This window comes from Arthrobacter sp. 05N429 (assembly GCF_056397045.1).
In genome coordinates this window covers 56086-112064 of sequence record NZ_JBFTMQ010000003.1, presented here as the reverse complement: position 1 = coordinate 112064, position 55979 = coordinate 56086, and the positions used below count along the sequence as shown (strand labels likewise).

56 protein-coding genes (2 of these 56 only partly in view) are annotated in these 55979 nt (G+C 67.2%); 21 read left to right on the top strand and 35 right to left on the bottom strand.

Features of this window, described 5'->3' with window-relative positions; translation table 11 throughout:
* The 6 genes from alaS to AC1DF4_RS07465 form a co-directional block, all read right to left on the bottom strand.
* Window positions 1-2289, bottom strand: the 5' portion of a protein-coding gene (alaS, locus tag AC1DF4_RS07490) for an alanine--tRNA ligase (protein ID WP_476912292.1). The gene continues 390 nt to the left of window position 1, outside the view; the window shows 2289 of its 2679 coding nt (coding positions 1-2289); it begins with the start codon at window positions 2287-2289; its stop codon lies beyond the left edge, outside the window.
* A 151-nt stretch (window positions 2290-2440) separates the two neighbouring features.
* Window positions 2441-2707 (bottom strand): DUF6167 family protein, encoded by a 267-nt coding sequence (locus tag AC1DF4_RS07485; RefSeq protein WP_224046623.1) that lies wholly within the window; start codon window positions 2705-2707, stop codon window positions 2441-2443.
* A 20-nt stretch (window positions 2708-2727) separates the two neighbouring features.
* Window positions 2728-3102, bottom strand: a complete 375-nt coding sequence (locus tag AC1DF4_RS07480) for a DUF948 domain-containing protein (RefSeq protein ID WP_224046624.1) — start codon at window positions 3100-3102, stop codon at window positions 2728-2730.
* Between the two features lie 145 nt (window positions 3103-3247).
* Window positions 3248-3874, bottom strand: coding sequence for a 30S ribosomal protein S4 (gene rpsD, locus AC1DF4_RS07475; protein ID WP_224046625.1), 627 nt, complete (start codon window positions 3872-3874; stop codon window positions 3248-3250).
* Between the two features lie 229 nt (window positions 3875-4103).
* On the bottom strand, window positions 4104-4502 hold the full coding sequence (locus tag AC1DF4_RS07470) for a cupin domain-containing protein (protein ID WP_476912291.1): 399 nt from the start codon (window positions 4500-4502) through the stop codon (window positions 4104-4106).
* A 235-nt stretch (window positions 4503-4737) separates the two neighbouring features.
* Window positions 4738-6186, bottom strand: coding sequence for a replication-associated recombination protein A (locus AC1DF4_RS07465; protein WP_476912290.1), 1449 nt, complete (start codon window positions 6184-6186; stop codon window positions 4738-4740).
* Between the two features lie 63 nt (window positions 6187-6249).
* On the opposite strand from AC1DF4_RS07465, the gene AC1DF4_RS07460 reads away from it, so the two are divergent.
* Both AC1DF4_RS07460 and AC1DF4_RS07455 read left to right on the top strand, forming a co-directional pair.
* Window positions 6250-6897 carry an acVLRF1 family peptidyl-tRNA hydrolase gene (locus AC1DF4_RS07460; protein ID WP_476912289.1) on the top strand — a complete coding sequence of 216 codons (648 nt, stop codon included), beginning with the start codon at window positions 6250-6252 and terminating at the stop codon, window positions 6895-6897.
* A gap of 214 nt (window positions 6898-7111) precedes the next feature.
* Window positions 7112-7639 carry a hypothetical protein gene (locus AC1DF4_RS07455; protein ID WP_476912288.1) on the top strand — a complete coding sequence of 176 codons (528 nt, stop codon included), beginning with the start codon at window positions 7112-7114 and terminating at the stop codon, window positions 7637-7639.
* Between the two features lie 115 nt (window positions 7640-7754).
* Here AC1DF4_RS07455 and AC1DF4_RS07450 read toward each other — a convergent pair whose 3' ends face one another.
* Window positions 7755-9461 (bottom strand): HNH endonuclease signature motif containing protein, encoded by a 1707-nt coding sequence (locus AC1DF4_RS07450; RefSeq protein WP_476912287.1) that lies wholly within the window; start codon window positions 9459-9461, stop codon window positions 7755-7757.
* Between the two features lie 376 nt (window positions 9462-9837).
* On the opposite strand from AC1DF4_RS07450, the gene AC1DF4_RS07445 reads away from it, so the two are divergent.
* Window positions 9838-10170, top strand: a complete 333-nt coding sequence (locus tag AC1DF4_RS07445) for a DM13 domain-containing protein (protein WP_476912286.1) — start codon at window positions 9838-9840, stop codon at window positions 10168-10170.
* Between the two features lie 34 nt (window positions 10171-10204).
* Here the strand turns inward: AC1DF4_RS07445 and AC1DF4_RS07440 are convergent, their stop codons facing one another.
* Entirely contained in the window at window positions 10205-10711 is a 507-nt protein-coding gene (locus AC1DF4_RS07440) for a GNAT family N-acetyltransferase (protein ID WP_476912285.1), read from the bottom strand.
* 85 nt (window positions 10712-10796) lie between these two features.
* Between AC1DF4_RS07440 and AC1DF4_RS07435 the strand changes: the two genes are divergently transcribed.
* Window positions 10797-11378, top strand: coding sequence for a P-loop NTPase family protein (locus AC1DF4_RS07435; protein ID WP_476912284.1), 582 nt, complete (start codon window positions 10797-10799; stop codon window positions 11376-11378).
* Between the two features lie 22 nt (window positions 11379-11400).
* On the top strand, window positions 11401-12057 hold the full coding sequence (locus AC1DF4_RS07430) for a class I SAM-dependent DNA methyltransferase (RefSeq protein ID WP_476912283.1): 657 nt from the start codon (window positions 11401-11403) through the stop codon (window positions 12055-12057).
* 8 nt (window positions 12058-12065) lie between these two features.
* On the opposite strand, the gene AC1DF4_RS07425 is transcribed toward AC1DF4_RS07430, so the two are convergent.
* From AC1DF4_RS07425 to aspS, 4 genes are all read right to left on the bottom strand, one after another.
* Window positions 12066-12341 carry a helix-turn-helix domain-containing protein gene (locus AC1DF4_RS07425; protein WP_476912282.1) on the bottom strand — a complete coding sequence of 92 codons (276 nt, stop codon included), beginning with the start codon at window positions 12339-12341 and terminating at the stop codon, window positions 12066-12068.
* Window positions 12341-12832 carry a DUF2975 domain-containing protein gene (locus tag AC1DF4_RS07420; RefSeq protein ID WP_476912281.1) on the bottom strand — a complete coding sequence of 164 codons (492 nt, stop codon included), beginning with the start codon at window positions 12830-12832 and terminating at the stop codon, window positions 12341-12343. The genes AC1DF4_RS07425 and AC1DF4_RS07420 overlap by 1 nt, the downstream gene beginning before the upstream one ends.
* 110 nt (window positions 12833-12942) lie before the next feature.
* A complete protein-coding gene (locus AC1DF4_RS07415; RefSeq protein WP_476912280.1) occupies window positions 12943-13731 on the bottom strand; it encodes a GNAT family N-acetyltransferase in 789 nt (262 codons plus the stop codon).
* Window positions 13732-13838: 107 nt separating this feature from the next.
* The gene (aspS, locus tag AC1DF4_RS07410; RefSeq protein ID WP_476912279.1) at window positions 13839-15632 is read right to left on the bottom strand and encodes an aspartate--tRNA ligase; all 1794 of its coding nucleotides are present in this window, start codon (window positions 15630-15632) and stop codon (window positions 13839-13841) included.
* A gap of 107 nt (window positions 15633-15739) precedes the next feature.
* Here aspS and AC1DF4_RS07405 point away from each other — a divergent pair, with 107 nt between their 5' ends.
* Window positions 15740-17038, top strand: a complete 1299-nt coding sequence (locus AC1DF4_RS07405; RefSeq protein ID WP_476912278.1) for an APC family permease — start codon at window positions 15740-15742, stop codon at window positions 17036-17038.
* Window positions 17039-17100: 62 nt separating this feature from the next.
* Here AC1DF4_RS07405 and hisS read toward each other — a convergent pair whose 3' ends face one another.
* A complete protein-coding gene (hisS, locus tag AC1DF4_RS07400) occupies window positions 17101-18447 on the bottom strand; it encodes a histidine--tRNA ligase (protein ID WP_476912277.1) in 1347 nt (448 codons plus the stop codon).
* Between the two features lie 257 nt (window positions 18448-18704).
* On the opposite strand from hisS, the gene AC1DF4_RS07395 reads away from it, so the two are divergent.
* The 3 genes from AC1DF4_RS07395 (at window position 18705) to AC1DF4_RS07385 (ending at window position 21990) form a co-directional block, all read left to right on the top strand.
* Complete coding sequence (locus AC1DF4_RS07395; RefSeq protein ID WP_476912276.1) at window positions 18705-19520, top strand: peptidylprolyl isomerase; 816 nt, start codon at window positions 18705-18707, stop codon at window positions 19518-19520.
* A gap of 61 nt (window positions 19521-19581) precedes the next feature.
* Window positions 19582-21243, top strand: coding sequence for a DUF349 domain-containing protein (locus tag AC1DF4_RS07390; protein ID WP_476912275.1), 1662 nt, complete (start codon window positions 19582-19584; stop codon window positions 21241-21243).
* A gap of 159 nt (window positions 21244-21402) precedes the next feature.
* Entirely contained in the window at window positions 21403-21990 is a 588-nt protein-coding gene (locus AC1DF4_RS07385; protein WP_476912274.1) for a hypothetical protein, read from the top strand.
* Between the two features lie 30 nt (window positions 21991-22020).
* Here AC1DF4_RS07385 and AC1DF4_RS07380 read toward each other — a convergent pair whose 3' ends face one another.
* The 9 genes from AC1DF4_RS07380 to pdxT all read right to left on the bottom strand — a co-directional run bounded on the left by AC1DF4_RS07380 (window position 22021) and on the right by pdxT (window position 32021).
* Complete coding sequence (locus tag AC1DF4_RS07380) at window positions 22021-24414, bottom strand: RelA/SpoT family protein (protein ID WP_476864804.1); 2394 nt, start codon at window positions 24412-24414, stop codon at window positions 22021-22023.
* A gap of 174 nt (window positions 24415-24588) precedes the next feature.
* Window positions 24589-25611 (bottom strand): protein translocase subunit SecF, encoded by a 1023-nt coding sequence (gene secF, locus AC1DF4_RS07375; RefSeq protein WP_476912273.1) that lies wholly within the window; start codon window positions 25609-25611, stop codon window positions 24589-24591.
* Window positions 25612-27378 carry a protein translocase subunit SecD gene (gene secD, locus AC1DF4_RS07370; protein ID WP_476912272.1) on the bottom strand — a complete coding sequence of 589 codons (1767 nt, stop codon included), beginning with the start codon at window positions 27376-27378 and terminating at the stop codon, window positions 25612-25614.
* A gap of 106 nt (window positions 27379-27484) precedes the next feature.
* On the bottom strand, window positions 27485-27892 hold the full coding sequence (gene yajC, locus AC1DF4_RS07365; RefSeq protein ID WP_476912521.1) for a preprotein translocase subunit YajC: 408 nt from the start codon (window positions 27890-27892) through the stop codon (window positions 27485-27487).
* A 235-nt stretch (window positions 27893-28127) separates the two neighbouring features.
* Window positions 28128-29240 (bottom strand): Holliday junction branch migration DNA helicase RuvB, encoded by a 1113-nt coding sequence (gene ruvB / locus AC1DF4_RS07360; protein ID WP_476912271.1) that lies wholly within the window; start codon window positions 29238-29240, stop codon window positions 28128-28130.
* Window positions 29233-29880 (bottom strand): Holliday junction branch migration protein RuvA, encoded by a 648-nt coding sequence (gene ruvA / locus AC1DF4_RS07355; protein ID WP_476912270.1) that lies wholly within the window; start codon window positions 29878-29880, stop codon window positions 29233-29235. Before ruvA ends, ruvB begins: the two co-directional genes overlap by 8 nt.
* Before the next feature lie 105 nt (window positions 29881-29985).
* Complete coding sequence (gene ruvC / locus AC1DF4_RS07350; RefSeq protein ID WP_476912269.1) at window positions 29986-30564, bottom strand: crossover junction endodeoxyribonuclease RuvC; 579 nt, start codon at window positions 30562-30564, stop codon at window positions 29986-29988.
* Window positions 30561-31316 carry a YebC/PmpR family DNA-binding transcriptional regulator gene (locus AC1DF4_RS07345; RefSeq protein ID WP_476912268.1) on the bottom strand — a complete coding sequence of 252 codons (756 nt, stop codon included), beginning with the start codon at window positions 31314-31316 and terminating at the stop codon, window positions 30561-30563. Before AC1DF4_RS07345 ends, ruvC begins: the two co-directional genes overlap by 4 nt.
* A 3-nt stretch (window positions 31317-31319) precedes the next feature.
* Window positions 31320-32021, bottom strand: coding sequence for a pyridoxal 5'-phosphate synthase glutaminase subunit PdxT (gene pdxT, locus AC1DF4_RS07340; protein WP_476912267.1), 702 nt, complete (start codon window positions 32019-32021; stop codon window positions 31320-31322).
* A gap of 92 nt (window positions 32022-32113) precedes the next feature.
* Between pdxT and AC1DF4_RS07335 the strand changes: the two genes are divergently transcribed.
* Window positions 32114-33418: a MurT ligase domain-containing protein gene (locus tag AC1DF4_RS07335; protein WP_476912266.1), complete on the top strand. Its 1305-nt coding sequence runs from the start codon at window positions 32114-32116 to the stop codon at window positions 33416-33418.
* Window positions 33415-34212, top strand: a complete 798-nt coding sequence (locus tag AC1DF4_RS07330; protein ID WP_476912265.1) for a type 1 glutamine amidotransferase — start codon at window positions 33415-33417, stop codon at window positions 34210-34212. Before AC1DF4_RS07335 ends, AC1DF4_RS07330 begins: the two co-directional genes overlap by 4 nt.
* A gap of 37 nt (window positions 34213-34249) precedes the next feature.
* Here AC1DF4_RS07330 and AC1DF4_RS07325 read toward each other — a convergent pair whose 3' ends face one another.
* Window positions 34250-34900, bottom strand: coding sequence for a hypothetical protein (locus AC1DF4_RS07325; RefSeq protein WP_476912264.1), 651 nt, complete (start codon window positions 34898-34900; stop codon window positions 34250-34252).
* A 215-nt stretch (window positions 34901-35115) separates the two neighbouring features.
* Between AC1DF4_RS07325 and AC1DF4_RS07320 the strand changes: the two genes are divergently transcribed.
* Window positions 35116-35604 carry a GNAT family N-acetyltransferase gene (locus AC1DF4_RS07320; protein ID WP_476912263.1) on the top strand — a complete coding sequence of 163 codons (489 nt, stop codon included), beginning with the start codon at window positions 35116-35118 and terminating at the stop codon, window positions 35602-35604.
* Window positions 35605-35637: 33 nt separating this feature from the next.
* Here AC1DF4_RS07320 and AC1DF4_RS07315 read toward each other — a convergent pair whose 3' ends face one another.
* Window positions 35638-36474 carry an alpha/beta fold hydrolase gene (locus tag AC1DF4_RS07315; RefSeq protein WP_476912262.1) on the bottom strand — a complete coding sequence of 279 codons (837 nt, stop codon included), beginning with the start codon at window positions 36472-36474 and terminating at the stop codon, window positions 35638-35640.
* Window positions 36475-36572: 98 nt separating this feature from the next.
* Window positions 36573-37838, bottom strand: coding sequence for a CapA family protein (locus tag AC1DF4_RS07310; protein WP_476912261.1), 1266 nt, complete (start codon window positions 37836-37838; stop codon window positions 36573-36575).
* Between the two features lie 82 nt (window positions 37839-37920).
* Here AC1DF4_RS07310 and AC1DF4_RS07305 point away from each other — a divergent pair, with 82 nt between their 5' ends.
* On the top strand, window positions 37921-39933 hold the full coding sequence (locus tag AC1DF4_RS07305) for a M3 family metallopeptidase (protein ID WP_476912260.1): 2013 nt from the start codon (window positions 37921-37923) through the stop codon (window positions 39931-39933).
* A 289-nt stretch (window positions 39934-40222) separates the two neighbouring features.
* Here AC1DF4_RS07305 and pdxS read toward each other — a convergent pair whose 3' ends face one another.
* From pdxS to AC1DF4_RS07275, 6 genes are all read right to left on the bottom strand, one after another.
* Window positions 40223-41149, bottom strand: a complete 927-nt coding sequence (pdxS, locus tag AC1DF4_RS07300; RefSeq protein WP_224046658.1) for a pyridoxal 5'-phosphate synthase lyase subunit PdxS — start codon at window positions 41147-41149, stop codon at window positions 40223-40225.
* A 172-nt stretch (window positions 41150-41321) separates the two neighbouring features.
* Window positions 41322-41960, bottom strand: a complete 639-nt coding sequence (gene pgsA / locus AC1DF4_RS07295; protein ID WP_476864818.1) for a phosphatidylinositol phosphate synthase — start codon at window positions 41958-41960, stop codon at window positions 41322-41324.
* On the bottom strand, window positions 41950-42555 hold the full coding sequence (locus AC1DF4_RS07290) for an HIT family protein (RefSeq protein WP_476912259.1): 606 nt from the start codon (window positions 42553-42555) through the stop codon (window positions 41950-41952). The genes pgsA and AC1DF4_RS07290 overlap by 11 nt, the downstream gene beginning before the upstream one ends.
* A 14-nt stretch (window positions 42556-42569) precedes the next feature.
* Window positions 42570-44579: a threonine--tRNA ligase gene (gene thrS / locus AC1DF4_RS07285; protein WP_476912258.1), complete on the bottom strand. Its 2010-nt coding sequence runs from the start codon at window positions 44577-44579 to the stop codon at window positions 42570-42572.
* A gap of 106 nt (window positions 44580-44685) precedes the next feature.
* Complete coding sequence (locus AC1DF4_RS07280) at window positions 44686-48186, bottom strand: DNA polymerase III subunit alpha (RefSeq protein WP_476912257.1); 3501 nt, start codon at window positions 48184-48186, stop codon at window positions 44686-44688.
* Window positions 48183-48512 (bottom strand): DUF6504 family protein, encoded by a 330-nt coding sequence (locus tag AC1DF4_RS07275; RefSeq protein WP_476912256.1) that lies wholly within the window; start codon window positions 48510-48512, stop codon window positions 48183-48185. Before AC1DF4_RS07275 ends, AC1DF4_RS07280 begins: the two co-directional genes overlap by 4 nt.
* A gap of 155 nt (window positions 48513-48667) precedes the next feature.
* Between AC1DF4_RS07275 and AC1DF4_RS07270 the strand changes: the two genes are divergently transcribed.
* Complete coding sequence (locus AC1DF4_RS07270) at window positions 48668-49054, top strand: hypothetical protein (RefSeq protein WP_476912255.1); 387 nt, start codon at window positions 48668-48670, stop codon at window positions 49052-49054.
* 9 nt (window positions 49055-49063) lie between these two features.
* On the opposite strand, the gene AC1DF4_RS07265 is transcribed toward AC1DF4_RS07270, so the two are convergent.
* Window positions 49064-49390 carry a chorismate mutase gene (locus AC1DF4_RS07265; RefSeq protein ID WP_224049751.1) on the bottom strand — a complete coding sequence of 109 codons (327 nt, stop codon included), beginning with the start codon at window positions 49388-49390 and terminating at the stop codon, window positions 49064-49066.
* A gap of 14 nt (window positions 49391-49404) precedes the next feature.
* Between AC1DF4_RS07265 and AC1DF4_RS07260 the strand changes: the two genes are divergently transcribed.
* The 3 genes from AC1DF4_RS07260 to AC1DF4_RS07250 are packed head-to-tail and all read left to right on the top strand — an operon-like array spanning window position 49405 to window position 50750.
* Window positions 49405-49827 carry a VOC family protein gene (locus tag AC1DF4_RS07260; RefSeq protein ID WP_476912520.1) on the top strand — a complete coding sequence of 141 codons (423 nt, stop codon included), beginning with the start codon at window positions 49405-49407 and terminating at the stop codon, window positions 49825-49827.
* Between the two features lie 6 nt (window positions 49828-49833).
* Window positions 49834-50502, top strand: coding sequence for an alpha/beta hydrolase fold domain-containing protein (locus tag AC1DF4_RS07255; protein WP_476912254.1), 669 nt, complete (start codon window positions 49834-49836; stop codon window positions 50500-50502).
* Window positions 50475-50750 (top strand): alpha/beta hydrolase, encoded by a 276-nt coding sequence (locus AC1DF4_RS07250; protein ID WP_476912253.1) that lies wholly within the window; start codon window positions 50475-50477, stop codon window positions 50748-50750. The genes AC1DF4_RS07255 and AC1DF4_RS07250 overlap by 28 nt, the downstream gene beginning before the upstream one ends.
* 460 nt (window positions 50751-51210) lie before the next feature.
* On the opposite strand, the gene AC1DF4_RS07245 is transcribed toward AC1DF4_RS07250, so the two are convergent.
* The gene (locus AC1DF4_RS07245) at window positions 51211-51957 is read right to left on the bottom strand and encodes an SOS response-associated peptidase (RefSeq protein WP_476912252.1); all 747 of its coding nucleotides are present in this window, start codon (window positions 51955-51957) and stop codon (window positions 51211-51213) included.
* A 251-nt stretch (window positions 51958-52208) separates the two neighbouring features.
* Here AC1DF4_RS07245 and AC1DF4_RS07240 point away from each other — a divergent pair, with 251 nt between their 5' ends.
* The 3 genes from AC1DF4_RS07240 to AC1DF4_RS07230 all read left to right on the top strand — a co-directional run bounded on the left by AC1DF4_RS07240 (window position 52209) and on the right by AC1DF4_RS07230 (window position 54342).
* A complete protein-coding gene (locus AC1DF4_RS07240; RefSeq protein ID WP_024367105.1) occupies window positions 52209-52466 on the top strand; it encodes a mycoredoxin in 258 nt (85 codons plus the stop codon).
* A 149-nt stretch (window positions 52467-52615) separates the two neighbouring features.
* Window positions 52616-53701, top strand: a complete 1086-nt coding sequence (locus AC1DF4_RS07235; protein WP_476912251.1) for an S-(hydroxymethyl)mycothiol dehydrogenase — start codon at window positions 52616-52618, stop codon at window positions 53699-53701.
* On the top strand, window positions 53698-54342 hold the full coding sequence (locus AC1DF4_RS07230) for an MBL fold metallo-hydrolase (RefSeq protein ID WP_476912250.1): 645 nt from the start codon (window positions 53698-53700) through the stop codon (window positions 54340-54342). The genes AC1DF4_RS07235 and AC1DF4_RS07230 overlap by 4 nt, the downstream gene beginning before the upstream one ends.
* A gap of 69 nt (window positions 54343-54411) precedes the next feature.
* Here the strand turns inward: AC1DF4_RS07230 and AC1DF4_RS07225 are convergent, their stop codons facing one another.
* Window positions 54412-55161, bottom strand: a complete 750-nt coding sequence (locus tag AC1DF4_RS07225) for a lipoate--protein ligase family protein (protein WP_476912519.1) — start codon at window positions 55159-55161, stop codon at window positions 54412-54414.
* A 16-nt stretch (window positions 55162-55177) separates the two neighbouring features.
* Here AC1DF4_RS07225 and AC1DF4_RS07220 point away from each other — a divergent pair, with 16 nt between their 5' ends.
* The gene (locus AC1DF4_RS07220) at window positions 55178-55561 is read left to right on the top strand and encodes a DUF2177 family protein (protein ID WP_476912249.1); all 384 of its coding nucleotides are present in this window, start codon (window positions 55178-55180) and stop codon (window positions 55559-55561) included.
* A 30-nt stretch (window positions 55562-55591) separates the two neighbouring features.
* Here AC1DF4_RS07220 and AC1DF4_RS07215 read toward each other — a convergent pair whose 3' ends face one another.
* On the bottom strand, window positions 55592-55979 hold the 3' end of the coding sequence (locus AC1DF4_RS07215) for a thioesterase family protein (RefSeq protein WP_476912248.1). Its footprint extends 419 nt past the window's final position; 388 of the gene's 807 nt are visible here — the last part of the coding sequence; its start codon lies beyond the right edge, outside the window — the gene reads right to left on this strand; its stop codon occupies window positions 55592-55594.

The window sequence follows — 55979 nt, the reverse complement described above, 5'->3', positions numbered from 1 at the left end:
CAGGCGCTCCAGTTCCTTTTCGGCGGTCTTGAGCTTGGTCAGGGTGGTGGCAATGCGGTCCGTCAGGAGACCGGAGGGAACCTTCAGCATTTCGGTGAGTTCGGTGACGAGGGCGCGTTCGGCCGCGAGGTGCCGGAAGGCGTCCATGCCGACGAAGGCCTCTACGCGGCGGTTTCCCGAACCGACTGACTGTTCCCCGAGCAGGGACAGGCTGCCGATCAGCGAGGTGTTTTCGACGTGGGTGCCGCCGCAGAGCTCACGGGACCAGGCGCCGTCGATCTCCACGACGCGCACTTCGTTGCCGTAGTTTTCGCCGAAGAGCGCCATGGCGCCAAGGGCCTTGGCCTCGGCGAGGCCCATAACCTTCGTCTCCACCCGGTAGTTGTTGCGGATCGCGATGTTGGAAACTTCCTCGATCTCCGAGCGCGTGGCCGGGCTCAGGCCTTCACCCCAGGCGAAGTCGAAGCGCAGGTAACCGGCCTTGTTGAAGGAGCCGCGCTGCAGCGCTTCCGGGCCGAGGATCTGGTGCAGGGCCGCGTGCACGATGTGCGTGCCAGTGTGGGCCTGCTCGGCGGCGTGCCGGCGTTCCCGGTCCACGGCCGCCTGGACGAGGGAGTCGGCACCGATTTCGCCCTCGCGGACGATTGCCTTGTGCACGCTCAGGCCCTTGATGGGGCGCTGGACGTCGAGGACCTCGACGACGAAGCCGTCGCCGGTGATCAGCCCGGTGTCGGCGGCCTGGCCGCCGGCTTCGGCGTAGAACGGGGTCTCGGCCAAGACGAGTTCGATTTCTTCGCCCGTGGAGGCCTGGGAAACCTTGCGTCCGCCGGCGAGGATGCCGCGGACCTTGGATTCGCCGTTGAGTTCGGTGTAGCCGGTGAAGACGGTCTCACCGGCGGAGAGCAGTTCCTGGAAGGCGCTGAGGTCCGCGTGGGAGCCCTTCTTGCCCTTGGCGTCGGCCTGGGCGCGCTGGCGCTGTTCCAGCATGAGCTTGCGGAACTCCGGCTCGTCGACCTTCAGCCCGGCTTCTTCGGCCATTTCGAGGGTGAGGTCGATCGGGAAGCCGTAGGTGTCGTGCAGGGCGAAGGCGTCGGCGCCGGAAAGCGGCTGGCCGGCGGCCTGGGATTCCTTGACGGCGTCTTCGAGCCGGGCGGTGCCGGAGGCGATGGTGCGCAGGAACGCCTTCTCCTCGGCGTACGCGATCCGGCTGATCCGGTCGAAGTCTGTCTCCACGATCGGGTAGACGCCCTTCATGGCGTCGCGGGAGGCGGGCAGCAGCTCCGGCAGGCAGGCCTTTTCGACGCCGAGCAGGCGCATGGAGCGCACGGCGCGGCGGATCAGGCGGCGCAGGACGTAGCCGCGGCCTTCGTTGGAGGGGGTGACGCCGTCGGCGATCAGCATGAGGGAGGAGCGGATGTGGTCGGCGACCACGCGCATCCGGACGTCGTCCGTGTGGTGCGGGTCCGCGGCGGACTCGGCGGAAGTGTATTCCCGGCCGGACAGTGCGGCGGCCCGGTCGATGACGGGGCGGACCTGGTCCGTTTCGTACATGTTCTCGACGTCCTGGAGGATCATCGCGAGGCGCTCCATGCCGAGACCGGTGTCGATGTTCTTCTTGGGCAGTTCGCCGGTGATGTCGAAGTCGACCTTGGAGCGCACGTTGTCGATCTGGTACTGCATGAACACGAGGTTCCAGATTTCCACGTACCGATTCTCGTCGGCGATCGGTCCGCCCTCGACGCCGTACGACGGGCCGCGGTCGTAGTAGATCTCGGAGCAGGGGCCGGCCGGGCCGGGCTGGCCGGTGGACCAGTAGTTGTCCGCCTTGCCCATCCGCTGGATGCGCTCGGCGGGCATGCCGGTGTTCTTGAGCCAGAGCTGCTCGGCCTCGTCGTCCTCTTCGTAGACGGTGACCCAGAGGAGCTCGGGCGGCAGGCCGTAGCCGCCGTTCTCAACGCTCGTGGTGAGCAGTTCCCAGGCGAACTTGATGGCGTCTTCCTTGAAGTAGTCGCCGAAGGAGAAGTTGCCGCACATCTGGAAGAAGGTGCCGTGGCGGGCCGTCTTGCCGACTTCCTCGATGTCGCCGGTCCGGATGCACTTCTGCACGCTGGTGGCGCGCTTGTAGGGTGCTTCCTCCCGGGCGGTCAGGTAAGGGATGAACGGGACCATGCCGGCCACTGTGAACAGCAGGGAAGGGTCGCTGGAGACCAGGGAGGCGGAAGGAACCGCCGTGTGGCCCTTGCTGACAAAAAAGTCGATCCAGCGCTTGGTGATCTCCTGCGACTTCATGAGCTGATTACTTACCCTTCAATATTCACTGTGTTTATGTTCACTACGTTCGGCGTTCACGCGTGTAGTCCGCGGAACGGTCTGGTCGCGGCCTGCGGCCGTGCGGGCGGTCCTTGTTCCGGGTGCCGCCGATTTTCTCATTCTCTCCCGGCTAGCGCCGGACTGCATCCTTGCCGGCGGAGCTCTTGCTGACGGCCTTCTCCAGGCCGGCGTCGATCCCCAAAGCCCCCCGGAGTTCAGTCTCGCGTTCGTTCATGCCCTCGCGGACGGCGTCGGCGAAGTCGTACAGTCCGTCGGCGAGCCTGCCGACGGCCCGGTTAAGGCCCTCGGGGCCCAGGTTGGACTGCGCTTCTGTGATCTTGCGGAACGCGATGACGCCGATGGCGACGCCGATTCCCATCCAGATGATTCTGTTCATGTCAGGTTCTCCAGCGAGGCTTAGCGGCTACGGCGGCCGGTGGCGGGCTTCTTGCGGGCGGTGAAGGCCGAGCGCACGCCGTAACTGAAGGACGCGACCTTGATCAGCGGCGACCCGACGGTGGCGGCCATAAGCGAGGACAGCGCCGAGATGTTGGCGGACGCGTCGGAGACGTTGTTCGCGATCCCGTCGACCTTCTTCAGCTGCTCGTTGGTGGTGGAGACGGTGGCAGTGACTTCGTCCATCAGCGGGGTGGCCCCGTCGCTGATCGAACGGATGGAGGTCCGAACTTCGTCGAACACTCCCCCGAGCTTGAGGATCGGCACGGCAAGCAGCAGGACCAGCAGTGCAAACACTCCGGCCGCGATCAGGCCGGCAATATCGCCACCAGTCATAGTCGTTCATCTCCTTGTTGCGTCATGTACCTGCGGGCGGATCCGGCTGACACAGCCGGCAACCGCAGAACTCCCCCAAGTACCTTACATACAAAGAAGCCCGTGGCGCTTGCCACGGGCTTCTTTGAAAGGTGTCGCGTTGGATCTAGCGTGCGTAGAATTCCACGACGAGCTGCTCTTCGCAGGTCACGGGGACCTCAGAGCGCTTGGGGCGACGAACCAGGCGTGCCTGCAGGGCGTCAAGCTTGACGTCCAGGTATGCCGGAACCATCGGCAGGACGTCGCGGTGAGCGCCGGCTGCTGCAACCTGGAACGGGGGCATGGTCTCGCTGCGGCTGTGAACGTGGACCAGCTGGCCCTCGGAGACGCGGAAAGACGGGCGGTCAACGCGGATGCCGTCAACCAGGATGTGGCGGTGGACTACCAGCTGGCGGGCCTGGGCGATGGTGCGGGCGAAGCCGGCACGCAGCACGAGGGCGTCGAGACGCATTTCGAGCAGTTCGATCAGGTTTTCACCGGTCAGGCCCTTGGTGCGGCGTGCTTCTTCGAAGGCACGGGTCATCTGGGCTTCGCGGATGCCGTACTGGGCGCGCAGACGCTGCTTTTCGCGCAGACGTACCGCGTAGTCGGAGTCCTGCTTCTTGCGGGCACGGCCATGCTCACCGGGGCCGTACGGGCGGCGCTCCATGTACTTGGCGGCCTTGGGGGTCAGAGCAATGCCGAGTGCACGCGAGAGGCGTGCGGTACGGCGAGCACGAGTGTTGTTAGCCACTTGTGTCCTTCCAATATCTGCGGTGTGTCAGTGTTACTGGCCTCCACGATGGAGAGCATCGGCCAACCGCTGCCTTTTGCTACTGGGCACAGGGCAAACCCATCAAATGAGCATCGCAACCAACGTGCAATGCCGGAATCAGGTGGATTGTGCGTCTGTGCCTTGCCAGACAACGAACAAGCCTACCACGCTGGCGCCTGCAGCCCGTCAGTCCGGTCAGGGCAGCCGGTCAGGTCCTGGCGTGCACGCCCCGGCTGCTCCGCCGCCCGAAGGACGCGGCACCCAGGAATTCCACGGCGACGAACGACGCCGGCCCTGCAACCCATTCATCGTGGCCGGGCGGAATCGTGTAGGTGTCGTTCGGACGGATCGTGGTCCGCAGCCCGTCGGAGGATTCCACTTCCATCATCCCCGAGATGCAGAACCCGAGGTGGTGGTGCTGGCACAGCTCGGTCTGTTCGAAAGGTCTGATCGACTCGGACCACCGCCATCCCGGTCCGAGAATGAGCCGGGCCACCGAGTAGTCGTTCACGGTCACGAGATCGAATTCGGCGTTCTCCGGGCACCGCTTCTTGTCCGGTACATCGAACGACTTGACTGCCAGGGCTGTGACGAAATTTAAGGACATGGAAACACGACCTAGGAAACTTGGACGGTGAAGCCCGGTGCTGAGCCAGGCTACTGATGGGCCGGCCGCTGACCTGAGGTCCGGGAAGCGAAGAGCCGGCGATGTGTGCTGCTTGCCGCGTGTCTAAGTGCGGCCGGGCGGTGACAGCACGCACGTTCAGCAGATTTTTGCTGATCTAAATCCACGTTAGACCTCACCGTCGGGAAGTCAACGGGCAGTTTCCTGCGGCTGCCGGCTACTTGCCGCGGATGATCTTTCGCAGCCGCTCCAGCCGGGTGGAAATGTCCCGCTCGGCGCCGTTGGCGGTGGGCTCGTAGTAGTTGCGGCCGACCAGGTCGTCCGGCGGGTACTGCTGGGTGGCCACGGAGTGGGGTGCGTCGTGGGCGTATTTGTAGCCCTGCCCGTGGCCCAACTGCTTGGACCCGGGGTAGTGGGCGTCGCGCAGGTGGGCTGGGATGCCGTTGCCCAGGCCGGCGCGGACGTCGGCGATCGCCTGGTTGATGCCCAGGTACGCGGCGTTGGATTTGGGTGCGGTGGCGAGGTGGACCACGGCCTCGGCCAAGATGATGCGGCCTTCCGGCATGCCGATGAGCTGCACGGCCTGGGCGGCGGCGACGGCGGTCTGCAGCGCCGTCGGGTCGGCCATGCCGACGTCCTCGGCCGCGGAAATGACGATGCGCCGGGCGACGAACCTCGGGTCCTCCCCCGCCTCGAGCATCCGGGCGAGGTAGTGCAGGGCGGCGTCGACGTCGGAGCCCCTGATGGACTTGATGAAGGCACTGGCGACGTCGTAATGCTGGTCGCCCGCGCGGTCGTAGCGCACCGAGGCCACGTCCAGGGCACGCTCGGTGTGCCTGAGTTCGATCTTCACCGTGTCGGGCCCGGCAGCGCCGGCAACCCCGGCGATTCCATCAGTTCCGTCGACGTCGTCCGCGTCACCGAACGCGACGCCGGCCGCCGCCTCGAGCGCGGTCAGCGCCCGTCGGGCGTCGCCGCCGGAGAGCCGGACGAGGTGCGCCAGGGCCTCGTCGCTGAGTTCCACCTTGCCGCCGAGCCCTCGGTCGTCCGTTGTGGCCCGCACCAGCAGCCCCTCGACGTCGGCGTCGGTGAGCGGCTTGAGGGTCAACAGCAGGGAGCGTGAAAGCAGCGGGGAGACGACGGAGAAGGAGGGGTTTTCGGTGGTCGCGGCGACCAGGACCACCCAGCGGTTCTCGACGCCGGGCAGCAAGGCGTCCTGCTGGGCCTTGTTGAAGCGGTGGATCTCATCCAGGAACAGCACCGTGGTGGTCTTGAAGAGGTCACGGGCGGTGAGCGCTTCGTCCATGACGCGGCGGACGTCCTTGACGCCGGCGGTGATGGCGGAGAGCTCGACAAACTTCCGGCCTGGCCCCTTGGCAATGACGTGCGCGAGCGTGGTCTTGCCGGTACCGGGAGGCCCCCAGAGGATCAGTGAACTGGGGCCCGCGGGGCCGGTGGCGTCCGTGCCGGCGGCGAGCTGGCGCAGCGGCGAGCCTTGGCCGAGGAGGTGCTGCTGGCCCACGACGTCGTCGAGCGTCCGCGGCCGCATCCTGACGGCGAGGGGGCTGCGCGGGGAGACTCTGCGGCCGTCGCCGGATTCGTCGGCGTCGCCGTCATCCTCGATAGCGGCGCCGCTGTCCCGCCCTGCACCAAAGAGATCATCCACATAGATAGGCTACTTCTAGTTCCCGCCCGCCCAGACACTCACCCCACAACGGAGACCCGCGCCATGACAACCCCCGAGTCCCGTGTGGCGTTCGTCTCCGGCGCCCGGCTGCCGGGGTGGGTGGAGCGCTTCGCCGCGAGCCACGGCACACTGGTCGAACAGGAGCTCGACGGCGGGCTGCAGCTGAGTGCCGGGGACGGCGCCGTGGCCCTGCTGCAGTCGCCGTGGCCGGCGGACGGTCGTCCCGGCCGCGGCGGCGACGCCGTCGCCCGGCTCGCTTCCCTGGCGTCCCAGCCGCGGGGCATCGGGGCCGTATTGGTCCGACGGGGCGGCTACTCGGTCGCGGTGGTGAGCGGCGGCGCTGTGCTTGCATCCAAGACCGGCACGCGGCATGTCCAGTCCCGGACGGCTGCCGGCGGCTGGTCGCAGCAGCGTTTTGCCCGGCGGCGGGCGAACCAGGCCGATGCGCTGGTGGAGGCGGTGGCGGAGCATGCCGCGCGGATTTTCGCGGATCACCGGATCGAGTACCTGGCTCCGGGCGGCGACCGGACCCTTGCCGAGCAGGTCCTTGCCGAACCGGCGCTGAAGCATTACGTCGCGCGGCCGAGGCTGGCGTTCCTGGACGTGCCGGATCCGCGCGCGGCAGTGCTGAAGAAGGCAGCGGCGGACCTGTGCGCGGTGCGGATCCTGGTGACGGATCCGCCGGCGTAGGAGCGGCTACGGGGGTAGGGATTGATCCCACGTTCCCGGACCCGGAAGCAGAGGGAACCCTGTGGATGTACCACGTGAGGCTCATGGGCGCCGACGGCGGCGGCCTCGACGAATCCCGACGGCTGGATGCCCTCCCGAGTTACGACCCGCTGGGGACAAGGGATCTCACGACTGACCGCCCGCCCTCACTGCCGGGGCATGGAAGGATTCACTTATGACTATCGAGAATGATGATGCCAATCTCCCGGCGCTAACGGATCCACAGGGCATTGACGCCTCGACCGAAATCCGCCGTGGCTGGGACCACGTCGGGGCCATAATTGTCGATGCGACCCTGCAGCGACGGCAGAACTATCACGAGACCGTCCTGCCTCGCGTTGTCGCCCTGGTTGAGGCCTGGCCGGATGCCGCCACGACCAGCGGATTCCGCAGCCGCCTCGATACGGGGAAGCTCTCGGATGTCATCAACTGGCCGTCGCCTGGCCGTCTTGCGCAGGTTGAGGACATCACCCACGTGTTCGAGCGTCAGGGCATCGAAACGGTAATGGACCTCCGCGTGCGGTTCGGTGAAGACGCCACGAGAGGCGCTCTCCGGGAGGAACTGGCGGCCGTGCGGCATGTCAGTCCGAAAACTCTTGATTACATTGAGACCCTGAGCCGAACCACTACGGGTGCGGCCGCCACGTCCCCTGGCGACGACAATGAACAACGAACCGCTCCCCCAGGCGTCGACGCGGGCTGACTGGTCACGTAGTCGCCCCAAGCGCGCCATTTGTCGTGCCTAGCGCCCTCCGGGGGGCCAAGCCGGTGCGCGTCCTGTGCGAACGAACTCTCTGAATGGGCACGCAACGAGTGATTCAGGCGTGTTGGATCAGGAGGTATTCCGGATACGGGTCCCAGCTGGGCTCCGGCCGGCCCAGATCGTCTATGTCTGCGGCGGCCCATCGGTGCCCGGCCGTGAATAGGTGCCAGTCCGGTAAGGGGTCCGAGGGCAACCAGGAATCGGGATCAGGTTCGCGGTCCTCGCGTGGGCACTGGCCCAGGAGCGTGTCGCTGTCGGTGTCCGTATCCGTCGCCGGAAACTGGTCCGGCCAGCAGGGCGCTTCCCAGTCCTGGTGTTCGCTGCGGTAGTGCCGACCCGATGGTGAAATCCAGCCCGGCGGGCTGTCCTTACTGGCCCCGGCAGGTGTCCACGCAGAGCCGTGTTTGAGGCGGTGGTGCTTGGGGCACGGCTGTCCCAGGTTGGCGATCCCGGTGGTGCCTCCGTCGGCCCAGGCCAGGAGATGGTCCGCCTCGTTGTCCAGGGAGGGGTTGCTGCAGCCGGGGAACGGGCACTTCCCGTCGCGGAGCCGTAGCCATTGGCGCTGGGCCTTCGTCAGACGGTAGCTGGTCCGCCCGATTTCCAGCGGCGCACCGTCCCGGGGGTCGGTGAGGACCCGGTAGAACGAGCCGGCGCCGTCTGCGATCAGGCGGCGGGCCATGGACGGCGGGATCGGCCCGTACCCGTCCAGGACTGCCGGTTCATCGCTGGCGCCCATGAGGGACATCACCGGGACGGTGACCAGGACCTGCGCCCGCGGCGACGGAACACCGCCGGCCGCGCACTCGCCCAGACCGGCTCCGCCGGCGGGCAACGCGCCATTGATCCCGTCCGGAGTTCCCGTGTCCGTGCTTGTGGTCCCGGAGCTGGAGGTTCCGTTGCCGGTGAGGAGCAAGGTGGCGGCGATGTCGGCGCGGAGTTGGGCCAGCGTCCGTGCCTCGTCCGGGCCCTGCAGGGCCCGGGCGGCGGCGGTGGTCCGTTCCCAGATCCCCGCCGCCGTGTCGGCCGGGAGGTAAGTGTTGAGCCAGGCCATCCCGTCCCGGTCCGGGACGAACTCCACCCGCCGGTCCGTAGCACTCTTGGTGTGGCGTCGCTCAATGCTCACCGGGTGGTGGCGTTCCCGCCACGTGCGGGCCTTGGCGCGGAACCGTCCCGGCACTAGCTCCCCCGCCGGACACCCGCGCGCCGGGTCCGGCGCGGCCGGGTCCAGGAAGTGCGCCTCCAGCGCGGCCGACCCGGCCGGGTCAAGGCTGCTGGTTTCGTCGACCATGATCCGGGCGTGCTGCCACGAGACCGTCCCCGCCTGCAAAGCATCAAGGGTCAGCGGCAGCGCCGTCGTCAAAGCCTGGGAATCGCACAAGAGGGCACCGGCGGACCGTTCGCTCACGGTCAGGACACACGCGACCTCGGCCACCAAAGCCATCTCCCAGGCGGTCGCCTCCTGCGGGGACGCCGCGGGCGGGGCCAACGCCGTGGCCGCCCGCACGTACTCCGCAGCCAGCCGCACCTTCAACGCCGCCGTCCGCGCCTCCATCCGGGCCACCTCGGCGAGCCCGTCCAAACACGCATCCGCCAGATCCCGCAACGGATCAGCGTTCCCCGAATCCACGCGGTTCGGGTCAGCTGCGGGCGAATCGGTTCGGGTTGAATCAGAGCCGATCACCCCCGCCAGCACAGCGGCCGATGCAGCGATGGCCGCCAGGGCCTCCCTGCATTCCGCACTCCACGCTGCCGTGCTTTCCACACTCACATCACACCACGAGGCCACGACATTTTATGACCGCGGCAGAGCTCCCCAGGGGCGTGGATTACACACTGGCTGAAATCAAAGATGGGCAGAAACCCGGTACGCCTAGGGCCTCCTATAGGCGGCGGTGAATCTTAGGTGATACGGGCTGTGATTGACTCGGATGAAAGCGCTCACCGGGTGAGGCACCGCGTCCAAAGTTATTCCTTGGGGGAACATGAAAATAGTTAAGACAACGCTGACTGCCGCTCTTTTAGTAGCCCTCGCCGGATGTACATACCAAGAGCCAACGGAAGACACGGGGGCCACCGCACCCGTCGCCGCCACGTCAGCCTCCAGTCCCGACCAGCCGCAGGTGCTTTCGGGATACTTCGTGTCACAAGCAGCTATGACGCGTGGCAATGTCGCCCTGACGGTGACGGCCTCGAAGGTAGAACTGGAGCTCGCCGAATTCTCGACCGGAGATGGCGATGATCTATTCGTGCATCTCAACCCTGGAACGTTGGAGCCCACGGCCACCGGGGAGGTTGGACTCAGTTCCCCAGAAACCTTTGTTGTGGCACCGCTAAAGTCACCGATGGGCACGCAGTATCACGATCTGACTGCCGAGTGGCAGTCATTACCGAAGATCAGAAGCGTCACCATCTACAGATACAGCTCCGAGGTCCAGGTAGCCTACGGCACGGCAAATCTCGCCGAGCGTTAACAGTAATGTTCGCCGCCTCTCCAGCGGGCCGGACTCATCTGAGATCCTGCAATGGATCGGTCCCGATCCAGTAGCGCAGCACAGCGCCGTTCCCGGCGGCATCCTCGAGGATGCCGCCATGGCGTTCTATGGTTTTGGCCGAGGCGGCGTTTTCAGTCTCGCAGACAGCCAGCAAGCGCTCCATGCCGAGTGCCCGTGCCTCGCAGAGCATGCGGCCGAGGGCCCAGGTTGCCAGTCCGTGCCGGCGGACCGACGGCCGTACTCCGTAGCCGATGTGGCCGGCCAGCGGCACAGAAACGTGTCCCTCGTGGCGCAGCGCGATCCCGCCGAGCACCTGATCGTTCTCAACAATCCAGCGGTACGTACAGCGCTCCGACTCCCCTGCCAGCCGCTCCACCCAGGCCGCGAACCCGGTGGGCGAATCGACGTCGTCCGTCGGCAGCAGCCCGAAACCGTCCTCATGGACGCCGGGACCCCACTCGGCACGCGCCTCAAGCCAGGCCGCATGCAGCTGTCCGGTAGGTTCGATCAGCTCGGGCATGCCGCAACTATATCGATCCGGAATCGATGGGACGTGACCATTGAGAATGGATCCCGGCCCGAACCAGTCGCCCTAAGCTCTACCCATGCATTCTCATAGCGACCCGCTGCCCTGGCCCCCGAAGCGCGTGCTCGTGGCAGGGGTATCGGGTGTTGGCAAGACAACGCTCGCCCGGCGGATCGCTGCCATCACGGGAGGCCCGCACACAGAAATCGACGCGCTCTTCCACGGACCGGCGTGGACTCCACGACCGGAGTTTCTCGCCGATGTCCGCTCGCTGATCAGGACCGGCTCGTGGACCACCGAGTGGCAGTACGACGCCGCCCGGCCGCTGCTCGCCGAGAGCGCAGAGGTGGTGGTCTGGCTCGATCTGTCCTTTGTGCGCGTCACGCTTCCCCGCCTCGTCCGGCGCACCATCCGCCGCCGCTGGAGCCGGGAAGAGCTGTGGAACGGCAACCGGGAAGCGCCGCTGTGGACGGTCTTCACCGATCGTGAACACATCGTGCGCTGGGCTTTCAGATCCCGGCGAAACTACGAAGCGGCCGTGCCCGGCCTCATCCAGAAATACCCGCACCTCACCGTTGTTAGACTGCGTTCGCAGCAGGAAGCTGAGGATTGGCTGGACAGGCCGCTGGCCAGCGCCGTCAGCGCCTGCGCACGGAACTGACAAGGCCCGGTAGCCTGTCCGGATGAATGCTGATGAGCGCCTCGACAGTGTCCGCTCAACATACGACGCCGTTGCGGAAAGTTACGCCCGCCTGCTCCCGGATGCCCGCTTCGAAGCACCGGCGGACCACGGCATGATCAGAGCGTTCGTCGCACACGTGACCGAGGGGAACGCCCAATCCGTGGTCGATGCCGGGTGCGGGACAGGCCGCATGACCCGGCTTCTGGCGTCACTCGGTGTGGACGTGTCAGGGATTGATTTGTCCCCCGGGATGATCTCCGTGGCACGCAGAAACTATCCTGGGCTCAGCTTTGACGCCGCCGGGCTGTCGGAGCTTCCTTTCGCGGACATGCAGCTGGGCGGGGTCTTCGCCTGGTATTCGATCATCCATTCGCCGCCCGAGGAACTCCCCCGGGTGTTCGCCGAATTCTTCCGCGTCCTGACGCCCGGGGGCCATGCACTGCTCAGCTTCCAGGTCGGTGAGGGCCACCGGCATCTCTCACGCGCCTACGGGCACGACGTGTCGCTGGAGTCCCAGCTGTTCACACCGGAGACCATCGCCGGACTCCTGACGGACTCCGGCTTCAGCGTGATCGCCCGGATGACACGCCAGGCGCGTGCTCAGGAAAAGACGCCCCAGGCCGTTCTCCTCGCGCACCGGCCATCCGCGGGCCCCTAGCCTGCCGGTCACGGCTCGGCCCCTCCATGCAGGAATGGGCGTTCACGGCCGTCGCCGGCTGACGTCACGGCCGTCGAAGCGTCGGGCTCCCAGTGCAGCAGTTCTCCAGGCTGGCAGTCGAGTACTGCGCACAGCGCTTCGAGCGTCGTGAAGCGTATAGCCTTGGCGCGGCCGTTCTTGAGCACCGCCAGGTTCGTGGGCGTGATGCCGACGCGGTCCGCAAGCACTCCGACGGGCATCTTGCGCTTGGCAAGCAGCAAGTCGATGTCGACGACGATCGGCATCAAATCACCTCGTCCAGTTCAGTCCGCAAGAATCTCGCTTCAGCATCACGGGCGACCGCCTGGGCCAGAAGGGTCCGAAGCACCCGGACGATCAGTGCCGTCCCGGCGATCATCAGGGACGCCCCGCAGGTCAAAAGAACGACGCCGGGAGCGGTCTCGCCCGGCGCAAGGATGACGGCGATGCCGAACATCAGCAGCGATGCGGCCACGATGGCTCCGAAGATGACGTCCACGAACCGGAAAGCGGCGTGGGAGAACACCGTTCCTCGACGCACCATCGTCAGCAGACGCCACACACACCCCAGGGTGACCTGAACGCTCACGATGCCCAGGACCACGATCACCAAGAGAGCGATGCGCGGCCCGCTGGGAGCACCGGACTCCTCCAAATCGATGGACAGCAGCGGCACCATCCACACCTGCACGAACAGAGAGCCGGCGAGCCCCATCGCGAGGACTGCGCGGAGTGCGAGGACTGTTAGCTTTCCCAATGGGCTCCCTTGTCGATGAACAATGAGATTCTATCGATAATCGACAACCAGGGTAAAGCCGGCCACTGTCAGGATGCTGGCGGCAGCCGGTGGGCATAGCGGACGGGAAGTCAGCAGCCGGTCAGGTGGCGCTTCGGCCGTTCCTGCCGGTAGAGGTACCGGCCCGCCGCGCGGAACCCAGCGCGGTCGTAGAGTTCGCGGGCTCCGGCATTGGAGGCCATCACCAGCAGCCAATAACTGCCGAGGCCCCGGGCGTCACCTTCGCGCAGCAGCGCCTGCAGGATGCGGGAGGCATAGCCGTGCCGCCGGGCGTCCGGACGCGTCACCATGCAGTACAGCCCTCCCGTACCGCCGGCAGCGCCGGGAGGAACGGCAAGGCGTCCGACGGCGGCCGGCCGGCCGGCGTCGTCCCGGACGAGGGCGTACAGCGAGGGGCAGCGTTCAAGGATCCCGCGGGCGACGGCGAGGGCAGTCTCGTCGCCGCGTCCGTCCACGCTCCACCACAGCCGCAGCCACTCCGCGGTGGGCTCCGTGGAAATCTCGACGCCGGGATCGGCAGCAGGGGCATCTGTCCTTCCATCACTGACCAGCACCAGGGTCTCGGACTGCCGGGTGAACCCTTCCTCGTCCAGCACGGCGTTGAGCGGCGCGTAGCGCGGGTCATCGAAGACCTGGAAGATCAGCGGCAGCCGGCGGTTCCGGTACCAGAGGCGTGCCTCCCGGAGCGTGGCGAGCTGCCCGTGGATGTCGCCGCCGGGTTCGCGGGGCCAGACGGAGTTGGCCCGCTGGGTCACGCCGGAGGCGGCCCGGAGTACCCAGCCGCCGGACTCCTCCCGCTCCGCGGCGGGCCACGCGGCGTCCATCAGCCCTTCAATCCCGGGCATCGGTTCCCGTGCCATGTGACCCCTCCGTCCTCCCCGTCTTCCAATACTTTAGAGACAGCAGTTTCTGCGACAGCAAAGGCCCCCCGGTTTCCCGGAGAGCCTTTGCTGATCATCGGTTCAGGCTACTGGGCGTCGTCCGCCGGCGGCGCAGCCTTCTTGGCTTCCGGCTTGAAGTCCACGCCGGCTTCCTTGCGCTGCTGCGCCGTGATCGGGGCCGGGGCCTGGGTCAGCGGGTCGAAGCCGCCGCCGGACTTCGGGAACGCGATGACGTCGCGGATGGACTCGACACCCGCCAGCAGCGCTACCACGCGGTCCCAGCCGAACGCGATGCCGCCGTGGGGAGGCGCGCCGAACTTGAAGCCCTCAAGCAGGAAGCCGAACTTGGTCTGGGCGTCTGCCTTGTCCAGGCCCATGAGTTCGAAGACCCGTTCCTGCACGTCGCGCTCGTGGATACGGATCGAGCCGCCGCCGATTTCGTTGCCGTTGCAGACAATGTCGTAGGCGTAGGACAGGGCCGACTCGGGATCCTGGTCGAAGCTGTCCATGAACTCGGGCTTGGGCGAGGTGAACGCGTGGTGCACGGCGGTCCACTTGCCGGCGCCGACGGCGACATCACCGGACGCCACGGCGGCTGCGGCAGGTTCGAACATCGGCGCATCCACCACCCAGCAGAAGGCCCAGTCGGCCGGGTTGATCAGGCCGGTGCGGTGGCCGATCTCCACGCGGGCAGCGCCGAGAAGGGCGCGGGACGGGGTCTTCTCGCCGGCGGCGAAGAAGATGCAGTCGCCGGGCTTGGCGCCGACGGCGTCGGCGAGGCCTGCACGCTCGGAGTCGGTGAGGTTTTTGGCGACGGGACCGGCGAGTTCGCCGTCTTCCTTGTACAGAACGTACGCCAGGCCCTTGGCGCCGCGCTGCTTGGCCCATTCCTGCCACGCGTCGAGGGCGCGGCGGGCCTGGGAGGCGCCGCCCGGCATGACGACGGCACCGACGTAAGGCGCCTTGAACACACCGAAGTTGGTGTCCTTGAAGAACTCGGTGAGCTCGGTGAGCTCCTGGCCGAAACGCAGGTCCGGCTTGTCTGAGCCATAGCGGGCCATGGCGTCGTGGTAGGTGATGCGCTGGATCGGCGTCGGGATTTCGACGTCGATCAGCTTCCACAGTGCCTTGACGATGTTCTCGCCGAGACGGATGATGTCGTCCTGCTCGACGAAGCTGGCTTCGATGTCGAGCTGGGTGAATTCCGGCTGGCGGTCCGCACGGAAGTCCTCGTCGCGGTAGCAGCGGGCGATCTGGTAGTACTTCTCGAAGCCGCCCACCTGCAGGAGCTGCTTGAACAGCTGCGGGGACTGCGGCAGCGCGTACCAGGAACCCGGCGCCAGGCGGGCGGGGACCACGAAGTCGCGGGCGCCTTCCGGCGTCGAGCGGGTCAGCGTCGGGGTTTCGATCTCGACGTAGCCGTCCTGGTGGAGCAGCTCGCGGGCCACGCGGTTGGCCTCGGAGCGCAGGCGCAGGTTGCGGGCGGGGCCGGGGCGGCGCAGGTCCAGGTAGCGGTGCTTGAGGCGGGCTTCCTCGCCGACCTCGACGTGCTCATCAATCTGGAACGGCAGCGCATCGGACGTGTTGAGGATGGTGACCTTCTCGGCCATGACCTCAATCTCGCCGGTGGCCAGAGCGGGGTTCTCGTTGCCCTCGGGGCGCCGGGAGACGGTGCCCACGATCTGCAGCACGAACTCGTTGCGCAGGCCGTGGAAGACCTCTTCTTCACGGACGACCACCTGGGACACGCCCGAGGCGTCACGCAGGTCAACGAAGGCGACACCACCGTGGTCACGACGGCGGCCGACCCAGCCGGCGAGGGTTACGGTTTGTCCAATGTGCTCGGAGCGAAGGGATCCGAGGTCATGTGTGCGCAGCACAGCACGCCTTTCTGAAGAAGACAGAGGGAAATCAAAACTCATGTTCAATAGGATCGCTACAGGAACGATCCCGTACGAGTTTACCCGTTGGAAAGGCCCCTCCCGCCATGGCAAGCCGCCACCCGAGCCAGCCTTCTCCCGGCCAGCACCATCAGGCGCACCTGCAGCGCCGGCTGGGCGTCCTGGATTCGACCGCGATCGGGCTCGGCTCGATGCTGGGCGCCGGCGTCTTTGTGGTCTTCGCACCGGCCGCGGCACTGGCCGGTCCCCTGCTGGCCGTCGCCGTGGCGGTCGCCGGTGTGATCGCGTATTGCAATGCGGTGGCCTCCGCCCAGTTGGCGGCGAGATATCCCGCCAGTGGCGGCACTTACGTCTACGGGCGGATCAGGCTCGGCGAATGGCCCGGCTTCATTGCCGGCTGGGGTTTCGTAACGGGCAAGACAGCTTCCTGCGCGGCCATGGCCCTGACGTTCGGCCACTATGCGACACCGGAATTCGCGACGCCGCTCGCGGTGGCCGCCGTCGTGGTCCTGACGGGCGTGAACCTGCTGGGGATCACGCGGACCGCGCTGCTGACCCGGATCCTGCTGGGCGTGGTGCTCGCGACCCTCGCTTTCGTGGCGGCCGCCGCGATTCTGGGTCCGCATGCCGCCTCCGACGGTGGCCCCGGCGCGGCCGCAGGGGCGGGCGGCTGGGGCGTGCTCCCCGCTGCGGGGCTGATGTTTTTTGCCTTCGCCGGCTATGCCCGGATCGCAACGCTCGGCGAAGAGGTCAAGGATCCCGCCCGCACCATTCCGCGCGCCATCTTCGCGGCGCTGGCCGCGGCCTTCGTGATCTACCTCGGGCTGGCGCTGCTGCTGCAGTGGCACCTGCCCGCTGAGCAGCTGGCCACCTCGACGGCGCCGCTGCTCGACGCCGTGGCCAGCTCGCACCTGAGCGCGGGCGCCCCGCTCGTCCAGGCCGGTGCGGCGGCCGGGTGCCTTGGCGCGCTGCTGGCACTCATCACGGGAGTGGGCCGGACCGCCATGGCGATGGCGCGGGAACGTGACCTGCCTTCTCCCCTGGCCCGGGTGGGCGGCGCGCACACCGTTCCCGTCCTCGCCGAACTGACCGTCGCGGCTGCCGTCATCCTCCTGCTGCTGACCACGAGCGTGCTGACGGTAGTGGGATTCTCCAGCTTCGGCGTGCTGGTCTACTACTCGGTGACGAACGCCGCCGCATTCACCCTGCCCGCGCGCCCCTGGCACGCGCCGCGCTGGCTCAATGTCCTGGGGTTCCTCGGTTGCCTGCTTCTGGCCGTGACACTGCCGCCGGCCTCGGTGCTGGGCATGGCGGCAGTGCTGGCCGTGGGCGTGGCCGGGCGCTTCGTGGTGCTGGGGCTGCGGCGCCGGAACGCCGCCGCTTAGGCGGCGTTCGGGCGCTGCGTTCGGGCCGCTTAGGCGGCGTTCGGGCGCTGCGTTCGGGCCGCTTAGGCCTTCAGGACCCTGACATGCAGGTCGTCCGCGGCCGGGGCCCAGGTGGCCGGATCGGCGTCGAGCTGTTCGCCGGTGCGGATGTCCTTGACCTGGTGCTTGCCGTCGTCGTCGGTGAACCAGACGAAGGGGATGCCGCGGCGGTCGGCGAATTTGATCTGCTTACCGAATTTCTCGGCCTTGGCGGCGACCTCGGTGGCGATCCCCCGGCCGCGGAGCTCCGCGGCGACGTCCTGCGCCGCGCCCCAGCTGTCATCGCTGTTGAGCGCCACCAGCACGGCGGTCGGCACGGACCGTGTTGCCTTGGCGAGGTCCTGGCTGAGGATCCGGGAGACCAGCCGGGTCACGCCGATGGAGAGGCCGACGCCGGGGAACTTGCGGTTGCCTTTGCTGGCGAGGGCGTCGTAGCGTCCGCCGGAGCAGATCGAGCCGAGCTGCTCATGGCCCACCAGGACGGTTTCCACCACGGTGCCGGTGTAGTAGTCCAGGCCGCGGGCGATGCTGAGGTCCGCGACCACCTTGCCGGGCGCCCGCTGGACGGCTGCGGCGATGACCTGCTCCAGCTCGGCCAGGCCCTCTTCCAGCAGTTCGTTGCTGACCCCCAGCGCGCGGACCTGCGCCACGAAGGAGGTGTCCTCGGTGCGGATCGAGGCAAGTTTGAGGGCGGACTGGGCCTGCTCGTCGGTGGCGCCGAGCTCGGATTTGAGCAGTTCCGCCACCTTGGCCGGCCCGATCTTCTCCAGCTTGTCGATGCTGCGCAGCACCCCGGCGGTGTCGGTGAGGCCGATGCCGTTGTAGAAGCCCTCCGCCAGCTTGCGGTTGTTGATCCGGAGCAGGAAGTCCGGGATCGGCAGGGCGCTCAGGGCCTCGGCGATGACCAGGGCAATCTCGACGTCGTAACGGAACGGGAGTTCGCCGTCGCCCACAATGTCGATGTCCGCCTGGGTGAACTCGCGGGCGCGGCCTTCCTGCGGACGTTCGCCGCGCCAGACCTTCTGGATCTGGTACCGGCGGAACGGGAAAGCGAGGTAGCCGGCGTTTTCGACGACATACCGGGCGAACGGCACAGTGAGGTCGAAGTGCAGGGCCAGGGCGTGCGGATCGCCTTTGTGTGACTTGGCTTCTTCGCTCTCCTCGTCCTGCAGCCGGCTCAGCCCGTAGACCTCTTTGTCGATCTCGCCCTTGCGCAGCAGCTGCCCGACGGTTTCCACGGCACGGGTCTCGATCGAGGAAAAGCCATGGAGTTCGAAGACCCGGCGCAGCGTGTCCAGCACATGCAGCTCCACCAGCCGTTCCTCGGGAAGCCACTCGGGGAATCCGGACAGGGAGGCGGTGCGTGCCATGGTGGATTTTCTCCTCTGGTAAAACCGGCCCGAGCCTGCTGCGCCGGGTTGCGGCCGAAACGGGCCGTCCGAAACGGGGATCAGAAAGGCAGCAGAGCGGCCGGTCATGCATAAACTGTGTGCGGCAGTCAGTTTATGCGTTCCGCGCCCGCAACTTCTAATGCGTCCGGTACGTCCCGACTGCCGGCAGCATTACCGCTGAATACAAGGCGGCGCCCCGGCGCCGCCCGGTTTCGGCCAGACAAGCAGGAGGACTTTTGGCGGCCAATTCACGGAGCGCCCGCGAAGCCAAGCGGCGCGTCCAGCAAATGGAGGCAAAGCGCGAGCTGCGCAAGGAGCAGGACAAGCGCCGGAAGCGCGACAACGTCCTCGCCATTGGCGCCGGCACCGCCGCACTGGTGGTTGCCCTGGTGCTCCAGCTGACCGTCTTCTCGTCCAATCCGACCGAAGACGAATATGCCGCCGCCCAGGCCGGGCTGACCACCCCCTCGGCTACTCCCCCGGCCACGCCCTCGGCCCCACCTACCAGTAACGCCGAGAACATCCCGAAGCCCGAAACGGCGGCCGGCCAGACTTTCACCGGCGAACTCAAGCTCAACAGCGGCACGCTCGGCGTCGAACTCGACGGCACGGCCGCGCCCCAGGCAACCGCCGTCTTCAAGTCCCTTGCGGACCAGAACTTCTACACCGGGCTCAACTGCCACCGGCTCACCACGGCCGAGACCTTCGGCGTGCTGCAGTGCGGCTCCAAGGCCGGCGACGGCAGCAGCGACCCGAGCTTCACCTGGGGTCCGCTGGAGAACACGCCGCAGGACAACAACTACCCCGCCGGTACCATCGCCGTCGCCAGGAGCGGCGGAAACGCGTACGGCAACGGTACACAGTTCTTCATCGTGTACAAGGACACCGTCATTCCGGCCGACGCCGCCGGCGGCTACACGGTGGTGGGCAAGGTGACCTCAGGCCTGGACGTGGTGGCCAATATTGCGGCCGCCGGACTAAAACCGGGTGATAACGCCACAGACGGCGCACCCGCGGAACCAGTCACGATAGACTCGTTCTCTCTGAAGTAACCAGCCGTTGCCCTTGTGGCCACGGCCCCGGTATTTCCCTCCAAGCGAAAGACTTCTAGCGGTGACAGACAGTCAGAAATCCGACGAAACAGTGTCAGCAGCAGCTGCCAACGAGACCGAAGCTGAGGCCAACGTGCCAGCTCAGGCGACCGACACTCCCGAAAACACGGTGCCGGAAGCGGTGACCGAGACGGCACCCGAGGTCCCTGCGGCCGACGCCGAGACCACGCCTGAGGCTCCCGAGGCGACAGAGGCTCCCGCCGAGGACGCTGCACCCGAGGCTCCGGCCGCCACTGAGGCCGCCGCCCCGGCCGAAGAAGCAGCTCCCGCAGCGCCCGCCAAGGAACCAGCTCCGGCCCCGGCCACCGCCCGGCCCGCGCCGTCACCGGCTGCATTCGCGGCACGTCCGAAGGCCAAGCCCTCACCTGCCGCCCCCGCCGCCGCGCCGGCAGCTGTGTCCTCCGCCGCGTCGCTGGCCGAAGCGGCCCGCTGGGGCCGCGTTGAAGGTGACGGCCACGTATTCCTGACCGTCGACGGCGAGGAGCATCCCGTCGGCCAGTACCCGGGCGTCAGCGATGACGAAGCCCTGGGCTACTTCGCCCGGAAGTACGACGACATCGTCGCGCAGATTGTCCTGCTGGAACAGCGCGTCAGCTCCAAGGCGCCCACCACGGACATGCAGAAGACCGTCACCCACCTGCGCGAACAGCTGGCTGAGCGCAACATGGTGGGCGACCTCCGCTCCGCCGAGGCCCGCCTGGACACCCTCGCCCAGCAGATCACCGCGCTTGAAAAGACCGAGAAGGCTGAACACGACGCCGTCCGGGCCGCCGAACTGAAGGCCCGCGAAGCCATCGTCGCCGAAGCTGAAGAGATCGCCGGCCACGACCCGGCCCAGATCCAGTGGAAGACCTCCAGCGCCCGGATGAACGAACTGTTCGAGAGCTGGAAGACCGCGCAGAAGAGCGGTGTCCGTCTTGGCCGCAGCAACGAAGACGCCCTCTGGAAGCGCTTCCGTGCCGCACGCACGGTCTTTGACCGGCACCGCCGCGCATACTTCTCCCAGCTGGACAGCAACAACTCGGCAGCCAAGGCCGCCAAGGAAAAGCTGATCACCGAGGCGGAAGCGCTCTCGACGTCCACCGACTGGGGCTTTGCCGCGGGCGAGTACCGCCGCCTGATGGACCAGTGGAAGGCCTCACCGCGCGCCAGCCGCAAGGACGACGACGCCCTCTGGGCCCGTTTCCGTGCCGCGCAGGACGTCTTCTTCACCCACCGGCAGGCTGCCAACGACGAGATCGACCAGGAATACGGCGCGAACCTGGTGGTCAAGGAAGCCCTGCTGGCGGAAGCCAACGAGCTGCTCCCCATCACGGACCTCGCGGCCGCCAAGAAGGCCCTCCAGTCCATCCGCGACCGCTGGGAAGAGGCCGGCAAGGTTCCCCGCGCCGACATGGGACGCGTTGAAGCCGGACTCCGCAAGGTCGAAGACGCCGTACGCCACGCCGAGGACGAGAACTGGAAGCGGTCCAATCCTGAGACGAAGGCGCGCACCAACAGCGCTCTGACGCAGCTGGAATCCGCCATCTCCGGGCTCCGGGATGACCTCGCCAAGGCAGAGAAGGCCGGCGACGAGCGCAAGATCAAGGCCGCAAAGGAAGCCCTCGAGGCCCGTGAGGCCTGGCTGGAACAGCTCGAGAAGTCAGCGAGCGAGCTCTCCTAGACGGAAGCACCAGCCACTGAAGCTGGCTGTTTGATACAGGCCCCGCACCGGTTATCCACATGACCGGGACGGGGCCTGTTCGCTTTCTCCAGGACCGGACAGGATGGCTGGATGGTCAATGTTTCCGGCCCTTCAGCGACCGCCCCGCCTACGTCTGACTTGGCACCGTCTCACGCGGCACCGCTTGAGCTCTACTCCCCCGGGGCGCTTTTCACCTGGCCCGAACTGCAGGCCATGGCGTCCGACGGCGTGCTGACCCAGCTCTACCAGCGCGGCTATCTGCCCCCGGGCAGCCGGGCCACTCCGCAGCTCCGGGCCCGCGCCGCGGCCGTCCTCATCCGCCCGGCAATCCGGCAGCGGGTCGTTGCAGGAAGGATGACTGCGGCCTGGATCTATGGCTGCGCCGCTGAACCGGACCGGCTCGCCCTGCTCGTGGACGCCAACCGGCGGATTTCCAGCCTCAGGTCCATGCGGGGCTGCACGTTCCATGAAGTGCGCCTCGGAGCGTTCGACGTCGTGAGCCTGGGCGGACTGATGGTCTCCAGCCCGCTGCGGACCTCAGTGGACATCGCCCTGCACGTGGACGCCGAGCGGGCCATACCGGCCCTGCGCGCGCTCCTGGCCCAGCCCGAACTGGGCGTGCGGCTGCGCCTGCTCAGGCTCGCTGTGGAGGCCACCCCGAGGGTGCCGCACAAGAACGCCGCTCTGGCGAAGCTCGAGCACCTCCGGGCCGGCCCGGCGCCTTAGCCGGCGGCGGATCCGAAGGCCGGCAGCGTATTAGCTGCGCCGCCGGTTGCCGGTAGTGCGGTACACGTCGAAGACGCCGTCGATGCGGCGGACGGCGCTCAGCACATGGCTCAGGTACTTGGGGTCGCCCATCTCGAAGGCGAATTTGGAGATCGCCACCCGGTCCGTGGATGTGTGCACGCTGGCCGCCAGAATGTTGACGTGGTTCTCGGACAGGATCCGCGTCACATCCGAAAGCAAGGATTTGCGGTCGAGCGCTTCGACCTGGATTTCCACCAGGAAGACGCTCGACTGGGTGGGTGCCCAGTCGACCTCGACGATCCGGTCCGGCTGCTCCAGCAGTCCGCTGACGTTGGTGCAGTCCGTCCGGTGCACCGAGACGCCGGAGCCGCGGGTGACGAACCCCAGGATCGGGTCAGGCGGTACCGGCGTGCAGCAGCGCGCGAGTTTCACCCAGACGTCGTCCACGCCGCGCACCACGACTCCGGAATCGGAATACCGGGCCTTCGTGACCTGGGTCGGGATGGATACCTCGGTGAGGTCGTCCTCGGGGGTGTCGTTGCCGCCGAGGCTCTCGACCAGGCGTTCCATGACGGACTGCGCGGAGGTGTGCCCGTCCCCCACACCGGCGTAGAGGCCGGATATGTCGACGTACTTGAAATCCTCGGCCACGGCGGCGAGGGCGTCATGCGTCATGAGGCGCTGCAGCGGGAGGTTCTGCTTGCGCATCGCCTTGGTCAGCAGTTCCTTGCCGCGGTCGATCGACTCCTCGCGGCGTTCCTTGCTGAACCACTGCCTGATCTTGTTGCGGGCGCGGGCGCTCTTGACGAAATGCTGCCAGTCCTGGCTGGGCCCGGCCCCTTCGGCCTTAGAGGTAAAGATCTCCACCCAGTCGCCGTGGTTGAGTTCACTGTTGAGCGGGACCAGTTTGCCATTGACGCGGGCACCGATGGTCCGGTGGCCCACCTCGGTGTGGACGGCATACGCGAAGTCCACGGGCGTGGAGCCCGCGGGCAGGGCCATGACCTCGCCCTTGGGCGTGAAGACAAACACTTCCCGGGCATTGATTTCAAAGCGCAGGGAGTCGAGGAATTCGCCGGGATCGGACGTTTCCTGCTGCCAGTCCACGAGGGACCGGAGCCAGCCCATGTCGCCGTCGCGCGGGCTTCCCGGCCCGGCAGCCGTGCGGTTCGGCTGGTCCTTGTACTTCCAGTGCGCGGCGACGCCGTATTCGGCGCGGCGGTGCATCTCGTGGGTACGGATCTGGATCTCCACGGGTTTGCCGCCCGGACCGATCACCGTAGTGTGCAGCGACTGGTACATGTTGAACTTGGGCATCGCGATGTAGTCCTTGAACCGCCCAGGGAGGGGGTTCCAGCGCGAGTGCATGGCGCCCAGGGCCGCGTAACAGTCCCGGACCGAGTCCACCAGGACCCTGACGCCCATCAGGTCGTTGATGTCGTCGAAATCCTTATCCCGGACGATCATCTTCTGGTAGATCGAGTAGTAATGCTTCGGCCGGCCCGTGATGGTGGCCTTGATCTTGGCTTCGCGCAGGTCCTCGGTGATCTGGTTGCGGATGACGGAGAGGTTCTTTTCGCGTTCGGGGGTCCGGTCCCCCACCATGCGCACGATTTCCTCGTAGACCTTCGGGTACAGGGCCGCGAAGGAAAGGTCTTCCAGCTCCCACTTGATGGTGTTCATGCCGAGCCGGTGCGCCAGCGGGGCGAAGATTTCCAGGGTCTCCCGGGCCTTGCGCGCCGAGGATTCGGCCGAGACAAAGCGCCAGGTCCTGGCGTTGTGCAGCCGGTCGGCCAGCTTGATCATCAGGACCCGGATGTCCTTGGCCATGGCCACGACCATTTTTCGGACAGTTTCGGATTGCGCGGCCTCGCCAAAGCTGACCTTGTCCAGCTTGGTGACACCGTCCACCAGCATGGCCACTTCCGGCCCGAACTCGCCCCTCAGGTCATCCAGGGTGTAGGAGGTGTCCTCGACGGTGTCGTGCAGGAGCGCCGCTGCCAGTGTGGTTCCGCTGAGCCCGAGCTCGGCCAGGATGGTGGCCACCGCCACCGGGTGCGTGATGTAGGGGTCACCGCTCTTGCGCTTCTGCCCGCGGTGGCAGCGCTCCGCCACGATGAAGGCACGCTGGATGAGGTCGAAATCCTCTTTCGGGTTGTTGGCCCGGACCGTGCGCAGCAGCGGCTCAAGGATGGGGGAATAGGCGGGGGCGCCGCGCCCGGTCAGGCGGGCAAGCCGGGAACGGGTGCGTTCACGACGGCCGGGGAACGTGGGGCGTGCGCCCGAACTGTCTACGGGCACCGGCGGATCGGCGCGTCCGGGAGCCACCACACCAGTCTGCGAACCCTGGCCTGAAGCCTTAGCCACCGGCGCTGATGGCACCGGCGTCGAACGTTCTTCCAATGGAGCACCTCTCCGAACCCGTTAATTCTTCCAGTCTATTCCCGCAGCAGGATACTTCGATAACCGGCGTCCATACGGCGACGGGCCGGAGAGCGTCACGAATGACGTTCTCCGGCCCGTCGGACCGCGGGGCAGATCCCGGCGGCGGTGACCGGTCCTGCAGGACCGCTGCGGCTAAGCCGTGGCGGGCTCCGCCGGGGACTCAGCCTTGGCGGCGGCCTGGGCGCGGCGGTGTGCCACACGCTCGGCCTGCTTGACCAGTTCCGGCTCGCCCTGGCGCAGCCAGGCGTAGAGCGGTGCAGCGATGAAGATCGTGGCCGCCGTGCCGATCAGGATGCCCACGAACAGGGCCAGCGAGAGGTCCCGCAGCGTTCCGGCACCCAACAGACCGGCGCCAATGAACAGGATGGCGCCGACGGGCAGGATGGCCACCATCATCGTGTTGATGGAACGGACCAGGGTCTGGTTGACGGCGAGGTTGACTTCCTCGCCGAAGGTCCGCCGTGTGGAGGCCTGCAGGTCCGCCGTGTTCTCGCGGATCTTGTCGAAGACCACCACGGTGTCATAGAGCGAATAGCTCAACACGGTCAGGAAGCCGATGATCGCCGAGGGCGTGACTTCGAAATCGCTCAGAGCGTAGACGCCGGCGGTGATGAACATGGTCACCAGCATGCCGACGATCGCCGAGAGCGACATCTTCCAGGTCCGGAAGTACAGCGCCATCAGCACCGCGGCGAGTCCGACGAAGATCGCCAGGCCCAACAGGGCCTGCTTGGTGACGTCAGCGCCCCATGTGGGGCCGATGAAGGTGGATGTCACCTCATTGTCCGTTACGCCGTAGGCCTCGGTGAGGCCGGCTTTGATCTGGAGCGTTTCGTCTTCCGTGAGCTTGTCCGTCTGGATCCGCATCGTGTTGCCCGCGACGTTGGCCACCCGCGGGATGCTGCTGGGGACAACATCCTCGACGGCCTTCTCGCCGACAGAGGGGTCCGTGGTCTTCACGTTGGAGACGGTGAATTCCGAGCCGCCCCGGAATTCGATGCCGAGGTTGAAGCCGCCCTTGGCGACGGGCAGGAGGATCGAGAGCGCCACCAGGACGGCCGCGATCAGGAACCAGATTTTCTTGGATCCGACGAAGTCGTACGAGCGCTTGCCCGTGTAGAGCTCGTTACCGAAATTGGCGAAGCTGGTGGCCATTTAGTTGCCCTCCTTGGACGAGCTCTTGGAGGAACCAGCAAGCTGTTCCTGCCGTTCGGCGAGACGTCGTTCTGCAATGGTCATCCGGCGTTCGGCTTCAGCCGCGGCGCCGGTGTTCTTGGCGCGGAGCGCGGCAACCTGGGCCGGCTTGTCCGCAGGGGTGCGGAACCTGCCCGCGCCCCGGTACAAGGGGACGGCGCCGAGGCTCTTCGGGTCCAGCCCGGAGAGCGGGTGGCCTTCACCGAAGAACTTGGTGCGGGCCAGCAGCTGCAGGGTCGGGTGGGTGAACGTGAAGACGACGAGCAGGTCGGCGAGGGCGGTCAGGCCGAGCGTGAACGCGAAGCCGCGGACGTTGCCTACCGCCACGAAGTACAGAACGACGGCGGCCAGCAGGTTGACGGCCTTGGACGCCAGGACCGTGCGCTTTGCACGCTTCCAGCCGTTCTCGACTGCCGAGACAAGGCCTCGGCCTTCACGGAGCTCATCGCGGATTCGTTCGAAGTAGACGATGAACGAGTCCGCGGTCTGGCCGATGGCCACGATGATGCCCGCGACACCGGCGAGGGAAAGCCGGTAGTTCTCGGTCCAGCCCAGGATGTCGATAGCCAGGAACGTCAATGCGCCCGCGACCACGAGGGAGGCGACGGTGACGAGGCCCAGTGCCCGGTACTGGAACAGGGAGTACACCACCACCAGCAGCAGGCCGATCAGGCCGGCGAGCAGGCCCATGCGGAGCTGCTCACCACCGAGGGTCGCGGAAATCTGCTGTTCGCTCTGGATCTCGAAGCTGATCGGCAGGGCGCCGAAGCGGAGCTGGTCGGAGAGGGCCTTCGCGGACTGCTCCGTGAAACCGCCGGTGATCTGCGGGCGGCCATCAGTGATGACTGCCTGGGAGCGCGGGGCGGAGATGACCTGGTCGTCCAGGACAATGGCGAACTGCGACTTCGGATCCGAGCCGCTCTCGCCGCCGGCTTCGACGTAGAACTTGTTCAACCGCTCGGTGACCGTCTTGAACTTGGCCGTGCCTTCGTCGTTGAACTGGATGTTCACAGCCCACTCGTTGGTCACCGCGCCCTGGGCACCGCGCTGCAGCTGGAAGGAGGAACCCGAGATGTTCGATCCCTTGACCTCAACCGGGCCGAGGATGTACTTGATCGCGGGCCGGCCCTCGGAAGCGGGTTCGCACGTGACCAGCGGCTGGGCCGGGTCGGAGCGTTCCTGCTTGTCCTGCGACGGGTTGTCACAGTCGAGCGTCTCAAACTTCTTGTAGAGCTCGGGGGTTACCCAGTTCACGTCGCTGCCGTTGGCGGGCTCCGCGGTGGGCTTGGGCAGCTGGTCCTCCGGAGTCAGTGCCTCCGCGGGGACTGCCGCACCGGGACCGGCCTGCAGCACAGGCCGGAAGTTCATGTCGGCGGATGCCTGGATCAGCGCGCGGGTTTCCTTTGACGGGGTGCCGGGAAGGCTGACCACGACATTGCGTCCGGACTGCGTGCTGATCTCAGCTTCTGCCACGCCGGAGCCGTCCACGCGCTGGCGGATGATCGCCACGGCCTGGTTGAGCTGTTCTTCGGTGATGTCCGAACCGCCCTCAACCTTGGGCGCCAGGATCATCTGGGTGCCGCCTTCAAGATCCAGGGCGAGCTTGGGAGCCCAGCTCGCCTGGCCGGCCATGGTGCCGCCTGCCAGGACAGCGGTCAGGACGGCAAGGATAACGCCGAGCCAGACCAGCACCCTGAGGGCTGTATTTTTGGGGCCAGTTCGTGCCATTGTCGATCTTTCTATTATTTACGGAGGAACCGCCGGTGCGGACCAAGGAGGCCGCTCCGGCGGTTGCCCGCAACCGTTACTTCGCGGGATAGCTCAAGCAGGCAGACTAGCTGTCTTTCTTGCCTTCGTCGTTGAGGCGGCGCAGGGTTTCTTCCGGCGTCTCGTCGCGCGGGGCATCGTTGACCGTTGCGGCGCTGTCGGCCTTGTCGGTGGTCAGGGAAGAGGCGTCGTTGGGGACAACCGTGGGCTCCTCAGCTGCGACAACCGGCTCGACGATCTTGGTGACGGCCTGGCGGTGTACGGTGGCCGTGTTGCCCGGGGAGAGTTCCAGCAGGACCTTGTTCTCTTCGTCGTCGATCTCGACGATCCGGCCGTACAGGCCAAAGCTCGTCATGACCTCAACACCCGGAGCAAACTTCGACTGGAGCTGTGCCTGCTGCTGCTGGGTCTTCTTGTTGCGGCGGAACATCATGAAGACGAAGACGCCGAGCATGGCGAACAGCAGGATGGTCATGATGTCGATACCGCCGCCGGCCTGCGGCTGGGTCTGGGCAGAAATAAGTCCGAACACAGGGATAGTTCCGTTCTGTACTTGCGTAGCTGGTTTTACAGCAACGTCGGCTTCGCTTCGGACTGGCAGGCAATCATGCCGCGCCGACGGCGGCCAGGTGGTGGCCGCGCACAGAAACAAAGACCCGAACGTGCCGAGCGTCATACCAGTCTACAAGGGAAAACGTGCCGGAGCGGTGCTATTGACTATTACGGATCCATTCCGGATCAGCGTCCTGGCCCAGCCCGCCCGCAATGTCGGGCTCGTCGTCGGCGGCTTCGAAGAGCTCCAGCGGGTCCTGCGCGAACACTCCGGGCGGAACCGCGAAGCCGAGGTGCGTCCAGGCGGGGGCGAGGGCGATCCTCCCCCGCGGGGTTCGTCCCAGCAGCCCCTCGCGGACGAGGTACGGCTCGGCGACCGTTTCCACGGTTTCGGTCTCTTCACCGACGGCGATCGCCAGGGTGGACAGGCCCACCGGTCCGCCGCCGAATTTGGTGATGAGGGCTTCAAGGACGGCGCGGTCCAGCCGGTCGAGGCCGCGCTTATCCACTTCATACATGTCCAGCGCTGCGGAGGCGGCGCGGGCGTCGATCTGCTCGATCCCGTGCACCAGCGCCCAGTCCCGGACCCGGCGCAGGAGCCTGTTGGCGATGCGGGGCGTGCCGCGGGACCGCCCCGCGATTTCGCTGAACCCGGCAGAGTTGACCTTGAGGTCCAGGAGCCCGGCGGAGCGCCGGAGCACGAGTTCCAGTTCGGCCACGGAGTAGAACTCTAGGTGGCCGGTGAAGCCGAAGCGGTCCCGGAGCGGCCCGGGCAGCAGGCCCGCGCGGGTCGTGGCACCGACCAGGGTGAACGGCGGAAGTTCCAGCGGGATGGCCGTGGCGCCGGCGCCCTTGCCCACGACAATGTCGACCCGGAAGTCTTCCATCGCCATGTAGAGCATTTCCTCGGCCGGCCGGGACATCCGGTGGATCTCATCGAGGAAAAGGACCTCGCCCTCGGAGAGGGAGGACAAGATGGCGGCCAGGTCACCGGCGTGCTGGATGGCGGGGCCGCTGCTGATCCGCAGCGGGGCGTTCATTTCGGCCGCAATGATCATGGACAGCGTCGTTTTGCCGAGCCCGGGCGGCCCGGAAAGCAAGACGTGGTCGGCGCTGCGGCCGCGCATGCGGGAAGCCTCCAGGACGAGGGAAAGCTGCTTGCGGACCCGGTGCTGGCCGACGAAGTCGTGCAGGTTCTTGGGCCGGAGCGCAGCCTCGATGACCCGCTCCTCCGGCTCCTCTCCCCCGCCGACGAGGGACGGCTCAGCCACGGGCGCCTATCCTGTTCCCGGCGCGGGCACCGTCCTGGCCCAGCCAGCGGAGGGTTGCCCGCAGGATCTCGGCGACGTTGCCCTTCTCGGCCAGCTCGGGGGAATCCGCCAGTGACTTGTCGATGCTGGACGTGGCGTCCTTCTCGGACCAGCCAAGGCTCGTCATGGCCGCGACGACCTGCGGCTTCCAAATTGCTTCGGCGGATGCGGCCGGAGCCGAGGTCCCGGCGGAGGTGCCGTGCGGCACCAGCTTGCCGGCCAGTTCCAGCACGATCCGCCCGGCAACCTTGGGGCCAATGCCGGGGACCTTGGTGAATGCCTTGCCGTCCCCGGAGTGGGCGGCGACGCGGATCGCTTCGGGCTCGTGCACGGCCAGGACCGCCAACGCGAGCCGGGGTCCGACGCCGCTGACGCTGAGGAGGACGTCGAAGACCTCGCGTTCGTCGTCGCTGCCGAACCCGAACAGAGTGAGGGAGTCCTCGCGCACGATCAGGGAGGTGAAGAGCTTCCCTTCCGCGCCGGCGCGGAGCCGGCCGAGGGTCTGCGGTGTGGCGTTCACGCTCATGCCGGCGCCGTTGAGGTCGATCACGGCGGAGGACAGGCCGACGTGCGCTACGGTTCCGCGGAGAAAACTGATCAAAGCCGGGCTCCTGAAATTTCAGCTGAAAATAAAACCGGGAGGACCCGGCTATCCGAACATATCTACGAATACCCTACCAAGCCATCCGGCGGCACCGCGGGACATTCAGCGTGAACGGCGCGCTTTGGCTTCCGCGTCCGCCCAGGCCCGCTGGGCGGGGGTCAGCGACTGGCTTCCGGGTCCGGTGGTGGAGACTGCGGCGCCGCTGCCGGCCCGCCACGCATGCGTGATAGCCAGGGCCAGGGCGTCGGCGGCGTCGGCCGGCCGCGGCGGGGCATTGAGCCGAAGGATCTTGGTGACCAGCTTGGTGACGGCGTCCTTGTTGGAGGTTCCGCTGCCGGTGACGGCGGCCTTGACTTCGGAGGGGGTGTGCAGCGCCACGGGGATGCCGCGGCGCGCGGCGGCGGCGATCACTACGCCGGATGCCTGGGCAACGCCCATCACGGTGCTGACGTTGAGCTGCGAGAAGACGCGTTCGACGGCGAGAACGTGCGGTTCGTACTGGTCCAGCCACTCGTCGATGGAGGTGGCGATGACCAGCAGGCGCTGGTCCAGGCTTTCCTCCGGTGATGTGCCGACGACGCCGAACGCCACCATCGTGGCGCGGCGGTTCTTCTCGACGTCCACGACGCCGATCCCGCAGCGGGTGAGGCCCGGATCGACGCCGAGGACGCGAAGGGTCACTCCGCTTCCAGTGCGGCCTGCACTTCGTCGCTGAGGTCGGCGTTGCTGTAGACGTTCTGGACGTCGTCGAGCTCCTCGAGGGCGTCTACGAGCTTCATGAACTTCTTGGCGGCGTCGAGGTCCAGCGGCACTTCCATGGACGGCACAAACTCGGCCTCGTCGGTGTCGTACTCCATGCCGGCTTCCTTGAGCGCATCGCGGATGGCCTGCAGGTCGGTCGGCTCGGAGTGGATCTCGAAGCTGTCACCGTTGTCCTTGACTTCCTCGGCGCCGGCGTCGAGCACGGCCATCAGGACGTCGTCCTCGCTCAGTCCGTTCTTCGGCAGGGAGACAACGCCCTTGCGGGAGAAGAGGTAGCTGACCGAACCGGGATCGGCGATGGTGCCGCCGTTACGGGAGATGGCGAGGCGCACTTCGGAGGCCGCCCGGTTCTTGTTGTCCGTCAGGCATTCGATCAGCAGCGCCGAGCCCTGCGGCCCGCGGCATTCGTACATGATCTCGGTGTAGTCCACGACTTCGCCGGTGAGGCCGGCACCGCGCTTGATGGCGCGGTCGATGTTGTCAGCGGGGACCGAGGTCTTCTTGGCCTTCGTGACGGCGAGTTCCAGGCTCGGGTTGCCGGCAAGGTCCGGGCCGCCCATGCGTGCGGCGACTTCGATGTTCTTGATCAGCTTGGCGAACGACTTGGCGCGGCGGCTATCGAGGATGGCCTTTTTGTGCTTGGTCGTCGCCCATTTGGAGTGGCCTGACATGCTTTACGCTTCCCCTCTGATCATTCGGATAAACAATTCGTGCACGCGCTTCTCCCCCGTCACTTCCGGGTGGAAGGAGGTGGCCAGCAGCTTGCCGGAACGCACAGCAACAATTCTAGCCGTCCCGGCCAGCGCCTCGGGGTGAGATGTCCTGGAGGGCTCCACTTCGGCGAGGACCTCCACGCCGTCGCCGACGCGTTCCACCCATGGTCCGCGGATGAAGACCGCGTGGACAGGAGCCACGCCGTTTTCGGTGGCGCTGAAGTCGAGGCCCTTAAAGTCCAGATCCGTCTCGAAGGATTCGCGCTGCCGGCCAAAGGCGTTCCGGCGCACCGTGATGTCGAGGCCGCCAAACGTCTGCTGCGGGTTGCCGGCAAGGTCCTTCGCGGGGTCGGCGATCTCATCCGCCAGCAGGATCATCCCGGCGCAGGAGCCGTAGACCGGCAGCCCGTCCTGGATTCGCCGGCGCAGCGGGTCGCGGAGTCCGAAGGCCCGGGACAGCTTGTCGATAGTGGTCGATTCGCCGCCGGGAATGATGAGGCCGTCGAGGCCGTCGAGTTCAGCAGGCCGGCGGACGCCGATGCCCGTGGCACCGGCGGCTTCCACCGCATGCAGGTGTTCGCGGAAGTCGCCCTGGAGAGCCAGGACGCCGATCCGCAGCCCTGTTCCCACGCGGGAGGAAGGCTCGGAAGAGGGGTTGGTCATCCGAACAGCATAGTGCTCGACGCCCCGCACCGGGGCATGCGGCGCCGCCTCCCGGCGGGCTTCCATGCCGCCGCTGGGATATATTACAAAGCATGTTTTACTTCAGCGTTCCGCTCGGCAAGTTCGTTCGCCGGGTCTCCCGGCTCAGGGGCGGAGGCTCTGCCCTTCCCGGGCTCGTCGTCGAAAAAATCGACCCCGGCTTCATGCGCAGGACGCTGTCCACGCTGCCGCACGGCGTCGCCGTCGTAAGCGGCACGAACGGCAAGACGACCACCACAAAGATGGTGGTGGAGCTGCTTGAGAGCCAGGGCCTAAAGGTCTTCACCAACCGCACCGGCAGCAACTTCACCCGCGGTGTGGCCGCTGCGCTGCTCGGCGAGGTGGACTGGCGGGGGCGGCTGGACGCCGACGTCGCCGTGCTGGAACTGGACGAGGCCCACGCGGTGCATTTCGTCAACCAGGTGCCGCCGCGCTACTGCCTGCTGCTCAACGTCCTGCGTGACCAGCTGGACCGTTTTGGCGAGATCGACAAGACGGCGCAGCTGCTGCAGCACATCGCCGCCAAGACCACGGGAACCGTCGTGCTGAACCGGGAGGACCCCCGCGTCGCCCGGATCGCGCAAACCCTCGACGGGCCCGAAGTCCTTTACTTCGGCCTCGATGACTCGCTGCTGAGCACCTTCCCGAACGACGACGAGATGCGGGCCGCCCCCGGCAGCCCGGTGCCGCCGGCGCCGCCCAAGCCGCACGCCGACGTCGTGCTCCGCCGGGTGGGTGCGGCGGACGCGGACTTTGAGTACGACGGCGTCACGGCGACGACGGCGATGAAGCTCCGCGGGGTCTACAACATCTTCAACGCCGCTGCCGCGCTGACCCTGGCCCGGGCCATTGCGGTCCGGGACTCTGTCCCTGGAAAAACGGTCCTGGCGGACAACGAAGGGCTGCTGAAGGCCCTGGCGCAGGTGGCGCCGGCGTTCGGCCGCGGTGAGAGCCTCGTCGTCGACGGCCTGCCGCTGGATCTGGTGCTGGTGAAGAACCCCAGCGGCTTCCGGCTGGGGCTGAAGTCCTTCCCGGCGGCCGGGTACGCCACGATGGTCGCGATCAATGACAACTATGCCGACGGCCGGGACTTGTCATGGCTCTGGGACGTCGAGTTCGACACCCTTCGCGAGGGCGGCGTGGACCAGCTGAGCGGCTCCCGCGCGTACGACATGGCGCTGCGCCTGCAGTACGACGACGTTGCGATCGGCGCCGTGAACACCGAGATTGCCCCCGCGCTGGCGGCCTTCATCAGCGGCGCCAAGGACAAACCGAAGCGGATCTTCTGCACCTACACAGCGATGCTGGCCATCCGCCGCGAGCTGTCCAAAATCACCACAGTGGAGGTGGTCTCATGACCCCCCAGCCCGATTCCGACCAGTCCAAGCTTTCCTTCGGGCACGTGCTTCCGCCCGAGGAATCCCCCGAGCCCGGCAAGGGAACCATCCGGGTCCTGCAGCTGTACCCGCGGGACATGAACATCTACGGCGACTGGGGCAACGCCCTGGTGCTGGCACAGCGGCTGCGCTGGCACGGCTACACCCCTGAGCTGCTTGAGTACAACGTCGGCGACGAGTTTCCGGCGGAGGTCGACCTGGTCGTCGGCGGCGGCGGGCAGGACAGCGGCCAGCTGGTCATCCAGGACGACCTGCTGTCGCGGGAGGCTGTCCTGAAGGACCTGGCCGAGGACGGCACGCCCATGCTGGTGATCTGCGGCCTGTACCAGCTGTTCGGGAAGTTCTTCAAGACCCGGACGGGGTCCGTCATCCCGGGGATCGGCATCCTGGACGTTGAGACCCATGGAACCGATGAGCGGCTGATCGGCAACGTGGCGGTGTCCACCGGCGAGTTCGGCACCGTCCTGGGGTACGAGAACCACAGCGGCCAGACCACCCTCGGCCCGGGCGTCTCAGCGCTGGGAACCACCGCCAAGGGCACCGGCAACAACAGCAACGACGGCCAGGAAGGCGCCCGGTACCGGAACATCGTGGCGAGCTACCTGCACGGATCCCTGCTGCCGAAGAACCCTGCCCTGGCGGACTTCCTCATCCGGACCGCCGTCGAACGCAAGTACGGCAGCTTCTCCCCCGGCACGCCGGACGACTCCTACGCCGTCCTCGCCCGCGAACACGCCGCCCGACGCCCGCGCTGAGCCGACGGCGGCTGCGCTCAGCACGGGCGGCAGCGGGTCAGCCGATTATTGTCAGGATCGCCCAAACAGCGGCGACGATCCCGGCGATGATCGCCGGCCGGTTCCATGACGAGCTGACTACGCCGGCACCACCCGTCAGACCCGCGATCCGCGCATCCTGCCAGGCAGCGACGATGGCATCCCGGCCGGTCGCCGTCTCTTTCTGGCTGATGCGTTCATTGCCCGGGAGGATGCTGTGCGGCCGGCTTTTCAGGTCGCTGACGTGGTCGAATCCGGAGCCGAAGGCACTCGGCGGCGTCGGGGCGCCCCAGCTGACGTACCGCCGTCCCGCAGCCCTGACCACCACCGTGTAACGGACCTCGACGTCGTCGACCGCGGCGAAAGGTATCCGGTGGTCGCGGAGTCCGTTGACCAGCTCGAAACCGTGCACGTCTGTCCGGAGGAGCGGCCGCCACTGCGCCACGTAGACGACCCACGACGCCAGGAACAGCCACGGCGCCGCCTCCAAGGCAGCCTCCGTTCTGCCGGCCAGCACCAGCCATGCCAGTACGACGGCGGCGCCCAGCCACACCGTGGCGGCGACCGGCCGCGCAGATCCTGCCCGGTGTGTTTTCCCTGTCGACGGGGAGCCCGAGCTTCCCGGGGTATTCTTCCGGCTGTTTGTGCCGTTGTTGTCTATCGTTCGCAATGGATCCCCCACCATCGGCATACGGCCGCGGCCTGTCCGGCCGCGTTGGGCCCAGCATAGCGCCGACAGCCTCGTCGGACGCGAAGTCGCGGGAAAGCGGCAGGGTCGCCGGAACGATCCGGCGACCCCGCACGGTTCCGGCGACTTCGGCGGACGAGACCGCACCCCGGTAGATTGATGGGGCGACGACAAATTCTGTGGAGGAGCAGTGCCCGATGATCCGGATTGACCGTGACAGTCCCGGCCGCGCGGACGTTGAGCAGCTCCTGGGCGAGCACCTCGCCGACATGTTCGCCACCTCGCCCGCCGAAAGCGTGCACGCCCTCGATGCTGCGGCGCTTTCCGGACCGGACATCGCGTTCTGGACGGCACGCGAGGACTCCGGGGTGCTTGGCTGCGGGGCGCTGAAACTGCTCGAACCCGGCGAGTCCAAGACCAAACAAGGCGAAATCAAGTCCATGCGGACCGCGGCCCACCTACGGGGCCGCGGCATCGCCACGCTCCTGCTGGCCCACATCCTGGCCGAGGCCCGGCGCGACGGTTATGACCGCCTGTATCTCGAGACCGGAAGCCAGGACTTCTTCGCTCCGGCGCGGCGGCTGTACCTACGCCACGGGTTCAGCGTTTGCCCGCCCTTTGCCGGCTACGGGGAGGACCCGAACAGCGTCTATATGACCCTCGATCTGGACCCGGCCGGGGGTTAGCCCCGCACGCCCCAAGTTCACGCCAGCCGCGCCTCAGCTGCGGGCGGCGTACTCCAGCACGTCGCGGGCGATGCGTCCGCTGGAGGCGGCCCGGAGATGGCCCTTCCCCTCGTACCAAACAAGGGTGCAGTCCGGGATGAGCCCGGCCGTTTCCTGGGCGACATCGCGGGGAAAGAATTGGTCGGAGCCGCCACAGATCAGCAGCACGGGCCGCCGGATGAGCGGAAGCACCGCCCGGGAATTGAAGGTCATTTCGCCCTGCACTTCGGTGAGCACATCCTGGGCGGGGAAATCGGCTCCGCTGAGGAGGCGCCGGCTGATCAGGGGCCCGATCAGCCGCCGCAGCCACATCATCCGCCTGCCCGGCAACAGATACTCGGCGAAAACCGTCCCGGCTCCGTTGGTGTCGCCGCCCGCCAGGGCCCTGGCCATCCGCGAATCGACGTCCTTGCCCCAGTCGCTCAATTCAGCGGCCGTGACCACCATGGCGATGTGGCCGAAGGAGTCAGGGTGCCGCGCGGCCAGGTACTGCCCCACCATCCCGCCAAATGACTCCGCCACGACCAGGTCGACCCGCCCGCCGAACTGTTCCGCTATCAGCCGAGCGTAGTCGTCCGCCATGCCTGCGATGGTGTGCTCCGGCGGCATTCCCCGGCGGCGGGTGACAACCCAGACAGCGTAACCGGCGCGGAGAAAGCGATCGAACTGTCGCCGGAACACCCCTCGGAACACCCCTTTGGGAACCGTGCTGCCGGGCCCGCCCTGGATGAAGAGGAGCGTTTTCGGGCCGTTGCCCCAGCTCAGGTACTCCATGCCGTTCGGGAACATCCCGTTTCGGTGTTTCCGGTCCGCCGTCGATACTTTGCCCACGAAAGCCTCCTGTCCTGGTCTGACAGGGCTGGCTTCTTGAGCCCCCGCGTCACCATCACGGTATTCGCCGGCCGGTATCAGGGCAAGATCCGCAGGCCCTACGGTCCCTTGGTGACGAGCAGTTCGTGGGCGCCCGCAGCCGCGGCCCCCATCGACTCGACCACGGTCTGGGTGCGCTTGCGGGTGGCGGCGTCGGCCGCGGCACTCGCGCAGGTGCCCTGCGGGGCGTCGGACGCCACGGAGCACCAGCGGTACGGTCCGCGGACAATCACCGACGGCGCCCAGGCAAGGTCGGAGGCGGTCCACTTGCCTGCCGCGTCCTCGCTGAACTGGGCCCGGACCAGCAGGCCCTCGTTGTTCACCCTGTAGTTCGGTGAGAGCTCCGTGATCCCGTTGCCCAGGCCATAGACAATCCAGGTCCCCTTGTAGTGCTCGATCGGCAGGACCGAATGTGAGTGGTGGCTGTAGATCATGGTGAACTGGCCGCTGTCCGCGAGGGCATGCGCAACGCTCGTCTGCTCGGCGTTGGGCACACTGGAATACTCGTCGCCCGCGTGCATGGCGGCGAGCACGATGTCGGCTCCGAGGTCCCTGGCCTTCTTCGCCTTGGCGATCATGACGTCGGGGTCGAGCATGTCCACCTGCCAGGCGGCCTCCGGCAGCTGGCCGTTCAGTCCGTAGGTCGCACTGATCACGGCGATCTTGGCCGCGGCAGTCTGCAGGATCAGAACGCCCTGGGTATCGGCCTCGGTCCGGTAGGAGCCGGTGTGCTGCAGCCCGGCGGCATCGAGAGCGTCCAGCGTTCGGACCAGCCCCGCGGTGCCACGGTCCACCGTGTGGTTGCTCGCGGTGGTGCAGGCCTGGTAGCCCACCCGCTGGGCAGCCGTGATGATCTGCGGCGGAACGTTGAAGGAAGGGTACGAAGAGAAGGGCCCGGCGGGTCCGGCCACGGGTGTCTCCAGGTGGCAGATCGCGAGGTCACTCTGCTCGATGTACTTGCGCTGGCCCTCAAGCAGCGGCCCGAAGTCCAGGCCCTTGGCGCCGGTGGCCAGTGCGTCCGCGCGGGCCTGCTCCCAGAGCTGGTCGTGGACCAGCATGTCCCCGGTGACAACGACCGAGGCGCAGCGCACGGCCGCGCAGTCAGGCCCCTTCCCCGGCGTCGGAGTCGGAGTGCTCGACGCCGTCGCCGATGCTGCCGGCCCGGTTGCCGCCGGCCCGGCGGTGGTGCCGGCGGCCGCCGGGGAGCCCGACGCACTGTTTTCCGGACCGGCGCCGACGCTGCAGGAAGCCACAGAGGCCGCGAGGGAGACCACTGCGGCCGCGGCGAGAAGACGGCCTCGCAGCCTTGGGGTGATGGTACGCATGGCGCCAATCCTACGGTGGCAGCGGTCACAACACGCGCAGTAGGCCGTTGAGAACTCACCGCCGACATGAAAGAGTTATTTCATGACCAATCCCCTGATGAGCCCCAGCCCCCTGCCGTTCGGCCTGCCGCCGTTCGCGGACATCGCCTCCGGGCATTACGCCGAAGCCGTCGATGCCGGCCTCGCCGAGCACCTCGCCGAGATCCAGGCGATCGTGGACACACCGGAGCCCGCCACTTTCGAGAACACCGCACTGGCCATGGAGCGGTCCGGGCAGCTCCTGCAGCGTGCGGCGGCTTCCTTCTTCACGCTCGTCTCGGCCGATGCCTCGGACGCCATCCGCGACCTCGAGACCACCCTGTCCCCGCGGTTCTCGGCCCACCAGGACGCCGTCTACCTCAACCGCGGGCTGTTCGAACGGTTCGCCGCCGTCAACACCGACACGCTCGACGCCGAATCCGCCAGGCTCGTGGACGAGTACCTCAAGGAGTTCCGCCAGACCGGCATCCAGCTCGACGACGCCGGACAGGAACGGCTCAAGGCCGTTAATGCCGAGCTCTCCCGGCTGGGCACGGAGTTCGGCCAGCGGGTGAAGGAAGCGATGAAGTCGGCCTCGCTGCTGCTCGACGACGCCGCCGACCTCGCCGGACTGCCCGCCGACGATGTTGCCAGCGCCGCGGAGGCCGCCCGCACCGCCGGGCACGACGGCAAGTTCCTGCTCACCCTTATCCAGCCCAGCAACCAGCCCGCCCTCGCCGCCCTGGACAACCGCGACGTCCGCCGCCGCCTGTACGAGGCCTCGATCGGCCGCGGCAGCGACGGGGGCTCTTTCGACGTCCTGGACCTGGTCAAGGACATGGTCCGGCTCCGCGCCGAGAAAGCCGCCCTGCTCGGTTTCGCCAACTACGCCGAACTCGTCGTGGACCAGCAGACCGCACCGGACTTCGCCGCCGTGCAGACCATGATGAACCGGCTCGCGCCGGCAGCCGTCCGGAACGCCGACGCCGAAGCCGAGGCGCTGTCTGAAGTCGCCGGCCACCCCCTCGAAGCCTGGGACTGGGCCTACTACTCCGCCAAGGTCAAGCGCGAACGGTACGCCGTGGACGAGCAGGCTCTGCGCCCCTACTTCGAGCTGGACCGCGTCCTCAACGACGGTGTGTTCTTCGCCGCCAACGCGCTCTACGGCATCACGTTCCACGAACGCGGCGACCTCGCCGGCTACCACCCGGACGTGCGCGTCTGGGAGGTCCGCAACTCCGACGGGACCGAGCTGGGCCTGTTTTTGGGCGACTACTACACCCGCGAATCCAAGCGGGGCGGGGCCTGGATGAACTCCCTCGTGGAACAGTCCGGGTTGCTCAACACCCGGCCCGTGGTGATCAACAACCTCAACATCTCCAAGCCGCCTGCCGGCGAACCGACGCTCCTGACGCTGGACGAACTCCGCACCACGTTCCACGAATTCGGCCACGCCCTGCACGGCCTGTTCTCCTCGGTTACTTACCCGCGGTTCTCCGGCACGGCCGTGCCGCGGGACTTCGTGGAGTACCCCTCGCAGGTGAACGAAATGTGGATCATGTGGCCGGCAGTCCTCGCCAACTATGCACGCCACCACGCCACCGGCGAGGCGCTGCCGCAGGAAGTGGTGGACAAGCTCGACGCCGCGCAACTTTGGGGCGAGGGCTTCGGCACCACCGAGTACCTGGGTGCGGCCCTGCTGGACCTCGCCTGGCATGTGCTGGACGGGTCCGATGTCCCCGACGATGTCCTGGAGTTCGAGGCCAAGGCACTCGCCGCGGCCGGCGTGACGCACCACCTGATCCCGCCCCGCTACCGCACCGGCTACTTCCAGCACATCTTCGCCGGCGCCGGTTACGCCGCGGGCTACTACTCCTACATCTGGAGCGAAGTGCTGGACGCCGAGACGGTGGAATGGTTCAAGGACAACGGCGGGCTCACGCGGGCCAACGGAGACTTCTTCCGCGCCGAGCTGCTCTCCCGGGGCAACAGCCGCGATCCGCTGGATTCCTTCCGGGCCTTCCGCGGCCGCGACGCCGAGCTCGAACCGCTGCTCAAGCGCCGCGGCCTCGACTAACCCCTCAGAACGCAAACGACGCCGGCCCGCCACCTGGAGAGGTGACGGGCCGGACTCGTTCAATCAGGAGCGCAAGGCGACGGGCGGTGTGAATCGGCAGCGTGCGTAAAAGGGGCCCCGCGCCCCAACCAGCCACTCAGCTGCCAACAAGGCGCGGGGAATAGCACGCAGAGGATCGCGCCGCGTTCGACTGCTTCTCCACAAACTCGGCGCCGAGGCGCCTCGCTCATGGAGCCTCTGCAGTCTCTCTTATTAAGCCGATTGAGTTAGGCGCTATTGTCGCCTACTGCTACCAGCCGCGCTCGGCGAGGCGGTGCGGCTGCGGGATCTCGTCCACGTTGATGCCGACCATGGCCTCGCCCAGGCCGCGGGATGCCTTGGCGATTTCCTCCGGGTCGTCGAAGAAGGTGGTGGCCTTCACGACGGCGGCGGCACGCTGCGCCGGGTTGCCGGACTTGAAGATGCCGGAGCCGACGAACACGCCGTCGGCGCCGAGCTGCATCATCATCGCGGCGTCGGCCGGGGTGGCGATGCCGCCGGCGGTGAACAGCACGACGGGGAGCTTGCCCGTGGCGGCAACTTCCTTGACCAGTTCGTACGGGGCCTGCAGTTCCTTGGCGGCGACGTAGAGCTCGTCCTCGGCCATGCCGGCGAGCTTCTTGATCTCGGCGCGGATCTGGCGCATGTGTGTGGTGGCGTTGGAGACGTCGCCGGTGCCGGCCTCGCCCTTGGAGCGGATCATGGCCGCGCCCTCGTTGATGCGGCGCAGGGCCTCACCTAGGTTGGTGGCGCCGCAAACGAAGGGAACGGTGAAGTTCCACTTGTCGATGTGGTTGGCGTAGTCCGCCGGGGTCAGGACCTCGGACTCGTCGATGTAGTCCACTCCGAGGGTCTGGATGACCTGGGCTTCGACGAAGTGGCCGATCCGGACCTTTGCCATGACCGGGATGGACACGGCAGCGATGATCGCTTCGATCATGTCCGGATCGGACATGCGGGAGACGCCGCCCTGGGCACGGATATCGGCGGGAACGCGTTCCAGCGCCATGACTGCCACGGCTCCGGCATCCTCAGCGATGCGGGCCTGCTCGACGTTGACGACGTCCATGATGACGCCGCCCTTGAGCATCTCCGCCATGCCGCGCTTGACGCGGTTGCTGCCCGTCACGCTCTTCGCGGACGCGCCGGCTTCGCTGCTTACATCAGGTGTAGACACAAAAACCCCTATGGGTAGATAGATGACCTCGCCGGATCGCGGACGGCACACAAATGCCGCGTCGCACACACCGGATTACCGGATCCATTGGCCGGTAGTGCTAATACTAGTCCCCCGCCGCGCCCGGCTGAATTCCGGTTACACCCCGCGGGATACGCCGAAAGCCCCGGGCTCAGGCGGCCTGTCCGGTCGCGGTGCCCTCGGTCTCCTCGAGCGACTGCCGGCGGACTGTGATGATCCGCTGAATGACCGTCACCAGGCTCGCGGCGGCCAGCAGGCACAACGTTCCGAAAAGCACCACCGTGGGCAGGCCAAGGCCGGTGAAACCGGTGACCACCAGGACCGACACAAGCCGCTCGGCACGCTCTGCGATGCCCACGTTGGCCTGGAAGCCCAGCGCCTCCGCCTTGGCACGGGCGTACGAAACCACCATGCCCAGGACAAGACAGACGACGGCGGCAATCGCGATCGCGGCGTCGTCACCCCCGGTGAAGAACCAGACCGCGACGCCGGCGAACAACGCCCCATCGGCGACCCGGTCCAGGGTGGAATCCAGGAAGTTGCCCCAGCGGCCTCCGCCCTTCTGCATCCGGGCCATGATCCCGTCGATGACGTCGGAAAAAATGAAGGCGGTGATGAATAGGGTGCCCCACCAGAGCTGGCCCAGCGGGTAGAACACCAGCGCACCGACCACGACGCCGAGGGTGCCGACGATGGTCACAGCGTCCGGGGACACCCCGATCCGGAGCAGCCAGCGGGCAAGCGGGGAGAACAGCGCGGTGAAGAAACCGCGCGCGTGCCTATTCAGCATCCGTCGCCCCGGTGGTGGCCTGCGGCCAGGCTTCCGCGACCTGCTGGCGGACCTCGCCCAGGGTCTGCGTGATGGCCTTGGTCTGGGCGATGATCGGGAAGAAGTTCCCGTCCCCGCCCCAGCGCGGCACCACATGCTGGTGCAGGTGACCGGCGATCCCCGCGCCGCCGGTCACGCCCTGGTTCATGCCCAGGTTGAAGCCGGTGGGGTTGGCGACCTTGCGCAGCACACGCATGGCCGTCTGGGTCAGCTCGGCGAACTCGGCAGTCTCCTCCACGGTCAGGTCCGTGTAGTCGGGAACGTGCCGGTACGGGCAGACCAGCAGGTGGCCCGGGTTGTACGGGAAGAGGTTCAGCACGACGTAGCTGGTCCGCCCGCGGTAGACGATCAGTGAATCGTCGTCCTCGCGTTCGGGCGCCACACAGAACGGGCAGTCGTCCACGTTCTTGAACTGGTGCTGCCCGCCCTTGATGTACGCCATCCGGTGCGGAGTCCACAGGCGCTGGAACGCGTCCGGCACCCCGGCCAGGCCAAAGTCGTCGGTAACGCCGTCGTCCCCCGGATACTCCGGAGCGGCCCCTGTGGTTTCCTGCACGTGCTGCTCCCCCGCTAGCTGGTCCGGTTGCGGACGGCGTCGACGATCCGCTGGACGGCCTCGGCCACCGGCACGCCGTTGTCCTGGCTGCCGTCACGGAAGCGGAAGGAAACGGCGCCGGCGTCGGCGTCGTCGCCCCCGGCGATCAGTACGAACGGGATCTTGTCCTTGCTGGCGGTGCGGATCTTCTTCGGGAAACGATCCGAGGAGATGTCCACCTCGGCGCGGATGCCCGCGGCCTTGAGCTGGTCCACGACGTCGAACATGTAGTCGTTGAACGCCTCGGCCACCGGGATGCCGACCACCTGCACGGGGGCCAGCCAGGCCGGGAAGGCACCGGCGTAGTGCTCGGTCAGCACGCCCATGAAGCGTTCCACGGAACCGAACAGGGCGCGATGGATCATCACCGGTCGCTGGCGGGTGCCGTCTGCGGCCTGGAACTCGAGCTCGAAGCGCTCGGGCAGGTTGAAGTCGAGCTGGATGGTGGACATCTGCCAGGTGCGGCCCAGGGCGTCCTTGGCCTGGACGGAGATCTTGGGGCCGTAGAACGCGGCTCCGCCCGGATCCGGGATGAGCTCCAGGCCCGAGGCTTCGGCCACTTCGGCGAGGGTGCGGGTGGCCTCGTCCCAGGCGGCGTCGTCGCCCACGAACTTGTCCTCGTTCTTGGTGGAGAGCTCCAGGTAGAAGTCGTCCAGGCCGTAGTCCTTGAGCAGCCCCAGCACGAAGTTCAGGGTGCCGGTGAGCTCGTCCTTCATCTGCTCGCGGGTGCAGTAGATGTGGGCGTCGTCCTGGGTCATGCCGCGCACCCGGGTGAGGCCGTGCACGACGCCGGACTTCTCATAGCGGTAGACGGAGCCGAATTCGAACAGCCGCAGGGGCAGTTCGCGGTAGGACCGGCCGCGGGAACGGAAGATGAGGTTGTGCATGGGGCAGTTCATCGGCTTCAGGTAGTAGTCCTGGCCGGGCTTGCGCACGGTGCCGTCCTCGTTCAGTTCCGCGTCGATGTGCATCGCCGGGAACATGCCTTCCTTGTACCAGTCCAGGTGGCCGGAGACCTCGTAGAGGTGGCCCTTGGTGATGTGCGGGGTGTAGACGAAGTCGTAGCCGGCATCGACGTGGCGCTGGCGGGAGTAGTCCTCCATGGCCTTGCGGATGATGCCGCCCTTGGGGTGGAACACCGGAAGGCCGGAGCCCAGCTCGTCCGGGAAGGAGAACAGGTCCAGCTCCGCACCGAGTTTGCGGTGGTCGCGGCGTTCGGCTTCGGCGATGCGCTCCTGGTAGGCCTTGAGGGCGTCCTTGGTGGGCCAGGCGGTGCCGTAGATGCGCTGCAGCTGCTGGTTGTTCTGGTTGCCCAGCCAGTACGCTGCCGAGGACCTGGTCAGGGCGAAGGCGTTGGAGATGAGTTTGGTGTTGGGCAGGTGGGGGCCGCGGCACAGGTCGCACCAGACGCTGTCCCCGCTCTTGCGGTCCACGTTGTCGTAGATGGTGATGTCGCCGGCGCCGACCTCTACGTTGACGCCTTCACCGGCGTCGGCGGCCTCGTTCTTCTTGCCGAGCAGTTCGAGCTTGTAGGGCTCGTTTTTCATGGCCTCGCGGGCCTCGTCCTCGGACACCACGCGGCGGACGAACTTCTGGTTCTGGTTGATGATCTTGAGCATCATCTTTTCCAGGGTCTTCAGGTCTTCCGGCGTGAACGGCTCCTCGACGTCGAAGTCGAAGTAGAAGCCGTCGGTGATGTACGGCCCGATGCCAAGCTTGGCGTCGGGGCGCAGCTGCTGCACGGCCTGGGCCATGACGTGGGCCGTGGAGTGGCGCAGGACGTTGAGGCCGTCCGGGGAATCGATGGTGACGGCCTCGACCGTGGCGTCCTCGGGCAGCGGCTGGTCCAGGTCCTTGAGCTCGCCGTTGACGCGGGCCACTACGACGTCGCGGCGCTCAAAAAAGAGTTCCGCGCCGGTGGTCCCGGTAGTCACCTTGGTCTCTTCGCCATCGACGAGAAGGGTGATCTGCTGGGCATCTGACACGGGTGTCTCCTATTCAAAGTTAAGGCTTCGTAGCTTGTGGCGTACGGGGACCACAGCCAGCCTCGTCCATGCTATCGGTTTCTGAAGAGGCCAACCAACGCGCCACTCAGCCTCCCAGCCCGGTAATTGCGAGGTGGCGGGTGATGCCGTCAAGGGGTCCCGGCGGCTCGGGTTCCCGGGTGTCCGGGATTCCGGAGGCTGGGACCGGGAAGGGCAGGGTCTCGGTGCGGCTCAGGTCCCATGCCATGCTGGCGCTGATGCTGATGCCCCGCGGCCCGGTCCGCCGGGTGGTTCCCCGGATCAGCAGCAGCCGGGTGCCGAACAAGAGTGGACCTGCCAGCTCCTGGGCCTCATGGAAGAAGACCGAGTCCACGCAGCCCGTGCCGTCGTCGATGCTGATGAACACCACCCGGCGGCCGCCCCGCATGGGAGGGGTCTGCGTGGCGACGCGGACTCCGGCGACCAGCACCTCGGTTCCGTTGCGCAGCCCCAGCAGCTTGTCTGCGGTGGTGACGCCGAGGCGGTCCAGGAGCGGCCGGTGGCTGGCCATCAGGTGGTCGCTGACGTCCACGGCCATCAGGTCCAGCTCGGCCCGGACGGTATCCACCAGGGTGGGGGCGGGCAGCACGGCCTTGAGGTTTTTCAGCTCGACGTCGCCCAGCGGCAGGGAGAGCTGCCCTTCGATCACGTCCACTCCCTTCCGGTGTGGCCGGCTTTGCAGGGTCTGCAAGTGCTGGACCAGGTCGGCGCGGTTGGCGGTCCCGCCGGAGGCACGGTGGAGGGAATCGAAGGCGCCCAGCTGGGCCAGCCGCTGGATGCTGGGTTTGCTCAGCCGGGACCGGGCCCGCAGGTCCGCGAGAGAGTCGTAGGGCTGACCTGCCACAATCCGCTTCAGCTCGGTTCCCGAGAGCCCGTAGATGCCGTTCAGGCTCAGCCTGATGCCCAGCTTGCCGCGGTCCGGGCCGGCGGCCACCCGCTCAACCCTGTACTCGGCCTGGCTGCGGTTGATGTCCAGGGGCAGGATGGGGATTCCCAGCCGCCGCGCCTCTGCCACCAGGAGCCGCTTGGGGTACATGCCCGGATCGTGTTCCCACAGCCCGGCGAGGAACGCCTCCGGGTGGTGGGTCTTGAGCCAGGCCGACTGGTAGGTGGGCACGGCAAAGGCGGCGCCGTGGGCTTTGCAGAACCCGAAGCTGCCGAAGGCCTTGAGGGTGCCCCAGACCTTGTCCACCACCTCGGGGCTGTACCCCCGGGCACGGGCCTCCTTCCGGAAGAACTCCTCCACCCTGTATTCCAGGACCTCGTTGCCGAGGGCGCGCCGGAATTCGTCCGCACGCGCCAGCCCGCATTCGGTCATGACGTCGAAGGTCTTCAGGATCTGCTCATGGAACACGGTGACGCCGTGTGTTTCCTGGAGGACCGCCTTGAGGTCCGGGTGCGGGTAGACCTCGGGGGCGAAGCCGTGCCGGTGCTCCAGGAAGGGCCGGACCATGTCCGATTTCATCGGGCCCGGCCGGAACAGGGAGATGTCGATAATGAGGTCGTTGAACTCCCGGGGGGCGAGCTTGCCGATCAGCTCCCGCTGGCCCGGGGATTCGATCTGGAAACAGCCCAGGGTGTGGGTGCTGCGGATCAGCTCGTAGGTGGGTTCGTCGTCGAGCGGCACGGCGTTGAGGTCGATCGTGCCGTCCTCGGCGATGTAGTCCGGACCTGTCCCGCCTGGTCCCGCAGGGTGGGCGCCCGCTGCCACCACTTCGGCTTTGGAGGGATGCAGGCGGATCACTTCACGGACGGCGAAGGCCATGGCGCTTTGCATCCGGACGCCCAGGACATCGAGTTTGAGCATGCCCATCGGGTCCATGTCGTGCTTGTCAAACTGGCTCATGGGCAGGCCCAGCCCGCTGGGCTGCACGGGCGTGCGGTCCAGCAGGGTGGCGTCCCCCAGGATGACCCCGCAGGGGTGCATGGAGATATGCCGCGGCAGCCGGTCCAGCCGTTCAGTGAGGTCCACCAGCAGGTCCAGCTGCTGGTTTCCGCTGAAGTCGCGTTGCCCCACCCGGCCGGCGAATTCCTTCAGCTCGGGCATCTCCTCGAGGGCTTCGCGGAAGTTCCGGGCCGAGAAACGCCACAGCTGCTTGGCGATGTCCCCGATCTCGCCCTCCTCCATGCCCAGGGCCAGGCCGGCGTCGCGCACGGCACCGCGGGCGCGGTAGCCGTTCTGCATGCTCATCAAGGTGACGCGCTCGGAGCCGAAGCGCTCAAAAATCTTCCGGTACACGTTGTGCCGTTCGGCGCTTTCGACGTCGATGTCGATGTCCGGCAGGGTGGCGCGGTCCCGGGAGAGGAAGCGTTCGAAGATCAGGTCGTGCTGCAGCGGGTTCACCTGGCTGACGTCGATCAGGTAGTTGACCAGGCTGGATGCCCCCGAGCCGCGGGCGGCCGCCCGGACTCCCATGTCCAGGATCATCCGGGAGACTTCGGCCACGGTCAGGAAGTACGCGGCGAAGCCGAGGCTGTCGATGATCCGCAGCTCGTGTTCCAGCCGCGAGCGCAGCTCCCCGGCGGGCTGGCCGGTGATCCCGGGAAAACGCCTGCTGATGCCTGCTTCGCACCGCTGGGTGAGCTCAACGAGGGCGTCCCCGGCGATCCCGATCACCGAGGCTTCCGGCACCACCGGCTGTTTCCACCCCATGTCCGTCACCGGATCCATCCGGCAACGGTCCGCGAGCGCCTCCGTCTGCGCCATCAGGCTCTTGAGGTCGGCCGCACCGTATCCGGCGGCGTGCATGATCTCCTTGCCGAGCTGGAGCATCCGGTCCGCGGATTTGAGCCAGCCCTGCCCGTTGGGCTGCAGCAGCGGGGCGGCGGAAAGTTCGGGCAGCGATTTCAGGGTGCGGGCGGAGTCCAGCACATCCGCGGTGGCCGCCCCGTCCTCGGCGACGTACCGCACGGCGTTGCTCAGCACAGCGGGTACCCCGTGTTCGGCAGCGAGCTTGAGCATCCGTACCGCGTGGGCGGTGCTGAGCGGTTCCCCGGGCGGGCTGAGCTGGCTGACCACCTCGGCGGCAATGGTTCCGGCCGGCATGGCGTCGAGCCAGCGTTTGAACAGGGTGCGGGGGCGCAGGTAGCGCCTCCCTCCCATGGCACGTCCGACGTCGGAGTCCGGTCCGATCAGCACGGTCAGCACCGGCTTGAGCGTTTCCGGGTGCAAGGTGCGGGAGGCCAGCTCGGCCCGGGTCACGGCGACGGGTACCGCTCCCCCGGCCTTTCCCGTGGTGCGGGCATGGGCATCGGAGATCAGCCGGCACAGCGCACGGTAGCCGGCGCCGTCGTTATGCCCGTGGGCCAGCACGACGACGCGTCCCCCCACCTGGGTGCGGAGGTCGCCGTCGTCGTCATAGACCGCAAGATCCACTCCGACGATCGGATCCAGCCCGGCCGCCATACAGGCCTTCAGGTGCTTGACCGTCCCGTAGAGGCCGTCGCGGTCCGTGCAGGCGAGCGCCGTCGCCCCGTCTGCGGCGGCGGCTGCCGCCAGCTCATCCGGCCAGGAGACCCCGTAGTGGGCACTGAAGGCGGTGGAGACATGGAGATGGGTGAAGCTCATGCTGATTCGGGTTTCCGGTGGAGCAGGGCGTCATGGATCCTCAGCAGGCGCCAGCGTCCGCTGCCGACATGCCGGGTGAGGTCAAGGGTGAGGCTTTCCGGGTCGGGGGAATCTGCCCGGCGCACTTGAACCCGCCAGATCTCGTGGTCCACGAGTCCCGGGCCGCTGCCCAGCGGCGCCCGCTGCTCTTCCGCCCACCATTGGCGGCGCTCAAACCAGCGGACCGGTTCGGCGCAGACGGTGTAGTGCCGGCCCGCCCAGTCCAGCTTCAGGGGCTGTCCGGAGGGTGTGCAGACGACGTCCACCGCCTCACTGAACATGCCCATCGCGCCTCCCGGACCGCACCATCTGTAAGAACCATCTGGCCAAACAGCCAGCGACTATTCGAACATATCTTCGAACAATTCCAGTCTACGACGGCGCCGGGGGAAAACCTAGATCAGGGGTGGACGGACGCAGGCACAGGTAGCAGGATTGATCCATGAGCTCCCATAACGCACTTCTGAAGCAGGTAAGCATCGCCGCCGAGGACACGTCCTTGGTGGCGAAGTTCGATATAGACGGAAACATCCCCGGCCAGGGCGCCTACGTGGTGGGGCTGGTAGCGGCGACTCCCGATCATTCCCACCAGCGACGAATGGGGATCGAGTTCATGAACGGGGAAGCTGTGTCCTTCTATTGCTTCAGTCATGACGGCACGGAGGAGAACTTTGACCTCAAGGGAGTGGAGCACTCCGGCAATACCATTACCGGGCACTTTCCGCTGAGCACCATCATGGGCCTGGCCAAGGGGCACCTCATGACGGCCTTCAGCGACTGCGACGGCCGCGACTACCAGGCGAACGTTCCGGTGGAGGAGGCCCTGTAGGCCCTCGCCCTAGGAGCTGGCTTTGTAGACTTCCAGCTCGAGTGTGATGAACGCGTCGATCATTGCCCGGTACGTCTTCTCAACGAGGTCGACGTCGATGTCCTTCTGTTCCGCCGTGGCGCGGACGTGTTCGATAACCCGCTCCACGCGCCCCGGAGCCCGCACCTCGGCGCTGTCAGCCTTGAGGGTTCCGGCGATCCGGATCAGGCGCTCGCGGCGGCCGATCAGCGACACGATCTGCTCGTCCACCTCGTCCACGGCCACCCGCACGGCGGCGAGCTGCTCCCGGTCGGCCTTGGCAGCTTTTTCGTCTTGGTGATTTGTGGACATGTGCATGACAGTATCGAATGATGCAGCCACGAGTCGATTTAATTTCACTGGGTGTCCGCAGTGTTGACGCCTCCCGCAGTTTCTATGTAGATGGCCTGGGCTGGCCCGTCCACCGGGAAGTCCGGGGCGAGGTCCTGTTCATCCAGGCCAATCACGGCCTCATCCTCTCGCTCTGGGATGCCGGGCAGATGCAGGCCGAAGCGGCCGTTGATCCCCCGGCCGGAGTTCCCTCCATCACCCTGAGCCACAACCTGGGCAGCGCGGCGGAAGTCGACTGGGTGATGGCGGAGGCCGAGTCCGCCGGAGCGGCCATCATCGCCGAGCCGAGAACCCAGCCCTGGGGCGGCTACACCGGATACTTCGCCGACCCCGACGGCTACCGCTGGGAGGTCGCCTTCAATCCCAGCTGGGCGGTCGACGGCGGCGGCAATGTCACTCTCTGACGACGAGTGAACGAGACACTCGCCGACGACGGGCTGGCCCGGTGGATATCCGGCATCCGCTCACAACCAGCAGACGCCCCGCCCCTGGACGTGAACAAGCTCCGCGCCGCACGGTCCAGGCCTGCCGGGCCAAGCCTGCCCCACGTAATCGACCTTGCCACGCCCGGCGACAGCCCGGTTCATCTGCGTTTCTACCGACCCGGCGGGCAGCCACTGCCGCTCATCGTCTATGTCCATGGCGGGGCGTTCATCTTCGGGGACCTGGAGTCCCATGACCGGACGTGCCGTCGGCTGGCCCTGGAAGCCAACGCCGCGGTACTGGCGGTCCACTATCGGCGAGCGCCCGAGCATCCGGCACCGGCGGCGATTGACGACGTCGTCGCCGGATTGAAATGGGCAATCATGGCACCGGCAATCCTTGGACCAATCGACGGCTCTCCGGCCCTGGCCGGCGACAGCGCCGGGGGCCTGATCGCCCTCCTCGCGGCACAACGGATGATTACGGAGGGCGTCCGTCTCAGCGGGCTCCTGCTGGTGTGCCCCAACGCCGATCTGACGCTGTCGCAGCCAAGCGTGCAGCAGAAGGGGCTGGGATGGGGGCTGGACGCAGAAGCCCTGGCGTGGTCGCTGAGGCAATGGGTACGGACATGGACGCCGAACAACTCGCGTCATTGAGCCCGTTGCACGTCAGATTCAGCGGCCTGCCCGCGACTGTCATAGCTACGGCGGAGCACGATCCGCTTCGCGACGAGGGCGAGGCCCTGGCCCGGAGGCTGATTGCCGCCGGAACGGAGGTCCACCATGTACCTCATGCTGGACTCGTTCATGGCTTCCTCAGTCTCGATACAGAGTCGCCAGCTGCTTTGAAGGCCGGAAATGAGCTCCTGCGGCTATTTGGATCCGTCATCCGCGACGGCGGCTAGAGCCCAGTCCACTCGACCAATAGGCCGGCAGGAGATTCAACGCGTGGACTTCCCCGGTTCCCTCGGCCACGTCATCCCGCGGCCTGCCGAATCCAGACCAGCCCACCGCAGCGCCCTCGACTGTCACAGCGGGACGACATTCTGGTCGGGATCCCCTGCCTGGTTCTTCGGGTTGGGTAAGGCCGCCGCTCACTCGCCAAGGGCACTATGGCCCTATTGAGGTGTTCGCCGGCGTCGCTAACGTGACTGGGAGTACACGGCGGCACGCTAATCGAGCCGGTGTGCGGTGAGTTGCGAAGCAGGAGTGTGCTCTGCAGCTCGCCATCGCTTTGCCCTCTAGCCATCCGCCCTCTCCCAAGTTCCGTTTTATCGCCCCGGCGATGTGTGCAACATTTTCCTGCGCCGTAAGAAGTTGGGGGTCCAAGACTGACCCGTCCGGACTACCGCCGCACCGGCGCGGCTAGAACAGGCTTCCCACCGGCTGGATGAGTTCCGGGGAGTCGTTCCTGACGTTCCCGACGGCGGTGCCGACGGCGTCGATCGTCCAGCCCTCCGCGACATGGTGTGCGCCGGCCCGGACCAGGTCCACGAGTCCGGCGGCGTCGTCGGCCTGCGGGTCCAGCCAGGACTGCATCGTTTCCCGGTCCATCGGCAGCGGCACCCGGTCGTGCAGGGCCGTGAGTTCAGCCAGCATTCCCCCGGCGTAGCCCTCCGGCGGCGAATCGGTGGTCATGATCGACGTCGAGAGCAGCCAGCGCGCAGGGTCGTCCTCGGCTTTGGACGGGTCCTTCCACCATTCGTAGAGCCCGGCGAAGACAATCGGGTGGCCGTCCCTCGGGTGCACGTAATACGGCTGTTTGCCGCGGCCCTCGCCTTTCCATTCGTAGTAGCCGTCGGCGGGGACGGCGCAGCGCCGGGCGCGGGTTGCCTTCCGGAACGCCGGCTTCTCCAGCACACTCTCGCTGCGGGCATTGATCATCTTCGAGCCGATCCCCGGGTCCTTGGCCCAGGACGGCACCAGCCCCCAGCGCGCGATGTGCAGCTGCCGGACCGGTTCGCCGTCGACCAGCCGTTCCAGCAGGATCGGCACATCCGCGGTCGGGGCCACATTCCACGACGGCGGAATCGCGACCTCCTCCTCCAGTCCGGCGTCGAACTCGGCCAGCAGGTCCCCGACGGCCCGGGCCATCACGTAGCGTCCACACATGGCACCAGCATGCCACCGCACCCATTCTGTGTCATCCGCGCGCCACAGGGGACCCAGGCTGAGCCCACGAAATCGCCGGAACGTTCCGGCGACCTCGCAGCTTTCCGGCGACTTCGCGCCGCGCGTAGCACCGGCGCCGCACTGTGCGGGAATAGGGGCCCCCGGGTTACGGTTATTGGGAGTAACGTACGACTTTTTGTCGCAACTGGCGCTGCCACCGCGCGCCGTCAACCAGCTTTAAGGAGAACTTCGTGGACTTCACCCCCGAATCCGGCACCATCACCATGTTTTCGACCACTTGGTGCGGCTACTGCAACCGCCTGAAGAAGCAGCTGGACGCCCAGGGCATCGGGTACACCGAGATTAACATCGAAGAAGTTGAAGGCACCGCAGATCTCGTGGAGAAGCTCAACGGTGGCAACCGCACCGTCCCCACCGTGCTGTTCCCGGATGGCACCGCGGCCACCAACCCCTCCGCGGCAGAGGTCAAGAGCCGCCTCGCGGCCTAAGGGCCTTTTATGAACCGATGACGACGACGGCGCGGCCACCTTAGGGGGCCGCGCCGGACTTCGTTGTGCGGCAAAGTTGTGTGCGGCAGAAGCCGTGCGACAAAGAGTCTTGCGGTGGGAACCGCGATCTGAGCAGAGGAGCTATTTCCATGGTCCATAAAGTCAAAGGCGTCGTAGCCCGCTCCAAGGGAGCCCCCGTCACCCTGGAGACCATCCTGGTCCCGGATCCCGGACCCGGCGAGGCCCTGGTGGACATCCTCACGTGCGGCGTCTGCCACACCGACCTGCACTACAAGCAGGGCGCCATCAACGATGACTTCCCGTTCCTGCTCGGCCACGAGGCCACCGGCGTCGTCAGCGCCGTAGGCCCGGACGTCACCGAGGTGGCCCCCGGCGACCGCGTGGTGCTCAACTGGCGTGCCGTCTGCGGCGAATGCCGCGCCTGCGCCAAGGGCCAGCCGCAGTACTGCTTCAACACGCACAACGCCACCCAAAAGATGACGCTCGAGGACGGCACCGAACTCTCCGCTGCCCTCGGCATCGGCGCCTTCGCCGAGAAGACCCTCGTCGCCGCCGGGCAGTGCACCAAGGTTGATCCCGAGGCGGATCCCGCTGCGATCGGCCTGCTCGGCTGCGGCGTGATGGCAGGCATCGGCGCCGCCATCAACACCGGAAACGTCAAGCGCGGCGATTCCGTCGCCGTCATCGGCTGCGGCGGCGTGGGCGTGGCGGCCGTCGCCGGCGCCGCGCTCGCAGGCGCCACCACGGTGATCGCCGTCGACATCGACCCGAAGAAGCTCGACCGCGCCAAGGACCTCGGCGCCACCCACACAGTGGACTCCTCCGCCGTCGACCCGGTCGAGGCGATCCGCGAACTCACCGGCGGCTTCGGCGCCGACGTGGTGATCGACGCCGTCGGCCGCCCCGAAACGTACAAGCAGGCTTTCTACGCCCGCGACCTCGCCGGCACCGTGGTCCTGGTGGGCGTCCCGAGCCCCGAAATGACCCTGGACCTGCCGCTGCTGGATGTCTTCGGCCGCGGCGGCTCGCTCAAGTCCTCCTGGTACGGCGACTGCCTGCCCTCGCGGGACTTCCCCATGCTGATCGACCTGTACCGGCAGGGCAAGCTGGACCTGGACGCGTTCGTCACGGAGCGGATCACGATCGACCAGATCGAGGAAGCCTTCGACAAGATGCACTCCGGCTCGGTGCTGCGCTCCGTGGTGGAACTGTGAGCGGCCCCGTGGACAGTCTCCGGATCGACCGGCTGGTCACCTCGGGCACCTTTTCGCTCGACGGCGGCACCTGGGACGTCGACAACAACGTCTGGATCGTAGGCAACGACGCGGAATGCATCGTGATCGACCCGGCGCACGACGCCGACGCCATCGAGGCAGCCGTCGCCGGCCGGAAGGTCACCGCGATCCTGCTGACGCACGGTCACGATGACCACATCGCCGCAGTGGGCGCTTTCCGCGGGCGCGTCAACGCCCCGGTGTACCTCAACCGCGAGGACTGGATGCTGTGGGAGCGCGTGTTCCCGGGCACCGAACCGGACCACGCGATCGCGGACGGGGACACGTTCGACGTCGCCGGTGCCCGGCTCGTTGCGCTGCACACCCCGGGGCACTCCCCCGGATCCGTGAGCTTCTACCTGGCCAGCGAAGGCACCGTCTTCACCGGCGACACACTGTTCCAGGGCGGCCCGGGCGCCACCGGCCGGTCGTTCAGCGACTTCCCCACCATCATCGAGTCCATCAAGGGCCGGCTGCTGACGCTCCCGGCGGACACGGTGGTGCGGACCGGTCACGGCGACCCGACGACGGTGGGCGCCGAGGCGCCGCAGCTCGAGGAATGGATTGCCCGGGGACACTAGGCATCCGGCCGCGGGCATGGAGAAGGCCGGGCACCAGTGGTGCCCGGCCTTCTGCATGCCTGCGACCCTTCAGCCCAGCAGGCTGCCGAAGTCGCCGTGGTCCAGGGCGGCGTAGCGGGAGTACGTGTCGATCACGGCCGCCTCGATGGCGTCGACGTCCAGGTGCGGGACAAGGTCGTTGACGGCGCCCGCCGTGGCCGGATCCCAGTCCAGGCCCAGGGCCGTGTAGCTGGCCTCCAGCACCGCGCGGATCGGGGCCGAATTCTCCACCACGATCACCGAGCTGAACAGCCAGCCGCCGGCCACCACCCGCTGGGCCGTGCCGATCAGCTTGAGCTGGTGCTGCGGAAACTCCGGATCCTGGCCGTGGACACTGAATTCGCCGGGGCAGTACTCGCCGGGGATCTCCCCCACCGCGGCGTCGACGCCGGCGCTGCGCAGGGCGTGGGCCAGCAGTTCGCCGAAGAAGGAGAACCGTCCCTTGGCACCGGCGATCGCGTCCGTGTCCGGTTCCAGGTGATCGATCACGAGGGTCCCCTGGTGGTACGCGGCGGCGCGGCCCCCGGCCTTGCGGACCAGCGGCTCGAAGCCGAGGTCGCGGCAGGCCTGCGCCGCGGCGTCGAAGCCCGGCAGGTGCGTGTCCCGCTGCCCGAACGCCACGGTGGGTGCCGGCCGGTAGAGCCGGAGCATGGGACCCACCTCGCCGGTCTTGACCTTCCGCAGCAGCTCAAGGGCGAGGTCCAGGTCAGCGGCGGCGCCCAGGGATTCCCCCTGCCGGAAAATCGTCAGCGTCCGTGGTGCCACCGCAGCCTCCGGCATGTTGTTATGCTCCCTTATGGTCATCTTGCAGTTCCTCGTCGTAGCCGCCGCGTTCGCCGTCATCGATTCCGTCTGGCTCAAGTCGATGAGCAAGTTCTACCGGAACCATCTGGGGCACCTCATGGCGGACAAGCCCCATCTAGGGTACGCCGTCGCCTTCTACGTCCTGTACATCGCAGGCATCGTCTTCTTCGCCCTCCAGCCCGCGCTCGACGGCGGCAGCTGGCTCACGGCGCTCGGCTACGGCGCCGCGCTGGGCACCTTCGCCTATGCCACCTATGACCTCACGAACGCGGCGACCCTGAAGAACTGGCCGCTCGTCATCGTGGTGGCGGACATCGCCTGGGGCGCCGTGCTGACCGGCCTGGCCACCGTCGTCGGCTGGCTGGTCTTCCACTAGCCGGAGGGCCTGAAGGCGGCCGGCCGGGCGTCAGGACTTCCGGAGCGTCAGGATCTGCTCGGCGCGGCCAAACGGGCCCTGGAGGTCGTGCAGCACGGTCGAGGTCAGGCCGATCCCGTCCGTGCCGAAGGAGACCTCGTTGTCCAGGCCCAACCATTCCCCTTCGGGGCGCCGGTACATGTGGACCTGGAGGTCCAGGTTCGGGAAGGCGTAGCTGCCCTTGCCCGGCGGAACCCGGGCGGCGATCCCGTTGGCGGTGTCCACCAGGCCGATCAGCCGGGCCAGGTCGCTGCTGTCCTTCCTGTCCGTCAGCGGGTGTTCGGTGTGCAGCCAGACGGTCCCTGACCCGGCGCGGTGCCCCTCGGCAATCCGCATCTCCAGGGACGCGATGTAGCCGCCCGGCCAGATGCTCGAGGCG

Excerpts from the sequence above, each read along its gene's own strand:
- AC1DF4_RS07485 (WP_224046623.1), bottom strand. The coding sequence starts at position 2,707 with ATGAACAGAATCATCTGGATGGGAATCGGCGTCGCCATCGGCGTCATC.
- AC1DF4_RS07480 (WP_224046624.1), bottom strand. The coding sequence starts at position 3,102 with ATGACTGGTGGCGATATTGCCGGCCTGATCGCGGCCGGAGTGTTTGCA.
- AC1DF4_RS07470 (WP_476912291.1), bottom strand. The coding sequence starts at position 4,502 with ATGTCCTTAAATTTCGTCACAGCCCTGGCAGTCAAGTCGTTCGATGTA.
- AC1DF4_RS07460 (WP_476912289.1), top strand. The coding sequence starts at position 6,250 with ATGACAACCCCCGAGTCCCGTGTGGCGTTCGTCTCCGGCGCCCGGCTG.
- AC1DF4_RS07455 (WP_476912288.1), top strand. The coding sequence starts at position 7,112 with ATGACTATCGAGAATGATGATGCCAATCTCCCGGCGCTAACGGATCCA.
- AC1DF4_RS07440 (WP_476912285.1), bottom strand. The coding sequence starts at position 10,711 with ATGCCCGAGCTGATCGAACCTACCGGACAGCTGCATGCGGCCTGGCTT.
- AC1DF4_RS07435 (WP_476912284.1), top strand. The coding sequence starts at position 10,797 with ATGCATTCTCATAGCGACCCGCTGCCCTGGCCCCCGAAGCGCGTGCTC.
- AC1DF4_RS07430 (WP_476912283.1), top strand. The coding sequence starts at position 11,401 with ATGAATGCTGATGAGCGCCTCGACAGTGTCCGCTCAACATACGACGCC.
- AC1DF4_RS07425 (WP_476912282.1), bottom strand. The coding sequence starts at position 12,341 with ATGCCGATCGTCGTCGACATCGACTTGCTGCTTGCCAAGCGCAAGATG.
- AC1DF4_RS07415 (WP_476912280.1), bottom strand. The coding sequence starts at position 13,731 with ATGGCACGGGAACCGATGCCCGGGATTGAAGGGCTGATGGACGCCGCG.
- AC1DF4_RS07405 (WP_476912278.1), top strand. The coding sequence starts at position 15,740 with ATGGCAAGCCGCCACCCGAGCCAGCCTTCTCCCGGCCAGCACCATCAG.
- hisS (WP_476912277.1), bottom strand. The coding sequence starts at position 18,447 with ATGGCACGCACCGCCTCCCTGTCCGGATTCCCCGAGTGGCTTCCCGAG.
- secF (WP_476912273.1), bottom strand. The coding sequence starts at position 25,611 with ATGGCCACCAGCTTCGCCAATTTCGGTAACGAGCTCTACACGGGCAAG.
- secD (WP_476912272.1), bottom strand. The coding sequence starts at position 27,378 with ATGGCACGAACTGGCCCCAAAAATACAGCCCTCAGGGTGCTGGTCTGG.
- yajC (WP_476912521.1), bottom strand. The coding sequence starts at position 27,892 with ATGACCATCCTGCTGTTCGCCATGCTCGGCGTCTTCGTCTTCATGATG.
- AC1DF4_RS07345 (WP_476912268.1), bottom strand. The coding sequence starts at position 31,316 with ATGTCAGGCCACTCCAAATGGGCGACGACCAAGCACAAAAAGGCCATC.
- pdxT (WP_476912267.1), bottom strand. The coding sequence starts at position 32,021 with ATGACCAACCCCTCTTCCGAGCCTTCCTCCCGCGTGGGAACAGGGCTG.
- AC1DF4_RS07335 (WP_476912266.1), top strand. The coding sequence starts at position 32,114 with ATGTTTTACTTCAGCGTTCCGCTCGGCAAGTTCGTTCGCCGGGTCTCC.
- AC1DF4_RS07330 (WP_476912265.1), top strand. The coding sequence starts at position 33,415 with ATGACCCCCCAGCCCGATTCCGACCAGTCCAAGCTTTCCTTCGGGCAC.
- AC1DF4_RS07320 (WP_476912263.1), top strand. The coding sequence starts at position 35,116 with ATGATCCGGATTGACCGTGACAGTCCCGGCCGCGCGGACGTTGAGCAG.
- AC1DF4_RS07310 (WP_476912261.1), bottom strand. The coding sequence starts at position 37,838 with ATGCGTACCATCACCCCAAGGCTGCGAGGCCGTCTTCTCGCCGCGGCC.
- AC1DF4_RS07305 (WP_476912260.1), top strand. The coding sequence starts at position 37,921 with ATGACCAATCCCCTGATGAGCCCCAGCCCCCTGCCGTTCGGCCTGCCG.
- pgsA (WP_476864818.1), bottom strand. The coding sequence starts at position 41,960 with ATGCTGAATAGGCACGCGCGCGGTTTCTTCACCGCGCTGTTCTCCCCG.
- AC1DF4_RS07280 (WP_476912257.1), bottom strand. The coding sequence starts at position 48,186 with ATGAGCTTCACCCATCTCCATGTCTCCACCGCCTTCAGTGCCCACTAC.
- AC1DF4_RS07275 (WP_476912256.1), bottom strand. The coding sequence starts at position 48,512 with ATGGGCATGTTCAGTGAGGCGGTGGACGTCGTCTGCACACCCTCCGGA.
- AC1DF4_RS07270 (WP_476912255.1), top strand. The coding sequence starts at position 48,668 with ATGAGCTCCCATAACGCACTTCTGAAGCAGGTAAGCATCGCCGCCGAG.
- AC1DF4_RS07265 (WP_224049751.1), bottom strand. The coding sequence starts at position 49,390 with ATGCACATGTCCACAAATCACCAAGACGAAAAAGCTGCCAAGGCCGAC.
- AC1DF4_RS07260 (WP_476912520.1), top strand. The coding sequence starts at position 49,405 with ATGCAGCCACGAGTCGATTTAATTTCACTGGGTGTCCGCAGTGTTGAC.
- AC1DF4_RS07250 (WP_476912253.1), top strand. The coding sequence starts at position 50,475 with ATGGACGCCGAACAACTCGCGTCATTGAGCCCGTTGCACGTCAGATTC.
- AC1DF4_RS07245 (WP_476912252.1), bottom strand. The coding sequence starts at position 51,957 with ATGTGTGGACGCTACGTGATGGCCCGGGCCGTCGGGGACCTGCTGGCC.
- AC1DF4_RS07235 (WP_476912251.1), top strand. The coding sequence starts at position 52,616 with ATGGTCCATAAAGTCAAAGGCGTCGTAGCCCGCTCCAAGGGAGCCCCC.
- AC1DF4_RS07225 (WP_476912519.1), bottom strand. The coding sequence starts at position 55,161 with ATGCCGGAGGCTGCGGTGGCACCACGGACGCTGACGATTTTCCGGCAG.
- AC1DF4_RS07220 (WP_476912249.1), top strand. The coding sequence starts at position 55,178 with ATGGTCATCTTGCAGTTCCTCGTCGTAGCCGCCGCGTTCGCCGTCATC.